The sequence below is a fragment of the Pseudomonas sp. GL-R-26 genome (assembly GCF_019947365.1).
Classification (GTDB): domain Bacteria; phylum Pseudomonadota; class Gammaproteobacteria; order Pseudomonadales; family Pseudomonadaceae; genus Aquipseudomonas.
This window is the reverse complement of record NZ_JAGYGI010000007.1, coordinates 115344-173014: the sequence shown is the minus strand read 5'-3', so window position 1 is coordinate 173014 and position 57671 is coordinate 115344. Positions and strand designations below refer to the sequence as shown.

Below are 57671 nucleotides of genomic sequence, written 5' to 3'. Positions count from 1 at the left end.
GGCCGGCCCAGATGTACAGGGTGATCAGCGCCCAGAAGTGCACAATTGACAGGCGATAGGAATACACCGGCCGGCCCACCTGTTTCGGCACGAAGTAATACATCATCCCGAGGAAACCGGTGGTCAGGAAAAAGCCCACGGCGTTGTGCCCGTACCACCATTGCACCATGGCGTCGGTGGCCCCGGAGTACACCGGATAGGACTTGAACCAGCCGACTGGAATCGACAGGTGATTGACCACGTGCAGCATGGCGATGACTACGATGAATGCACCGAAGAACCAGTTGCCGACGTAGATGTGTCTGGTCTTGCGTTGCACTACGGTAGTGAAGAACACCACGGCGTATGCAACCCAGACCACGGTCATCCACACCGCGCCGGTGAATTCGATTTCGGCGTATTCCTTGGTGGTGGTGTAGCCCAGCGGCAGGGTGATCAGCATCACCACAATCACCGACTGCCAGCCCCAGAACGTGAAGGCGGCGAGTGTGTCCGAGAACAGCCGCACCTGGCAGGTACGCTGCACCGCGTAATAGCTGGCGGCGAATTGCGCGCTGCCGGCGAAACCGAAAATCACCAGGCTGGTGTGCAGCGGGCGCAAGCGGCCGAAGGTGGTCCACGGCAGGTCCAGGTTCATCTGCGGCCACACCAGTTGCGAGGCGATCCACACGCCCATCGCCATTCCCACGACGCCCCAGATCACGGTTGCCACGATGAATTGGCGGACGACCTTGTAGTTATAGGCCTGTCCGATAGTTGTTGTGCTCATGATCGATGCTTCCACGGTTGCAATGACGTGCACTGTAAAAACCGTGGCGAAAACAAAACAGGCTCAGGAATATTTCATTTATGCGGATCAGATAAGTTGCAATGCTGCGGCGATCTTGCGCGCTCTGATACGGTTTTTAACGATTCAGGTGAATCTGTAACACGCTGCACCGCTGGCGCATAGTCGCTCTTGTGAACGAGCCACAGAGCCCGATGCCCCGCAATCCTGATGAGGTAGCTATGTATCAATACGATGATTACGATCGGGCACTGGTGCTCGAACGGGTTGCGCAGTTTCGCGATCAGGTCGAGCGCTTCATGGCCGGTGAGCTGAACGAAGAAGAGTTCCTGCCGTTGCGCCTGCAGAACGGCCTGTACATGCAAAAGCACGCCTACATGCTGCGGGTGGCGATTCCCTACGGCACGCTGAGTGCCCGGCAAATGCGTACGTTGGCGAGCATCGCCCGGGATTACGATCGCGGCTACGGCCATTTCACCACCCGGCAGAACATGCAGTTCAACTGGATCGAACTGGCTCAGGTGCCGGACATCCTCGAACGCCTGGCCGAGGTGGAAATGCATGCGATCCAGACCTCCGGCAACTGCGTGCGCAACATCACCACCGAAGCCTTTGCCGGGGTTGCGGCCGACGAAATGATTGACCCGCGACCGTTGGCGGAAATTCTGCGGCAGTGGTCGACCATCAACCCGGAATTCCTGTTCCTGCCGCGCAAGTTCAAGATCGCCATCTGCTCGGCCGAGCAGGACCGCGCGGCGATCATGATGCATGACATCGGCCTTTATCTTTACCCAGGCTCCGAAGGACACATGCTCCTGCGAGTCATGGTGGGTGGCGGCCTGGGGCGCACGCCGATCCTCGGCTTGCAGATCCGCGAAGGCTTGCCGTGGCAGCACCTGCTGTCTTACGTAGAGGCGGTGCTGCGGGTGTATAACCGCCATGGCCGGCGGGACAACAAGTACAAGGCGCGAATCAAGATCCTGGTCAAAGCCTTGGGCATCGAGGCCTTCGCCCGGGAAGTGGAGCAAGAGTGGCAGTTCCTCAAGGACGGCCCGGCGCAACTGACCCTTGACGAGTTCGAGCGTGTGGCCAGTGCGTTCGTCGCACCGCCATATCGTGATCTGTCCGACACCCATCTCGATTTCGGCACGCACCTGGCCGAAAACCCGGCGTTCGCTCGTTGGGTGCAGCGTAACGTGCAGCCGCACAAAATATCGGGCTATGCCAGCGTGGTGTTGTCGACCAAGCCCGGCAGCGCTGCGCCACCGGGCGATGTCACTACCGGACAGATGGAGGCGGTGGCCGAGTGGTCCGAACGCTTCGGCTTCGGTGAAATCCGCATTGCCCATGAGCAGAATATCGTCCTTCCTGACGTGTCCAAGGCCGATCTGTTCACCCTGTGGCGCCTGGCCTGCGGACACAATCTGGGCAGTGCCAACGCCGGATTGCTCACCGACATCATCGCCTGCCCCGGTGGCGACTTCTGCGCGCTGGCCAATGCCAAGTCGATCCCCATCGCCAAGGCTATTGCCGCACGCTTCGAAGACCTCGACTACCTGCACGACCTGGGCGACATCAGCCTCAATATCTCCGGCTGCATGAATGCCTGCGGTCACCATCACATCGGCAACATCGGCATTCTGGGGGTCGATAAGAACGGTGCCGAGTGGTACCAGATCACCCTCGGCGGCGCCCAGGGCAAGCACAGCGCGTTGGGCAAGGTCATTGGCCCGTCCTTCAGCGCCGCCGAAGTGCCCGAGGTGATCGAGCGCATCATCGACACCTTCGTGCGTTATCGCGAGAGCGAAGAACTGTTCGTCGACGCTTTCCAACGGATCGGGCTAGAGCCGTTCAAGGAGGCGGTATATGCGAAAGTGCTGGAGGTGTCGGCATGAACAATCTGTTGCGGTTGGAAGAGGGCATGGCGCGGATTGTCGCGGATGATCCGTGGAAGCTCGTGCGCGACCCGCAAGCACCGCTGCCCGTGGGTGCCGCGATTCTGCCGCTGAGCCGCTGGCTGGAAAACCCGTCGCAAAGCGGCGTGTGGCTGGGGCCGGACGATGAAGTGGAAAGCCTTCAGCCATGGTTTGCCCAACTGCCTTTGATCGCCCTGGATTTTCCGAGCTTTCGCGATGGCCGCGGGTACAGTCAGGCGTATCTGCTGCGCACGCGATTGGGCTGGGCCGGCGAGTTGCGCGCCATCGGCGATGTCTTGCGCGATCAACTCAGCCACATGCGCCAATGCGGTTTCGACAGCTTTGCCGTGCGTGAAGACAAATCCGCAGAAGATGCATTGAAGGGATTGGCGGGGATGAGCGTGTTGTACGGGCGTTCGGTGATTGAGCCGCGGCCGTTGTTTCGTCGCAGAGGCTAGCTGATCAGCAAAAGGGCGCATCCCGAACGGCGGAATGCGCCGGGTGCTGTCAGTTGATGCGAACCAGCGTCGCGCGCTCGATTGGCGACAGCTGATCGATTTCCAGCAGCGTCAGGTTTTTTGGTGCTTCGCCGGCCACCGGACTGCCGAGGTTACCCGCGGCGCCTTCAGGAAGTTTGTACATTGCGCCGGTCAGTGGATCGACTACCAGCATGCCGATCAACCCGCCAAGCAGGATGTTGCCCCAGTACCAGCCGCTCATGCTGGTTTCCAGCGTGGTGCTGCTATCGGCATATCCTTCTTTTTTGAAGGTGACGGTGTAGGTCTCGCCCTTGAAGTAACCACGACCGGAAGGCAGTGTCACGGTGTTGGGCGTGGAGCCGTTATGTACGACGACACCGGCTTTGTTGGTAATGGTGAAGTTGGCGCCGCTAGGCGTGCTCGATACGTTCACCGGGTATTTGCTGTCACCGACGATGCTTGCACAGCCCGAAGTCAGGAGTGCTGTGGTCAGGGCTGTAACGGTGAACAGCTTGCGGAGAGCTTCCATGGTTGATCCTTGCGACCGGTCATTGCCGTCATTGGCCGAGGCGTGCTTCATGTCGCCTCGAAATGTAATGGGGGAGAGGTTTTTCAAGCGCCGCGAACCTTATCACTAGTGGCGTAGTGATATCACCAAGAATATAAGGGGTTCGCATTGTTTGCTGACCGATACAGGGCAAACGGGGAAGGGGCATGCCTGGGATGGGCGTTGCTCACACGGCCGTCATCGCGGGCACGCCCGCTCGCACAGGGTTAGCGTCGTACACAGATTCTGTCGACGACGCTAACCCCGTGGGAGCAGGATTGACCGTGAAGGGGCGTCCGGTTCAGCCCCGATCATTTCAACGCCGGATCCCCCATGTTCATTTTCTTCCAGCCCTGCAACAGCACTTGCGCCTTGGGCTCCTGGCCGTTGTCCAGGTAGTACTGGATCAACGACAAGCGGGCATTGCGGTTGGCTGGCTGTTCTTTCAATAGCCGTTCCAGCTCTGCGCACGCCTGGTCAATCTTGCCGCTGTCATGCAGGGCCACCGCCAGCACATAACCGAACTGTCCGCTCTGTGGCTCCAGTTGCGCAGCCTTGCGCAGGTACGGCATGGCTTGGGCGGCCTGGCCCGCACGAATCAGTGCCAGGCCTTGGGTGTGTTGCAGCAGGCCCGAGTCGGGGTGGTCCTTGAGGCTTTGCGCCAGCAGGGCATGGGCTTCCTGACGGCGACCGTTGGCCTCCAGCCATTGCACCAGGGTGACCAGCGCCGGGTAGAAGTCCGGATCGCGCTGCAGGGCGGTACGCAGCAAAGCTTCGACTTCTGCGCTGCGGCCATCGGCCTGATAGAGCATGGCCAGGTTCAGGTTGGCCTCGGCGCGCTCGGCCAGGTTCTTTTGCACCGCCTCGTATTCGGCGATGGCGGCATTCCAGTTGTCCTGGGCGCTACCCAGACCATTGCGTGCCACGCTGAGCAAGTCCCGGGCGACGGCGATGCGCACGGCCCGCACCGGGTCGCTCAGCAATGGCGTGAGCAATGGCGCACGCTCTGCTGGCGGCAGGAACGCACTGACCGCTCGCACCGCGCTCTCGCGGACTTGCGGCGCCGGGTTGCCCAGGTCCTTGGTGGCCAGTTTCAATGCCTGTTCGCTTGGGTACGCCGGCAGTTCGGCCAGCAGCGTCGCCCGTTGAATCGCCGGCAGGTTGCTGCGTTGCAATTGCTCGAACATTGCCTGCGCGGCGCCGGCCTGACCGTTGCGAATCAGCCACAGGCTTTCGTCGTAGCGCGGGGCTTGTACCGCGCTGGCGTTGGCGGTGTTCCACAGCTTGAACTGCTCGGTGACCTTGTCGCCGGCCTTGCCTTGGTGGCAAGTCAGGCAGGCGTCAGGCGTCCCCAGTTTTTTCGCCCGCTCGGGGTTGGGGATGCTGAAGCTGTGGTCATGGCGGAAGTCGTTGCCCATGTAGAACTTGCCGGGCATGTGGCAATCCACGCACTGCGAGCCCGGTTGGCCCATGGTGTGGCGAGTGTGTTCGACGGAATCGTAGTTTTTCGCTTGCAGGCCTTTACCGTCGACACCTTCCACAGTGGTTTTGCCGGCGGTGTTGTGGCATTGCAGGCAAACGCCGTTACCGGGGGCCTTCAACTGAGTGCTATGGGGGTTGTGGCAGTTGCTGCAACGCACGCCCTTGTCGAACATTTTGCTCTGGGCAAAGGAGCCGTGTTCGAACACTTCATCCTTGATCTTGCCGTCCAGCGCGTACAACTCGCGGGTCAGGACGCTCGGCAGGTAGTCGTCCATCAGCCGTTTACCGACCGTGTAGTCATCGTCCAGGGGCGCGCGGCGCGAGTGGCAGCGGGCGCAGGTTTCGATTTCGACGGTGGCGTTCTTGTCCTTGAGGTCGACGGCAAAGCCGGCATGGATCAGGTCGGTTTTCTTCGCGGTCCACTCCAGGTGATTGGACGCCGGACCATGGCAGGCCTGGCAGCCGACACCGAGGCTGTTCCAGTTGCTGTCGAAGGTGTTTTTCGCCGCATCGAAATTGCGCTTGTAACCGGTGGTGTGGCACTCGACGCACATGAAGTTGGCGTTCTGGCTCGGTTTGCTCCAGTGCAGCGGGTTCTTGAAGGTCACGCCCTGGCCCGGATAGAGGTGAAACCAGCGGTGCTTCTCGGTATCCCAGGCCACGGCGAGGGCCTGCAAGCGGCCTTCGCCGACCTCGATCAGGTATTGCTGCAAAGGGGCGATGCCAAAGGTGTAGGCGACCTTGAAATCGGCGGTCTTGCCATCGATTCCGGGCGTGTTGACCCAGAATTCGTCGCCTTTGCGCGAGAACACCGTGGTCTCTTTCTCGGCCTTGAAGGTGACGTTGTTGAAGTCGCCGAGCAGGGTGTCCGCGTTGGCTTGCTGCATCGCCAGTTGGTGATGGGAGCCTTGCCAGTCCTTGACCTGCTCGCCGTGGCAGCCCTGGCATTGTTGCTCATCGACCATTTTCGCAGGCGCGACAGCGACCTGTTGCGGTTTGGCCGGTTGCACGGCAGGGGCGCTGACGGGGACTGGCTTGGGCGTCGTCGGTGTGCTGCCCAGCAAAAACCAGCCGATGCCCGCCACGGCCAGCAGCAGGATGCCGATGGTGACAGGGAACAGGTAGCGGTTGATCAGGGTCGGTTGCGAATCAGGGTTTGGGGTTGCAGCTTTATTTTTATGTTTCGGCATTACGACTTCCATGGTCCAGGTGCGTTTGCCTTGCGGCGCGCGATGAAGCTTGATGCAGCTTTGTCGGATGGTCGGCGTCTGTCAAATGGCAGATGCTGTGAAGCGGATGGCCCCTTCGCGGGCAAGCCCGCTCCCACAGGGCTTGGTGTTGTTCACAGCAATTGAGTACGACACAACACCTTGTGGGAGCGGGCTTGCCCGCGAAGGCGATCTATCCGGCACCCAATCACTCCCCGACAAACCACCGGTAATACGGATTCCCGGAATCCCCGCGCATCACCTCGCGCATATCCCGGGCCCAGGCGTCACGGTTTCCGTCGTAGGCATACAAGCTCGCCCGATAGAACTGCATCAGGCGTTGTTGCTGGATGTTCATGCGTTCGATGAACCCGGCGTCGGCGTTCAACACGGCTGGCGGCTGGTGCAAGTCGAGCAGGGCAGGCAACACGCGGCTGATCTCTTTCGAGCGAACCCAGGGTGCGTATTCGATCTTCGGCTGGTCGTCCGTCACCGGTTGCGCATCGCCAGCGAAGCGTTCAAGCCCCGCACGGTCAGTCACCCAGGTGGCGAGCAACGCGGCGGCCGAACCGACACCGACATCCTGCAAGGTGCTGCGAACGCTGTCTTGCTGGAAGCGCGCGTTGATCTTCGCCGCATCCAGTTCAATCGGCTCCATCGAGCCTACCAGCAGCATCTCGTGGAATTCACTGGTCCACAGGGTCGCGTACGGGAACACGTCGAGGAAGCTGCGCACCAATGAGCGCGAGTCGTCGATGTTCTGCGTCGGCAGCGGCAGCCATTGGGCGACCAGGCCTTGTTTGTGCAAACGGCTGGCGGCCAGTTGATAGAAGTCCCGGGAATACAGGTTGACCACGCCGGCAGCGGAGGGCGGTGGTGGTTCGAGGGTGATCAGGTCGTAGCGCTGCGGATTGCGCAGCAGTTCCTGGCGACCGTCACGCAAGCGCACATCGACACCTGGATCGGCCGCGGCATTGAAGTTGCCCTTGAACAAGGGGGCCGCCTTGACCACCGAAGGCAGCAGTTCGGCGACCACGCGATGTTCCAGGCCGGGGTAGCGGGTCAGGGCGCCCGCGGTGATGCCGGTACCGAAACCGATCACGAGGGCCGAGCGCGGCTCACCGTTGTGGATCAACAGGGGCAGCAGCGCCTGGATCCGCATGTAGCGCAGGGACGGCATGGCGTCGCCGGTATTGGACACGCCCTGGATGTACAAACGCTGGAAGGCTCTGTCGCCTTTGCCCTGGGTGACCACGGCGACGGTCCCGCCACGGCCTTCTTCGTAGAACGTCAGCGTGCCGTTGCGCGCACCCGGCAGCAGGCTGGCGAGCTTGTTGACCGGCGTGAACACGGCGAGTGCCAGGGACACCAGGCCGATGGCAACCACCGCCTGGCGCCGGCCTTTCTTCACGCCATGGCCCTTGCCCACGGCGAGGTACGCGATACCGGCGGCAATCATTGCCAGCAGACCCAGGGTCCGCACCAGGCCCAGCATCGGGATCAGGACAAAGCCGCAGAGCATCACGCCGACAATCCCGCCAAGGGTATTGAACGCGACGACTTCGCCGACGTTGCGCCCCACCTGTTCGCCGCCGACGCTCAAGCGCAGGGCCAACGGGAACGCCGCCCCCAGCAACAGGGTCGGTACAAACACGATGCTCAAGGCGGCCACGGCGAACCGTGTGCTCATGCCCGCCAGTTCACTGCCGCCCAGTGACAATACCCAGCTTTCCGCCAGGGTTTGTGCAAGCACCAGCCAGCGTCCGAGCAACGCCACTTCCAGCAAGGCAATGGCACCGGCTGCGGCGATCAGCAAACCGAATACCCCCCAGGGATCGCGCAGACGATCGACCCGACGTGCCAGCAGCATGCTGCCCAGGAACAACCCGGTGAGGTAGGTCGCCAGCACCACGGCAAAGGCGTAGGTGCGGGTGCTCATGAATTGCACGATCGATTGCGACCACACCACTTCGTAGCCCAGGGCCACACCGCCGGCGATGGAATACAGCCACAGGGCCAGGCGGTCGGGGGCTTTGTCGGTGTGATGTTTCACCGGGGCATCGATGGGTGCCACGCGCTGGCGCTGGAACCACAAGGCCCCTGCGGCGGCCAGCAGGTTGAGCATGGCGGCGGCCAGCGCGCTGCCGCGCACGCCGAGGGTGGCAATCAGCACGAACGCGGCGAGCAGAGTGCCGGCGATGGCCCCGGCGGTGTTCGCCGCATACAGTTGCCCGCCGGCCTTGCCCAAGTGTTGCGGGTCAGTGGCCAGGGAGCGAACCAGCACCGGCAGGGTGCCGCCCATCAACAGCGCGGGAATCCCCACCAGCGCGAACGGTAGCACCCAGGCCAGCAATCCGACCTGTTCTTCCAGCCAGGCAAACGGGCTGGCCGCCAGGCTCATGGCGAACGTCGCGCCGACACCGAGTATCGCCACCAGCACTTCCAGCCCGGCGTACAGCACAACCGGTTGTTGCATCCGATCCGCCCAGCGCCCGAACAGCAAGCCACCCAAGGCCAGCCCGGCAAAGAACGCGCTGATCCCGGTGGTGATGGCATAGACCTCGACGCCAACGACCAGCGACAGCTGCTTGATCCACAGCACCTGGTACACCAGCGCGGCGGCGCCGGAGACAAACAGCAACAGGGCGGGGATCAACAGCGCCGGTGAGGCGACTTGTTGGGTAGGTATGGCCGACGACTTGCTGGCGACACGTGAGGTCATTGCGGATTGCCTTGTTCCGGTACGTAAAAACAATGACTGCTGGGTCTGAGTCAGTCAGATAATTTCAAACCTTACAAACCTATTGTGGCGAGGGGGCATTCCGACAAGCCCCCTCGCCACAGAGTCCAGTGTTCGCCATGAATAAGTCCGCTCGCCGGTGAGGGCGAGCGGCAGTCCAGCGGTCTTACTGTGCAGCTTTCATTTTTTCAGCGATTTTGGCGTCTACCGCAGCACGGATCTGGTCGATGCTGAAGCTGGCCGGTCTCTGGCTAGGTGGATAGTCGATGAAGGTTTGCAGGAATGCCGCCGACTTGCCCACGGCAACCGCAGCCAGGTAGACGTTCTTGGTTTGCCAATCGTAATACTGATCGGAAACCACGTCGGCACGTTCATACGGGTCCATGCGCAGGTTGAAGATCTTCGGTACGCGCAGGCATACGAACGGTTCGCTCCAGACCTTGAAACCACCCGGCGCACGCTGCTCGCAGAACACCGCTTTCCAGTTGTCGAAACGCATGGAAACCAGCATGCCGTCGTCGTTGAAGTAGTAGAACTCCTTACGCTCGCCTTTAGGCTGTTGGCCGGTCAGGTAAGGCATTTGGTTGTAGCCGTCCAGGTGAACCTTGAAATTGTTGCCGCCAGACGTTGGAGCCCAGCCCTTGAGCAGTTTTTCCTTCACCTCGGCATCACCTGCCGCCGCAAGCAAGGTCGGGAACCAGTCCAGGCCCGAGAACATCTCGTTCGAGACTTCCCCCGGCTTGATCTTGCCAGGCCAGCGAATCATCGCCGGAACCCGGTAGGCACCTTCCCAGTTGGAGTTCTTCTCGTTACGGAACGGCGTGGTTGCCGCGTCCGGCCAGGAGAACTGGTTCGGGCCGTTGTCGGTGGTGTAGACGACGATCGTGTTGTCGGTAATTTTCAGGTCGTCGAGGGTTTTCAGCAGTTTGCCGACGTCACCGTCGTGCTCGATCATGCCATCGGCGTAATCGTTGCCGGGCATGCCGCTCTGGCCCTTCATCGACTCGCGCACGTGGGTGAACAAGTGCATGCGGGTGGTGTTCATCCAGACGAAGAACGGTTTGTCCGCCTTGGCCTGTTTCTCGATGAACGCCTGCGCGGCGGCGGTGGTTTCGTCGTCGATGGTCTCCATGCGCTTGGTGTTCAGCGGGCCGGTGTCTTCGATCTTGCCGTCGGCGAAGCTGTGGATCACGCCACGCGGGGTGTTGGCCTTGACGAAGGCAGCGTCGTCCTTGGGCCAGTAAGGGCGCTCGGGTTCTTCTTCAGCGTTGAGGTGGTACAGGTTGCCGAAAAACTCGTCGAAACCGTGGTTGGTCGGCAGGTATTCATCCTTGTCGCCCAAGTGGTTTTTGCCGAACTGGCCGGTCGCATAGCCCTGGGACTTCAGCGCCTGGGCAATGGTGATGTCACGCTTTTGCAAGCCCACCGGAGCACCCGGGATGCCGACTTTCGACAAGCCGGTGCGCAATGGTGTCTGGCCAGTGATAAACGATGACCGTCCGGCCGTGCAGCTGTTCTCCGCATAGTAGTCGGTGAACATCATGCCTTCTTTGGCGATGCGGTCGATGTTCGGAGTCTTGTAGCCGACCACGCCCATGGAATAGGCGCTGATGTTGGTCTGGCCGATATCGTCGCCGAAGATCACGAGAATGTTGGGTTTTTCAGCGGCCCCGGCGGTTGCCGAAAACGCCATGACCGTAGTCGCCACCAGGGCGAGTTTCGGTATCCACTTACGTATGCGAGTCATCTGACTGGCTCCTTATGCTCACTTGCGTCGCGTACTGCGACAAACGTTTATTGCGGTCCTGCGTTACGTCTTTTTATTGCACTTGCTCGGGTGTGGCGGCATCGAACGGGTAGATCCGACGCCACTCGGACGCCATGTCGACGACTGTCCAGCCACGTTTGTGTGCTTCGTCCAGGGCCTTGTCCAGGCGACCGATCTGCGACTGCCGGTCGTAAGCCCATTCGCGTTTGGCGTCGGTGTGATGCACCAGGCCCATGAAGCGTTTGCCGGGACCTGCGGCGGTCCACTGGAGCATTTGCAGGTCGCCGTCGGAATTGCCGAAAGCGAGGATTGGCCGACGACCGATCACCGCGTCGATGCTGACCGGTTTGCCCGGGCCATCGTCGTTGTGGGCCAGTTTTGGCGTGCGCAGGATCGACGCCTTGCCATCCTTGTAGTCAAACGTTGTGACGAATGTGGTGCCGATAACCTGCTCGGGTGGAATGCCGTAGACCTTCTCGGCGAAGGCGCGCATGAACCCGGTGTCGCCGCCGGAGACGATGTAGGTCTTGAAGTCCTTGCCGCGCAGGTAGTCGAGCATTTCCAGCATCGGCTGGAAGATCATTTCGGTGTACGGCTTGCCGGTTTTCGGATGGCGGGCCTGGCTCAGCCAGGTCTTGGCGTAGTCATCGAAGGCTTCGGTGGTCATCCCGGTGTGGGTGGCACCGAAAATTTTCATCATGCCCTCAAGGCCACTGGCAGCCAGGGCCTTGTGATCGTTTTCCAGCACTGCCTGGAACGGCTGGGTGGTTTTCCATTCAGGGTGCTGCGGCGCGGTGCGTTTGACTTCCTCCAGGGCGAACAGCAACTCGAAGTACATCGGCTGCTCGCTCCACAAGGTGCCGTCGTTGTCGAACACGGCAATGCGCTCCTCGGGCTTGACGAAGTCTTTGCTGCTTTGATCGGTGACCGTCTGCACGAATTCGATGATCTGCTTTTTCGACGGCCCGTCGTTCCACGAGGGCAGCGGTTCGGCAGCCTGCACCAGCAGCGGCAGGCTCAAGGCCAGGGTCAGCAGGAAACTGAATCCGCGATGATGGCGTAGCGATATCGAATTCGTCATGGGAAATCCTTCTCGTGAACGGGGTTGAGCGGATGCAGTGCAGAAGAGACTGATTCTCTGTTGCGCTCGGCCTGACTATGCAGCGTAGACAAGGATTCCCCGATTTGGCGCAGCGCCTGTTCTTTGTCCGGATCGCGGCCATAACAGGCGCGCAGGAAGGTTTGCAGGCGCGGGCCGAGACCGGTCAGTTTCAGGCCGTGGCGGCTGCGCCGGGTCCACAGGTACAGGGCACTGAGTTGCGCCGGTTTGCCTTCGATTTGTGCCGGGATCTGCCGCCACGCGTAGTCGGCGGACTCGAGCCAGGCGGCGTGCCGGGCGCGGCGTCGGGCTTGCCAGTTGAGGTACGTGCGGTGTACGAGCGGGCGACTGAACCAGCCGAGTGCCACCACCGCCAATACCAGTGCCAATAGTCCGAACCAGTGCCCGGAAAGGTGCAGGCGATTCTGCTGGCCGAGCTTCTTCAGGTCCTCGGTGATTGAAAACACCGGCTTGTAGGCGCTGTTGGCGGCCGCGTCGAAGGTCACGGCAGGCACCGTGGCCGTGCGGGTTTGCTGGGTGCCGGCATCCCACCATTTCAGTTCGACGGAGGGCAGGGAGTAGTTACCTTCCTGGTCGATCCGGTAGGTCACGCTGTCGATGCGCTGGCCGCCATTGAAGTTGCCGCGACCGTCATCCAGATTGCGGATTTGCGTTGCTTTCGGGTAGCGGCTCAGGCCCTTGATGTCGTCCAGCGTCGGTGTCGGCAGTGACATGGCCAGGGCACCGTCGGCCTGCAAGGTCAGCTCCCGGGTGATGCTGTCGCCGACCTTCAGCGGCGTGGCCGAATGGATGGTCTTCTGGGTAAACCGCAGCCCTTGGGCTACCAGCACCGCCTCACCGGGCTTGAACCCCGGAGGTTGCGCGGCGTTGAAATGCAAAGGCTGGCTCTGGGCGCTGAGTGCGTGGCTGGCCTGACCCGGTGTGGCTTGTACCGTCAGTGCCGGAATGTCGAAGCCCTGGGCCAGGTTCGGGGTGATCAGGTAGCTGTAGCGCATGCCGCTGAAGGATTGGCCGTCGAAGGTCTGGTTGATGTGCTCGGCATGGCCGTCCGGTGGCATCACCAATGCGCCGGGCAGTTTCAGGTCGGGCAGGGTGGGGGCACTGGTGAACCAGGAGTCGGTGAAGACATCGAGTTGCAACTCGACCAGGCTGCCGACCATGACGGGGCCGGCGGGTTGCAGGGTGGCCTGGACTTTCAGCTGAGGGTCGGCGGCGAATGTGTTGAGGCTGATCAGGCCGATGAGCAGGGCGCCGAGTGTTGTGGGAGCAGGCTTGCCCACGATGGCGGCGACTCGGACTTTCAGGCTGATCATGGTTTAGCCCCCGCCTGATCCTGCAAGCTGAATTTCTGCTTGAGGAATTTCGCCGGCGATGTGGTGAGGTTCTGCAGCCATTGCTCATCCGAGGCCGCTTGCTGGGTTTCCACCTTTTTGCTTTGACCTTTACCCGGCGCCTTGTCCATCTTGATTTCGTCGGGTTTGACCTCTGGCGTGTTTTTCTCGGCGCTTTCGGTGTCTTTCTGCAAGGCAATGGCCAGGGCCAGATTGGCCGTGGCTTGCGGGAACTGCGGTTGCAACTTCAGCGCCTGGTTATACGTAGCGATGGCCTGATCGAACTTGAATCGACGCACGTAGATGTTGCCCAGGTAGAAATACGCCTGCGGTGTATCGAGCCGCGCGAAGCTGGCCAGTGCCAGGTCGAAATCGGCCGAGTTGTAGGCGGCCACGCCTTTCCAGTACGGATCGACAAACAGCGCCGCGGCCTGAGGGTAGTGCTCATGTTCGAAGGCCCAGCGACCTTGCTGGTCGCGGGTGAAGAAAGCATCGGTCAGCGCGTTGGCCTGTGCCGGCGCCGGTTGCAGGCCCAGGCCCACCGCCAGCAGTAGGCCGGCCATCCAGTTCAGGCTCCAGCCCTTGCGTACGCTGAAGAAGGCGATCAGCAACAGCGGCCAGCACAGCCAGTAACCGGCGTCCTTCCAGTGCAGTTCACGCTGTTCGTCACTGGCTGCCTGGAAGTGCTGCTCGGCGTGCAGTTCGATCCAGTCCAGATCGTCATCGTTGAGGGTCAGGCTGCCCAGCGGGGCATCCAGCGTTGAGGCAAGCTGCTTGAGGGCGTCCTGATCGAAGCTGCCCATTTGCGGGCGACCGTTGCTGTCGGTGCGTGGCTGGCCGCTGGCATCGCGGATGATCCCGCCGTCGGTGCTGCCAGCCGCCAGTATCAGCACTTGCAGCGCACTGTCCGCCAGTTGCTTGCCTAGCCCGGCCAGTGCCGAGGTGTCGGCGCCATCGGTGATCAGCAGCAGGGTGCCGGGTGTTTTCTCGGCGGCGAGCAGACGCTTGGCCTGATCGATGACCGCGCTGACGTTTTTCCCCGGTTTGTTGATCAGGTCGGTGCTCAGGGCCTGAATGAATGTATCGAGCAGCGCCGGATCGTCGGTGGCGGGCAACACTAGATGCGCGCTGCCAGCGTAGGCAATCAGGGCATTGCGCGAACCGGCGCGGCGCTGGATCAAGTCGTGGAGCTTGTGCTTGACCGCTTCCAGGCGACTGGGGGGAACGTCGCTGGCGTCCATGGAGGGCGACAGGTCGACGGCGATGATCAGCGGCGCACGGTTTTCCAGAAAGTCCGGCCGATCCTGTTCCCAGGTCGGTCCTGCGGCGGCGATGGCGCCCATTACCAGCAGCGCACACACCAGATGCACCGGACGCAGGCGTTGCCGGTCTTGCGGGGTGATCAGCAGATGCGGCAGCAGGTGCGCGGCGATGTTGCTGCGCAGGCGTCGTTGCAGGTCCTGGTTGCGCCGCCACAGCAGTGGCAGCAAGGCGCCGAACACCGCGAGCAACAGCCACAGGGGGCGCAGGAAATGGAAGTCGCTGAGGTTGATGTCCATGTCAGGCCTCCTGCCGTTGACGGGCAAGCATCAGCCGTGGAAGCAGCAGGGCGCCCAGGTGATAAATCGCCAATAGGGCAATGGCAGCGCCCAGCGGCCACCAGAACAGATCGCGTTTGGGCTGGTGGCTGAGGGTTTTCACCTGATGCGGGGTGAGTTTGTCGAGGGTGCTGTAGACCTGATCCAGGGCGTTGCGGTCTTCGGCGCGGAAGAAGCGTCCGCCCGTGGCGTGGGCAATGTCCTGCAAGCCTTGCAGGTTGACCTTGGCTTCGCCCTCGGCATTCGGGTCGCCGATGCCGATGGTGTGAATCACCACGCCTTTGGCCGCGGCCATGGCGGCCGCGTGATCCGGGGTGATGGCGCTGCTGGTGTCGTTGCCGTCGGTGAGCAGGATCAGCACTTTTTCCTGCTCGTGGGCCTGGTCCAGCAGTTTCAGGCTCAGGCCGATGGCGTCGCCGATGGCCGTGTTGGGGCCGGCCATGCCGATGCCGGTGTCGTCCAGCAGCAGTGACAGGCTGGCGTGGTCGAGGGTCAACGGCGCCTGCGGATAGGCACCGGTGCCGAACACAATCAGTCCGATTCGATCGTCTTTACGTTTGTCGATGAACCCGTGCACCACTTCCTTGACCGCGGCCAGGCGATTGATTTTCTGGCCATTGGCGTCGGTGAAATCGGTGGTTTCCATCGACTGGGAAATGTCGATGGCCAGCATCAGGTCGCGCACCGGCTGCTGGCGTTCGATGGGTTTTTCCACCAGCACCGGCCGGCTCGCCGCCACCAGCAGCAGCGTCCAGACCAGCAGGTTCAGGAGCAATTGCCAGCGGTTGCTGCGGGTGCCAGCCTGGCTCGGTGTCTGGCCGACAGCACGGCTCATCGCCGCAAAAAACGGTACACGCACGGCGCTGCGCGCCTCACGGTAATCGGGCAGGTAGCGATAGCCGAACCACGGCAGCGGCAGCAGGATCAACAGCCAGGGGTAATCAAGCTGCCACATGATGACGCTCCACCCAGGTTTTGCAGGTACTGAACAGCTGCTGGCGTTGTTCGGTGGGCATGGCCCGCAGTGTTGCGTCGGGGGCGTAGGCCAGCAGCGAGAGTTGTTGGCTGAAGTCGGCGGGTAGGGGCTGTTTACTGTGCCGCTGCAAAAATGCCTGCCAGTCCTCTTTCCCCAACGCCGCAGGAGATCCCACAGGTTTCGCGTTCGGCATAGAGATCGCGACCCGCTTGAGCAATTCGGGAAGCTCGCGCAACGCGCTCAGGTCATTACTGCGCTGCTGCAACTCCTCCAGCCGTACCAACGCCTCGCGCCGATAGCGATCGCGCCGCCATTGCCAGTATCGCCGCGCACCCAGCACCAGCAGCGTAACGTTCAACAGTGCGAGCAACGCCCACCAACCCCAGGTTTGCGGTGCATAACTGACCGGTGCTGGCAGTGCCATTTCCTTGAGTTGGTCGATGCTCGGGATAGCGGGGTTCATCGGCGCCCTCCGGCAAACTTGCCCAGTTCGGCACGCAGTTGTTCGTGGGCTTCTGTAGCCGTGCTGAACATCATCAACGGCACCTGGCTGCGGCGCAGCAAGGTCGCGACGTCCTTGAGCCGTCCGCTGAGGAAATCCCCGAGCGGCTGATGCACCTGTTGCCGATCCACCGCCAGCTCCACCTGCAATTGGCCTTGGGTGACCAGCACGCGTCCGTTTTTCGGCAGGTTCAGCGCCAGCGGGTCGTAGACCTGCATGGCAATCACATCGTTATGGGCCGCCAGTTGTCGCATCAGTTGCAAGGTGCGTTCGCCGGCCCCGGCGAAGTCGCTGACGATGCAGATCAGGTGATCGTGACCGGCCACGGCCAGGCAGTGCTGCAGGACCTTGTCGAGCTGGTCTTCGCCTTCGGCGTCCGGGTTGGCGGCATTGAGTGCCTGGTTCTGCTGGGCGATGCGGCTGCACAGCGCTTCGATCCGTTTGCGGCTGCGCAGCGGGGCGATGCTGTCGATGCGTTGATCGTTGAAGACCAGTCCACCGACGCGGTCGCCAGCGTTGAACACCATCCACGCCGCCAGGGCGCCGAGTTCGGCGGCGATGGCGGATTTGAAGCTGCGTTGCGAGCCAAAGAACATCGACATGCGCTGATCAACGAGGATCAACGCCGGGCGGTCGCGCTCTTCGGTGAAAGTCCGTACCACCGGTTTGCCGGTGCGCAGGGACGCGCGCCAGTCGAGGTGACGCAAGTCGTCTCCCGGCTGATAGCGCCGCAGTTCATCGAAGTTCAGGCCCCGACCACGCAAACGCGAAGCGTGGTTGCCGGCCAGGATGCTGCCCTGGGGCTGACGCGCCAGAAAACTCAGGTCACGGGCCTTGAACTCCAAGGCCATCAACTGCGCCAGAGAGACATACACCAGGCCGTCGGCGCTGTTCATGGACATCAGGCAGGAATCGCCACTTTATCGAGCAGGCGGTCGAGCACTTGATCGGCGCTGACGCCATCGGCCACTGCGTCGTAGCTCAGTTGCAGGCGATGGCGCAGCACCGGGTGCACCACGGCGCGGACGTTGTCCGGAGAAACGAAATCCTGGCCCTGCAACCAGGCGTCGGCCCGGGCACAACGGTCCAGGCCAATGCCGCCGCGGGGGCTGGCGCCGATGCTGATCCAGCGCCCGAGGTCGGCGTCGTAATCGGCCGGGTGGCGAGTGGCGTTGATCAGGTCGATCAGGTAGCGGTCGATGGCCGGGGAGACGTGCACGGCACTGACTTCACGGCGCGCGGCGAATACCACGTCCTGAGACAGGGAGAAGCCCTGCACGGCAGCGGTCTTGGCGCCGAGGGCCTGTTCTTCTTCGCGCAGCAGACGCAGCACCTGGCTTTCGTTTTCCGCGCTCGGGTAATCGAGCAGCACTTTCATCAGGAAGCGGTCCATCTGCGCTTCCGGCAGCGGATAGGTGCCTTCCTGTTCGATCGGGTTCTGGGTAGCGACCACGATGAACAGGTCCGGCAGCGCATGGCTGTTGCCGGCCACGGTGATCTGGCGCTCTTCCATGGCTTCGAGCAACGCCGCCTGGACCTTGGCCGGCGCACGGTTGATTTCGTCGGCGAGGATCAGGTTGCCGAACAGGGGACCTGGCTGGAAGCGGATTTCGTTCTTGCCTTCGACCTGATGCAGCACCTCGGCGCCGGTGATGTCCGACGGCAGCAAGTCCGGGGTGAACTGGATGCGGCTCATCTTCGCGTCCAGGTGTCTGGCCAGTGACTTGACCGTGCGGGTCTTGGCCAGGCCGGGCAGACTTTCGAGGAGCAAATGTCCGTTGGCCAGCAAACCGACGAGCATCTGCCGGATCACCTGGTCCTGGCCGAGCACCGCTTCGGCGATGCTGGCTTGCAGGGCATTGAGGTCGTCGAGTGTGCTCATGGGGTCTCCTAGAAAAACGCCAGGGTCATGTTGACGCTGATGCCATTACCTTCAGGGCGGTTCTTGGTGTCGAACTCCGGCACCCAGCGCGCATTGAAGTTGGCCTGGGCGTCGGCGAACTTGCCGGTCCAGCCCACTGTCGGGCCGGCACCCACGGAACGTCCGCGGAAGCCGCTGTCGGCGCCGGACCCCGAGTCATCGGTGATCTGCTGGATGTAACCGGCGGCGATACCGGCGTTCCAACCGTTGCCAAAGCCGTGGGTCCACAACGCATCGAGGGTGTAGATGTTGCCGTTGCGATAATCGGTGGCGTCGTTCTCGGTGTAGAACTCCAGGCCGCTCGACAGCGTGAATTCGCCGCCCTTGCCGTCCAGATGAGTGAAGGCCACGGTCGGCATGAAGGTGTAGTTGTTCTGCCCGGGGTTGGCCAGGCGATCGTCGTTGTAGGCGCCGGTGGGCACGTAGATCGGCAGCGAGAACGCAATGTGGTTGAGTTCGTCGAAGTGATAGCCGGCGGCAATCGGCGTCACCAGCATGTCGGCGAACTGGGTGCCGGTGTCCGAGGAGCCCAGCGTTCGGCCGCGGGGCCCGGTGATGTTGGCCGAGATGTCGGTGTACTGCACCGGAACGCCGACGGCCGATGCATAGTTCCAGCGACCCTTGCCGGTGTCCCAGACATGGGTGAAGTTGGCCATGGTGTAAGAAACCTTCATGTCCAGCGCGGTACTGGCGGCACCCACCAACGGAATTTGGGCGTTGCCCTTGAGATCGCCGTCGTACCAGATGCTGGTCAGGGACATGACCCAGCCGGGCTCCGGCGGCACGACCCCGGCATTGGAGAACACTTGCTGGCCGGTAATCGGCCGTCCGACACCACCTTCAGCCGCCAGTACCAACGGGCTGCCGCTGACCATGCACAGCGCCAATAACAGGGGGCGCACTACGAAAGGCCTGATCATGACTGACTCCACTTATTGTTTTTGATTGACGGGGTTCAACAGCGGCATTTTCCATTCGCCGTTGCTGACTTCCGGTTTTGGCAAATACAGGCGCAATATCCCGTAGAAGGGTCCGTTCGGTGCCGGCAGCCAATTGCTTTGCAGGTCTTTGGCTGGCGCCTTGTGCTGCACGTACAGCGTCAGGCCGCCATCGGCATCGAGCTTGAGGTCAGGCAGCATGCGCGAGTTGATCAGGTAGCGATTGAGCGGGTTGGCTACCAGCAGCTTGTTCTTGCCGTCGTACATGGTCAGGGACCAGAACGCATCGGCCGGGGGCAGGGCGCCCTTGTCGAAATGCAGGGTGTAGTCATTTTTCGAGGCATCGACCGGTTTGCCGTCCTTGTCGACGAAATAACCGATGTAGTTCGCCTCTTCGGCGGAGTTGCCGAAAATCCCCATGTTGGCGCCGGCATAGCGGTACAGGTAATTGCCCTTGAGGTGATCGCGGGTGCCGAAGAAATCACCGCTGGTGACCTCGTGGGTATCGACTTTGGTTTTCTTGAACTCGGCAAACCCGGCCTTGGCGTCGCTGATGCCGTCTTCAAGCGCCTTGCGCTGCTCGGCGCTGAGTGTATTCACGTTGAAAGGCTTGCCTGCCTCGATACCGATCTTGGCGAAGCGTGCCAACAGTTCCTTTTCCACGTCCTGGGCCGGGGCGAACGCCAGCATGAAATTCAGGTAGCGGAACAGGTCCGGGGTTTCGCTCATGGTCGGCGTGGGTTTTGGCCAGTCGATCTTCGGTGCGGCCGTCGGCGCCTTATGTTTGTCGTAATGACTCAGGGGTTCAACCTTGTAGCCCTTCTGGATCTGCTTGACCTTGGCCAGATCCTTCTCATCGAACAGTTGTGTGCGATACAGCGCGTAGGCGATGTTGCTTTCACTGCGCAGCAAGCGGTCGATGTTCAGCGGTTGCTGGCCCTGCCAGTTGGGCCCGGCGATCATGAAATGCCCGCCGTTGTTGCCGGTGCTGCGGGTGCCCAGGTAGGCAAAGTTCTGCGTATAGGCATCGATCAGTTGCACCGAGTAGTAACGATGCTCTTCGATGGGCGGCAGGGTCAGTACCAGTGGCTCGGCGCGCAAATCCATCCAGACGAAGGAGTAGGGCGTGTCGGCGTTCGGCGTGACAAACGCAGTGTCCCTGGCGGTGAAGGCCTTGGCGGTGTTGCCGATCTGGTTGAACGGCGCCTTGAAGTTCGGGCTCTTCTTGTCCACGGCCTGGGTATAGAGCGTCTTGTACATCTCTACTACCGGAAAGCCGTACAGGTAGGCTTCCCTGGCGATGGCCCGGGCTTCCTCCGGGGTGGCGGTGAAGTCGGCCCAGGCGCTGGTGCTGAGGGTCAGTGCAAGGCCGGTGAACAAAATGCGGTGATTCATATACATCCCTTATTGAACGTCCGGCGTCATTGCACAGCCGTGATGTCGTCGAGTTTCCAGCTCTTGTCGAAATAGGCTTCTGTCGGCGCATACAGGCGGAAATAGCTGAACCAGTGTTTGCCCGGCAGGGTTTGCACCCAGTTGTCTTCGAAACCTTTTGGCGCGGTCGGGCCGAAGTACAGGTCCACCGAGCCGTCGGCGTTTTTCTTCAAGTCCTGACGGGATGACAGGTCGGCCTTGCGCTGCGGGTTATCGATCAGGCAGCGGCTGTCGATGTCGTATACGGTCATCGACCAGAACTGCCTGGCAGGCGGGTTGGCGCCGACGTGCAGGCGATAGCTTTTGCCGCCGTCGAGCCAGTTGCCCTTGTTGTCGGTGTAGGCGCCGAGGTAGGTCTGGCCCAGCCCCGGGGTTTTCGAGACCATGCCTTTGGTGTTGGTCACCGCCTCGTAGAACCAGGCGCTGCGTTCCCACAACTGGTCGTAATAGGCCACGCGCTGGGACGGATCGGCGATGTTCAGCACGCTGTCCCATTGCCGGTCCGGCCAGAATTGGGCATTGGGGAAACGCTTGGCGAAGGTGTTGGCCTTGGCGATCAGTTCACCGACCTGCGCACCCTGTTCCAGCGCCGCGCGTTGCTTGTCGTTGGGGTTGAACGGTTTGTCCTTCTCGATGCCCAGGCTGGCCAGCATGGCCATGTAAAAACGGTCGCGTTCATTGACCGGTTCTTTCTGGATGATCTGGTGCAAACGCTCCCAGTACGCCAGGCCACGAGGCTGGGTACCGGACCAGGCTTTACCACCGGGAGACAGCAGTCTGGTTTTGGCAGGTTCCGCTCGCTTCGCATACGGGTACATCTTGAATTGCTCGACCAGCGCCTTGCCCTTGGCCGGGTCTGGGTCCAGCACGCGAAAGCCCACCAGCACATTCATGGTTTCGGATTTGGCCAGGTAGTATTTATGGGCATCCGCCGGCAGCTCGGCACCCGGTGGCAATACCAGGTACTTGCCGCCCTTGCCTTTGTCCGGACCGGTCTGGCCCATGTCGATGATCGCCCGCTGCCAGAAATCGCCTACGCCACCGGCAGTCGGGCCAGGTGGTAGTTCAATCACCAGCGGCCCGGTTTCGTTGAGATCGACAAACCCGAGGATGTACGGCGTGGTGGCGTTGGCCGTGATCACCCCAAGCTTGTCTTCGTAACTGTTGAGCACCATCAGGTCGCCGCTGTGGGCGCCCAGTTTTTCGCGAAACTCTTCCTGCCATTGCGCATAGGACACCAGTGGCAAGGCCCACAGATAACTCTGTGTGGCCTGCTGGAAGTCCAGTTCGGCATAAAGCCTGGCAATCGACTCATGGGCCGGCAGTTCGCCGTCCATGGCAATTTTGCCGATGCGGGTATCAAGTTCCTGGGCGCCCACGCCGCAACTGGCGAACAGGGCCATCAGGCTGAAACCGGCTGTGCGAATTGCACCGTGCATATATAAGTCCTTATTTACCGAAGGTGACGTTGATCCCGGCGTACAGCGTGAACTGTGGCAAGCCGTCGCCTTTGCGGTCGACGGTCCACTGCGGCTCGATAAAGGCGTTCAGGATATTGGACCCGGATTTCCAGGCTTTGCCGCCACCCAAACCGAGTGGGATGTAATGGGTGTTGTTCTTCAGGTCGAACGTCCAGGTGCCTGTGGAACGCAGGTACCAGCCTTTTTCCAGGTTGTGGATGATGAACGGCTGGAAGGTGGCGGATTCCACGTGAGGGCGGTCGTGATCACCGGCGAACGAACTCTGGTACTGCACCAGTGCGCCAAGCAGCCCACGCGGTGAGGAGTCGATGGCGATGGCGGACAGTCCGGCCTGCCATTTGCCGGTTCCCAACTCATCCTGCTCGGCGGTCGGCGCAGTGATTTGCGGGCCGACGCCCAACTGCACGCCTTCAGTCTTGAGCAGGAAAATATCAAACACGTTGAGGTCGCCGATGCCGGTGCTGTAGCCGTTATGCGGATCGGGACGAGTGCTGACGGGGAGCGTGACGCGCAGCAACTGCGGGACGCCTATGACGTCATTGGCTGCCATCGGAAGGGCGCCGCGCAGCAGCGCATCGTTGGTGTGAGCGTTGGTATCGAACAGCTTGGGGGTGTAGTAATCCTGCAGGTTGACACCTGGTGCCAGGTTCAGCGGGTTGTTGCTTTTGTTGGCCGTCTCGGCGTTATCCGCGTGAGCACAAAAAGCAGGCGCGAGTGAAGTCACCCAGACAAAGGCGTACTTCCCCAAATTCTTAGACATTAATCCCCCGGTTCCCTGGTGGCTGACTGGGCCTACGGCCCCTTATGTTCAGCCATAACTGCGTAATCCCTTTCCGATCAAGCCTGTAGGACTCGTCGGATTAAGTTAGCAGTTAACCACGGGTTATCCAGTTGAATGGATTAATTCTTTGGTTTTGTGTGCGGTTTCTCGTTAATTTCGTGTACTAGAAAGTTAATACGGATCAAGGGCTTGCCCGAACAAGTTAAGTGGCTATCTAGCCAATGTAGGAGCGAGCCTGCTCGCGAAGGCGGTCTGTCAGTCAATATTGGTGTTGAATGTGACGACCACTTCGCGAGCAGGCTTGCTCCCACAGGAAACTGAAGCGATAGCCGGTTCAGTCAACCTCAGTTCTTCTTCGCTTGCTCCCAAACCCGCTCTTCCTGCTCGCGCAGTTCCGGCGTGAACTCGGCACCAAAATCTTCGGCTTCAAACACCTGGCGAATCTCGATCTCGGCCTCGGTGCCCGGCATCGGGTTGGGGCAGCGCTTGACCCATTCGATGGCTTCTTCCCTGGACTTCACTTTCCACAACCAGAAACCGGCAATCAATTCCTTGGTTTCGATGAAAGGGCCGTCGATCACCGTGTGTTTGTCACCAGAAAATTTTACCCGTGCACCTTTGCTGCTCGGGTGCAGGCCTTCGCCCGCGAGCATGATGCCGGCCTTGACCAGTTCTTCGTTGTAGTTGCCCATGGCCGTCAGCAGTTCCTGGCTGGGCATGACGCCGGCTTCGGAATCCTGGCTGGCCTTGATGATGATCATGAATCGCATGGTCTCGTCTCCGTTGCAGTTGAGTGGCTCGATTTATAGTCGAACGACGGTGGAGCAATTCGACAGAGTGTTAACAAAAGTTTTCGTCGATGACGTGTCGCGTGCCTTTCGTCATGAACATCGGTTAGCGGCGGGTGAGGGCGTACTCTGTACTTTTGCCGACTTGTTCGGCTCACACACGAACCCTGGAGTGAGCCTGCTCGCGATGGCGTCAGATCAGACACTAGCGATGTTGAATGATATTTCGCTTTCGCGAGCAGGCTCGCTCCCACAAATTTGTAGGTTGTATCCAGTTTTGTGCCCTGTTACATGACAATTTATGTTTGGCCATAGGTCGTAGGACAATTTCATGGTTAACTTCGGCCTCGTCAAAATTCTCCACCACAACGTTCAGAAGGACTCCGTTCATGGCTCAAGTCACCCTTAAAGGCACCCCGGTTCAAGTCAACGGCCAACTGCCACAAGCCGGTTCCAAGGCACCAGCCTTTTCCCTGGTTGCCGGCAATCTGTCCGACGTCACCCTGAAAGACTTTGCCGGCAAGCGCAAAGTGCTGAACATCTTCCCAAGCGTTGATACCCCGACCTGCGCTACCTCGGTGCGCAAGTTCAACGCCCAGGCCAGCGACGTGGCCAACACCGTTGTGCTGTGCATCTCCGCTGACCTGCCATTCGCCCAAGCCCGTTTCTGCGGCGCCGAAGGTCTGGAAAACGTACAGAACCTGTCGACCCTGCGTGGCGCCGAGTTCATCCAGAACTACGGCGTTGCCATTGCCGACGGCCCGCTCAAAGGCCTGACTGCCCGTGCCGTGGTGGTTCTGGACGAAAACGACAACGTGCTGCACAGCGAACTGGTTGGTGAAATCGCTGACGAGCCGAACTACGAAGCGGCACTTGCCGTTCTCAAGTAAGTTAGCTCCATTACAATTGTTAACGGCCTGGCTCTGTCCAGGCCGTTTTCATTTGTGCTTCAGTGTCTTACACAAAACTCCTGTTACGTAAGCCGAAGGTAAATTGCCGGTAAAGGCGCTTTGCTTAAGACACGCCAGTGCTTATCGTTCAGCCTCATGTAAAAAAGCCCACGCGCCCAATGGTTGATCACTCAATGCAATCCTCCGCTTCCCGTAGTCCTCGTCGCTGGCTGTTCGGCCTGCTTGTCCTGTTGGTCATCGCCGCCCTGTGCTGGAAGTTCTGGCCCGGCAGCGCTGCACCCAAAGAGGCTGCGGGGCAGAAAGCCGTCGCCGGGCATACCGGCAGGTCGGGCGGGATGCGACCTGGATTCGGTGGCGCGTCCGGGCCGGTACCGGTGCGAGTGGCGCCGGCGGTCAAGGGTGATTTCCCGCTGTATTTCAAGGCACTGGGCACGGTCACGGCGCTGAACACCATCAATGTGCGCAGTCGCGTCGGCGGTGAGCTGGTCAAGATCTATTTCGAAGAAGGGCAGATGGTCAAGGCCGGCGACCTGCTGGCCGACATCGACCCGCGCCCTTACCAGAATGCCTTGCTTCAGGCCGAGGGCACCTTGCTGCAGAATCAGGCGCAGCTGAAAAATGCCCAGGTCGACGTCGAGCGCTATCGCGGTCTGTACCGTGAAGACAGTATTGCCAAGCAGACCCTGGACACCGCCGAAGCGCTGGTCGGTCAATTCCAGGGCACGGTCAAGACCAATCAGGCGGCGGTCAACGACGCCAAACTTAACCTCGAATTCACCCGGATCCGCGCACCGATCACCGGACGCGTCGGCCTGCGTCAACTGGACGTCGGCAACCTGGTCGCGGCCAACGACACTACCGCATTGGCGATCATCACCCAGACCCAACCGATCAGCGTGGCCTTCACCCTCCCGGAAAACAGCCTCGACACGGTGCTGACCCGTTATCGCAGCGGCGCCAAACTGTCGGCTGAAGCCTGGGATCGCGGTGATACCAAACTGCAAGCCACTGGCGTATTGCAGAGCCTGGACAACCAGATCGACGTCACCACCGGCACCCTGAAATTCAAGGCCCGTTTCGAGAACCGCGATCAGTCGCTGTTCCCCAACCAGTTCGTCAACGTGCGCCTGCTGGCCGACACCCTCAAAGACGTCGTACTGGCGCCCTCTGCCGCAATCCAGTTCGGCACCAATGGCACGTTCGCCTATGCCATGGACGGTGACAAGAAAGTCAAGATCCGTCAGTTGAAAGTCGGCGCCAGTGACGGCGTGAACACAGTGATCACAGAAGGCCTGTCGGCGGGCGACCGGGTCGTGCTGGAAGGCACTGACCGCCTGAAGGAAGGCAGCGACGTGGAGGTGGTCAATGACAGCCAGGACGTGCCGACCACGCCAACCGAACACCTGCAAGGCAAGTCGGCGGTCAATGCGGCTGAGCCTGCGACCACCGACAAGGCGAAAAAGGGCGGCGCATGAATCTCTCGCGGCTGTTCATCCTTCGCCCGGTAGCCACCACGCTGAGCATGCTGGCCATTATCCTGGCCGGCGTCATCGCCTATCGGCTGCTGCCGGTGTCGGCATTGCCCCAGGTCGATTACCCGACCATTCGCGTCATGACCCTGTACCCCGGCGCCAGCCCGGATGTCATGACCAGCGCGGTGACCGCGCCGCTTGAGCGGCAATTCGGGCAAATGCCCGGCCTGACGCAAATGGCCTCTACCAGTTCCGGCGGGGCGTCGGTGCTGACCCTGCGTTTCAGCCTCGACATCAACATGGACGTGGCTGAGCAACAAGTGCAGGCAGCGATCAACGCCGCGACCAACCTGTTGCCCAAGGACCTGCCGGCACCGCCGGTGTACAACAAGGTCAACCCGGCCGATACGCCGGTGCTGACCTTGGCCATCACCTCCAAGACCATGCTGCTGCCCAAGCTCAACGATCTGGTCGATACGCGCATGGCGCAGAAAATCGCCCAGATCAGCGGCGTCGGCATGGTCAGCATTGCCGGCGGCCAGCGTCAGGCCGTGCGGATCAAGGTCAACCCCGAGGCCCTGGCCGCCAATGGCCTGAACCTGTCGGATGTGCGCACCCTGATCGGCGCCTCCAACGTCAACCAGCCCAAGGGCAACTTCGACGGCCCGACCCGGGTCTCGATGCTCGATGCAAACGATCAACTGACGTCGCCCAAGGACTACGCCAACCTGATCCTGGCCTACGCCAATGGCGCACCGCTGCGACTCAAGGACGTGGCGGAAATCGTCGACGGCGCCGAGAATGAGCGACTGGCTGCGTGGGCCAACGAGAACCAGGCCGTGCTGCTGAACATCCAGCGTCAGCCCGGCGCCAACGTGATCGAGGTAGTGGACCGGATCAAGGCCCTGCTGCCGAGCATCACCGACAACCTGCCGGCCGGCCTCGACGTGATAGTGCTGACCGACCGCACCCAGACCATCCGCGCCTCGGTCAAGGACGTGCAGCATGAATTGCTGATCGCGATCGCCCTGGTGGTCATGGTCACCTTCCTGTTCCTGCGTCGCGCCAGTGCCACGATCATTCCGTCGGTGGCCGTGCCGCTGTCGCTGATCGGTACGTTCGGCGTGATGTACCTGGCAGGCTTCTCGGTCAACAACCTGACCCTGATGGCCCTGACCATCGCCACCGGTTTCGTGGTGGACGATGCGATCGTCATGCTGGAGAACATTTCCCGATTCATCGAAGAAGGCGACAGCCCGCTGAACGCCGCGCTCAAAGGCGCCAAACAGATCGGTTTCACCCTGATCTCCCTGACATTGTCGCTGATCGCCGTGCTGATTCCGCTGCTGTTCATGGCGGACGTGGTCGGGCGGTTGTTCCGCGAGTTCGCCATCACTCTGGCAGTGGCGATCCTGATTTCCCTTGTCGTTTCCCTGACCCTGACGCCGATGATGTGCGCGCGGTTGCTCAAGCGCGAACCCAAGGAAGCAGAGCAGGGTCGCTTCTACCGTGCCAGCGGCGCATTCATCGACTGGATGATCGCCGCCTACGGACGCAAATTGCAGTGGGTGCTCAAGCACCAGCCGCTGACCCTGATGGTGGCCATTGGCACTTTGGCGCTGACGGTATTCCTGTACATGGTGGTGCCCAAGGGCTTCTTCCCAGTGCAGGACACCGGCGTCATCCAGGGCATTTCCGAAGCGCCGCAATCGATTTCCTTCGCCGCCATGAGCGAGCGCCAGCAGGAACTGGCCAAGGTCATCCTGGCCGACCCGGCGGTCGAGAGCCTGTCTTCCTACATTGGCGTGGATGGCGATAACTCGACCCTCAACAGCGGTCGGTTGTTGATCAACCTCAAGTCGCACCAAGACCGCGACCTGAGCGCCACGCAAGTGATTGCCCGCTTGCAACCGGAACTGGACAAACTGGTCGGCATCCGCCTGTTCATGCAGCCGGTGCAGGACCTGACCATCGAAGACCGGGTCAGCCGCACGCAGTACCAGTTCAGCATGTCGTCACCGGATTCGGAGTTGCTCAGCCTGTGGAGCGGGCGTCTGGTGGAGGCCCTGGCCGACCGGCCGGAATTGACCGACGTCGCCAGCGATTTGCAGGACAAGGGCTTGCAGGTCTACCTGGTGATCGACCGCGATGCGGCATCACGGGTCGGTGTATCGGTGTCGAACATCACCGATGCGCTGTACGACGCCTTCGGTCAGCGGCAGATTTCCACGATCTACACCCAGGCCAGTCAGTACCGCGTGGTGCTGCAATCGCAGTCCGGCGAGAAGATCGGCCCGCAGGCGCTGGAGCAGATTCACGTCAAGACCTCCGATGGCGGGCAGGTGCGCCTGTCCAGCCTGGCGCGCATTGAAGAGCGCCAGGCGCAACTGGCCATCACCCATATCGGTCAGTTCCCGGCAGTGATGATGTCCTTCAACCTCGCGCCCGGCGTGGCGCTGGGGCATGCGGTCGAGATCATCGACCAAGTGCAGAAGGACATCGGCATGCCGATTGGCGTGCAGACCCAGTTCCAGGGCGCGGCGGAGGCTTTTCAGGCCTCGCTGTCGAGCACCTTGCTGCTGATCCTGGCGGCGGTGGTGACCATGTACATCGTGCTGGGCGTGCTCTACGAGAGCTACATCCATCCGATCACCATTCTTTCGACCTTGCCGTCGGCGGCAGTGGGCGCCTTGCTGGCGTTGATCCTCAGCGGCAACGACCTGGGCATGATCGCGATCATCGGCATCATTCTGCTGATCGGCATCGTGAAGAAGAACGCGATCATGATGATCGACTTCGCCCTCGATGCCGAGCGCAACCAGGGCATGGACCCGCAAACGGCGATCTATCAGGCCGCCTTGCTGCGTTTCCGGCCAATCCTGATGACCACCCTGGCCGCGCTGTTCGGTGCCGTGCCGTTGATGCTGGCCACCGGTTCCGGCGCAGAACTGCGCCAGCCGCTGGGTCTGGTGATGGTCGGCGGCCTGTTGCTGAGTCAGATTCTGACGTTGTTCACTACGCCTGTGATTTACCTGTATTTCGATCGGTTGGGACGCCGCTTTGGCAAATCTGACTCGAAAGAGGTGGTGGTATGACGGCGAGCTACAAGCTTCAAGCTTCAAGCTGCAAGTTAAAGCCTGCGCGATCCCTGCTTTTTTCTTGCAGCTTGCAGCTTGCAGCTAGTGGTTGCCACCTATGAATCTCTCGGGTCCATTCATCAAACGCCCCGTGGCAACCATGCTGCTTTCATTGGCCATCATGCTGCTGGGCGGCGTGAGTTTCGGTTTGCTGCCCGTGTCGCCGCTGCCGCAAATGGACTTTCCGGTGATCGTGGTCCAGGCCAGCCTGCCCGGGGCCAGCCCCGAGGTGATGGCGTCGACCGTGGCCACGCCTCTGGAGCGTTCCTTCGGCAGCATTGCCGGGGTCAACACCATGAGCAGCCGCTCCAGCCAGGGCTCGACCCGGGTAATCCTGCAATTCGACCTGGACCGCGACATCAACGGCGCGGCGCGGGAAGTGCAGGCGGCCATCAACGCCTCGCGCACCCTGCTGCCCAGCGGGATGCGCAGCATGCCGACCTACAAGAAGGTCAACCCGTCCCAGGCGCCGATCATGGTGCTGTCGCTGACGTCCGATGTGCTGGAAAAAGGCCAGCTCTATGACCTGGCCTCGACGATTCTGTCCCAGAGCCTGTCCCAGGTGCAGGGCGTTGGCGAGGTGCAGATCGGCGGCAGCTCGCTGCCGGCGGTACGTATCGAGCTCGAACCGCAGTCGCTGAACCAGTACGGCGTGGCCCTGGACGATGTGCGCAACACCATCGCCAATGCCAACGTGCGCCGGCCCAAGGGCTCGGTGGAAGACGATCAGCGGCTGTGGCAGGTCCAGGCCAACGACCAGCTGGAAAAAGCCAAGGACTACGAGTCGCTGATCATCCACTACAACGGCGGCGCGGCCCTGCGCCTGAAGGATGTGGCCAAGGTCAGCGATGGCGTCGAGGACCGCTACAACAGCGGTTTCTTCAACGACGACGCGGCGGTACTGCTGGTGATCAACCGGCAGGCCGGCGCCAACATCATCGAGACGGTCAACGAGATCAAGGCCCAGTTGCCGGCGTTGCAGGCGGTGCTGCCGGCCAGCGTCAAGCTGAACCTGGCCATGGACCGCTCGCCGGTGATCAAGGCCACGTTGCACGAAGCGGAAATGACCCTGCTGATCGCCGTGGCGCTGGTGATCCTGGTGGTGTTCCTGTTCCTCGGTAACTTCCGCGCTTCGCTGATCCCGACCCTGGCGGTGCCGGTGTCGCTGGTCGGCACCTTTGCCGTGATGTACCTCTACGGCTTTTCGCTGAACAACCTGTCGCTGATGGCGCTGATCCTGGCCACCGGGCTGGTGGTGGACGATGCCATTGTGGTGCTGGAGAACATTTCCCGGCACATCGACGAAGGCGTGCGGCCGATGCGTGCCGCGTACCTGGGTGCCCAGGAAGTCGGTTTTACCTTGCTGTCGATGAACGTATCGCTGGTGGCGGTGTTCCTGTCGATCCTGTTCATGGGCGGGATCATTGAAAGCCTGTTCCGCGAATTCTCCATCACCCTGGCGGCAGCCATCATGGTCTCGCTGGTAGTGTCGTTGACTCTGACCCCGATGCTCTGCGCCCGCTGGCTCAAGCCGCACACGCCGGGGCAGGAGAACCGCCTGCAACGCTGGAGTCGGCGGACCAACGACTGGATGGTCGGCAAATACGCCACCAGTCTCGACTGGGTGCTGCGTCACAAGCGCCTGACCCTGCTCAGTCTGTTCGTGACAATTGGCATTAACATTGCGCTATATGTTATTGTTCCTAAAGCATTTTTACCGCAGCAGGATACCGGTCAGCTGATCGGTTTCGTGCGCGGTGACGACGGCCTGTCCTTCAGTGTGATGCAGCCGAAGATGGAGATTTTCCGCCGGGCTGTGTTGAAGGATGAAGCGGTAGAAAGCGTCGCCGGGTTCATTGGCGGCAACAACGGCACCAACAACGCCTTCATGCTGGTGCGCCTCAAGCCGATCAAGGAACGGAGCATTTCCGCGCAGAAAGTCATCGAACGACTGCGCAAGGAAATGCCCAAGGTGCCCGGGGCACAACTGATGCTCATGGCGGACCAGGACCTGCAATTTGGTGGCGGTCGTGAGCAGACCACCTCGCAGTACTCGTACATCCTGCAGAGCGGGGATCTGGGGGCATTGCGCGAGTGGTATCCGAAAGTCGTCACCGCGCTCAAGGCCTTGCCGGAGCTGACGGCGATCGATGCGCGGGAAGGCCGCGGCGCCCGGCAAGTGACCCTGATCGTCGACCGTGACCAGGCCAAGCGCCTGGGTGTCGACATGGACATGGTCACGGCGGTGCTGAACAACGCCTACAGCCAGCGGCAGATATCGACCATCTACGACAGCCTCAACCAGTATCAGGTGGTGATGGAGGTCAATCCGAAGTACGCCCAGGACCCGATCACCCTCAAGCAGGTCCAGGTGATCACCGCTGACGGCGCGCGGATCCCGCTGTCGACCATCGCCCATTACGAAAACAGCCTGGAAAATGACCGGGTCAGCCACGAAGGCCAGTTTGCTTCGGAAAGCATTGCCTTCGACATGGCTGAAGGCGTGACCGTGGAGCAGGGCGGTGCCGCCATCGAGCGGGCGATTGCCAAGGTCGGCCTGCCCGAAGACGTGATCGCGAAAATGGCCGGCACAGCCGACGCTTTCGCGGCGACTCAGAAAAGTCAGCCGTGGATGATTCTGGGGGCGCTGGTGGCGGTGTATCTGGTCTTGGGTGTGTTGTATGAAAGCTACATTCACCCGCTGACGATTCTCTCGACCTTGCCGTCGGCCGGGGTCGGCGCGTTGCTGTCGATCTATGCGCTGGGCGGCGAATTCAGCCTGATTTCGTTGCTGGGACTGTTTCTGCTGATCGGCGTGGTGAAGAAAAACGCGATTCTGATGATTGACCTGGCGTTGCAGCTGGAACGAAACCAGGGCATGGCCCCGCTGGAATCGATTCGCAGCGCCTGCCTGCAACGTTTGCGACCTATCCTTATGACCACCCTGGCGGCGATCCTCGGTGCCTTGCCGTTGCTGCTGAGCCGCGCCGAAGGGGCGGAAATGCGCCAGCCGCTGGGCCTGACCATTATCGGCGGGCTGATCTTCAGCCAGGTGCTGACGCTTTACACCACCCCGGTGGTTTACCTCTATCTCGACAAACTGCGCCATCGCTTCAATAAATGGCGTGGGGTGCGTACCGATGCTGCTCTGGAAACTCCGCTATGACTGACCGTTCGCTTTTCAACCTGGCTGCACCGCTGCTCATGGCCAGAGGCTCGCGCCTGTTGAGCTTGTCACTGTGCGTGGCGATGCTCAGTGCCTGCGCCGTCGGCCCGGATTACCAGCGCCCGCAAACCGCCGAACCTGCGCAATACAAGGCGGCAGAGGGCTGGCGTCAGGCCAACCCCAGCGATGCCCTGGCGCGCGGCGCGTGGTGGGAGTTGTATGGCGACCGGCAGCTCAACGACCTGATCGAAAAACTCAACAGCGCCAACCAGACCGTCGCCCAGTCCGAAGCGCAGTACCGCCAGGCCCAGGCCTTGGTGCGCAGCGCACGGGGGGCGTTTTTTCCGACGGTGGACCTGAACGTCAGCAAGAACCGTTCAAGCCAGGGCACCGGCAGCAGCAACTCCAGCCTGAGCAGTTCGTCCAGCGGTATTCGCGACACGTATTCGGCCCAGGCGGGCGTCAGTTGGGAAGCGGACGTGTGGGGCAAGCTGCGCCGAGGCCTCGAAGCCGACACCGCCAACGCCCAGGCAAGCTTTGCCGACTTGGCGGCCATGCGCCTGAGTCAACAGTCGGAGCTGGTGCAGAATTACCTGCAACTGCGGGTGATCGATGGCCAGAAGCGCTTGCTCCAGGACACGGTCGAGGCTTATCAGCGTTCGTTGAAGATGACCGAGAACCAGTACCGCGCAGGCGTATCGGGCAAGGACGCAGTGGCCCAGGCCCAGACACAGCTCAAAGGCACCGAAGCCGATATGGTCGACCTGATCTGGCAACGCGCCCAGTTCGAGAACGCCATCGCCGTGCTGATCGGCCTGCCGCCGGCTGAGTTCAGCCTGGCGGAAAGCCAGGACATCCCGCAGTTGCCGCAAGTGCCGCCGGCGCTGCCTTCGCAGTTGCTGGAGCGTCGCCCGGACATTGCTTCCGCCGAGCGCTCGGTGATGGCCGCCAACGCCAACATTGGTGTGGCCAAGGCCGCCTATTACCCCGACCTGACATTGAACATGAACGGCGGCTACAGCAGCAGCACCTATTCCAACTGGATCAGCCTGCCGAACCGCTTCTGGTCGGTCGGACCGCAATTGGCCATGACCTTGTTCGACGGCGGCCAGCGCTCGGCGGAAGTCGACCGCAGTGAAGCGGCCTATGACGAAACGGTGGCCAGGTACCGCCAGACCGTGCTGGACGGTTTCCGCGAGGTGGAAAACTTCCTGGTACAGCTCAAGGTGCTTCAGGACGAAGCCGTTGTGCGCCAACAGGCACTGGACGCCGCCCGGGAATCGTTGCGCCTGACCCAGAACCAGTACAAGGCCGGCTTGATTGCGTACATCGATGTGGTGGTGACTCAGGCGGCGGCGCTGAGCAATGAGCGCAGTAATCTGGACCTGCTGCAAAGCCGATTATTAGCCAGCGTGCAGTTGATTGCCGCGTTGGGGGGTGGCTGGGACGGGCAGCTTGAGGTGAGTGATAGCCAGTAACCCGGATCAGAGGAACACAGCGGCAACTGTGGCGAGGGAGCTTGCTTGTGGCGAGGGGGCTTGCCCCCGTTGGGTCGCGAAGCGGCCCTGAATTCTGGCACCCACATTCCTGCAGAATGATCATGGTCGCCTTTTTTGCGACCGCTTCGCGCTCGAGCGGGGGCAAGCCCCCTCGCCACAATTGGCGGTGTAACAACTCCCACAAAGGCTTTAGCTCGGCATTTTCAGGCCATGAGGCCAGTTAATGTAAAACCTTAAAACAAGCGTTTCATCGGACTGATGGCCCTTTGCTCATTTTGTGAGTGCGTTCTCATTTGGAATCAGTACAATCGCCGCATTTGCCCCCCAGCGAGAATCAATACCAATAAGGGGGGCGTTCGCGAGAAGTCTCCATGCTCATCGGCAGCTATTCCCCCACCCTGGTCATTATTTCGCTCTGTGTAGCGATTCTTGCCTCATACACCGCACTCGACCTTACCGGACGCATTGCCACCGCCAAAGGCCGCGCCGTGCATTTGTGGACCGCGGGCGGGGCCGTTGCCATGGGCATCGGCATCTGGTCGATGCACTTTATCGGCATGCTCGCGTTCAAGTTGCCGATCGGCCTGGGGTACGACGGCGCCATCACCCTGTTGTCGCTGCTGATCGGCGTGCTCTCCAGCGGTTTTGCGCTGTGGCTGGTCAGCCAGCCGCAATTGCCGGCCTGGCAGCTGGCCTTTGGCGCGTTGGTCATGGGCGCCGGCATCAGCGCGATGCACTACACCGGCATGGCCGCCATGCGCATGCAGCCGGGCATCGACTACGACCCGACTCTGTTCGGCGCCTCGCTGCTGATCGCTGTCGGTGCTTCGGGCGCGGCATTGTGGATCGCTTTCCATCTACGCCGGCACACGCCTTATGTCCGTCTGATTCGTGGCGGTGCCGCGGTGATCATGGGCATCGCCATCGTCGGTATGCACTACACCGGGATGGCCGCCGCACGCTTTGCCGACGGCAGTTTTTGTGGCGCAGCGGTCAATGGATTGAGCGGCAATGGCCTGGACAACCTGGTGCTGATCACCACGTTGGCGGTGCTGAGCATCGCCTTGCTGACCTCGATCCTCGATGCACGCCTGGAGGCTCGTACCGCGAACCTGGCCCGGTCGCTGACCGAGGCCAACCGTGAGCTGACCCAACTGGCCCTGCACGACACCCTCACCGGGTTGCCGAACCGGACGTTGCTCGCCGATCGAATCGATCAGGCCATGTCGCGGGTCCGGGAACAGGGGGGGTGCTTTGCCCTGATGTTCATCGACCTGGACGGCTTCAAACCGGTCAACGATGCCTTCGGCCACCACATGGGTGATCTGCTGTTGCGCGAAGTGGCCGTGCGCCTGCGCGAAGAATTGCGCAGCCAGGACACCCTGGCGCGGATCGGCGGCGATGAGTTCGTGTTGCTGGTGCAATTGAGCGAACAGAACGACGCCTTGAACCTCGCGGCCCGTCAGGTCGGGTTGATCGCGCGCGCGTTCCGGGTTGCCGAACATGATTTGCACATTTCCGCCAGCGTCGGCATCGCGCTCTACCCGGGTAACGGGCAGTCCGCCCACGAATTGCTGATGAACGCCGACGCGGCGATGTATCACGCCAAAGGCGCGGGTAAAAACGGCTACAGCTTTTTCGATGCCTCGATGAACAGCAACGCCCGCAAACAGCTGCAATTGCTGCAGGACCTGCGCAATGCCGTGGAACAGCAGGAATTCAGCCTGCATTACCAGCCCAAGTTCGACGCCGCCAATGGCCGGCCAGTGGGCGCCGAGGCTTTGTTGCGCTGGGAGCACCCGACGCAAGGGATGCTGTTGCCGGATAAATTCATCGAAATGGCGGAAAAGACCGGACTGATCATTCCGATCGGCGAGTGGGTGCTCAACGAAGCGTGCCGCCAGATGCGCGAGTGGTACGTGCTGGGCTACACCGAGTGGCGCATCGCGGTGAACCTGTCGGCCATTCAGTTTTGCCATGCCGGGCTGGTCCAGAGCGTTGCCAAGGCGCTGGCGACGCACCATCTGCCGGCCAACAGCCTGACCCTGGAAATCACCGAAACCACCGCCATGAGCGATGCCGACGCGAGCATGACGGTGCTGCAGGAACTGTCGGAAATGGGCGTCGACCTGTCCATCGACGATTTTGGCACTGGCTATTCGAGTTTGATGTACCTCAAGCGCCTGCCGGCCAACGAGCTTAAGATCGACCGTGGTTTTGTCCGGGACCTGGAGCACGACAGCGACGACGCGGCCATCGTTTCGGCCATCGTCGCCCTTGGCCAGGCGCTGGGGCTGCGCATTGTCGCCGAAGGTGTGGAGACGGGAGTGCAGCAGGACTTCCTGACTCAACTCGGCTGCGATTCGTTGCAGGGTTACCTGCTGGGGCATCCTCTGCCCGCCGCAGGGTTCATGGTGGAAATCCATCGCGGGGAGCAATTGGTCGAGCAGTTGAAAGCCAGTACAGAGTTCGAGATGTCGATGACATGACAGCTGATGTGAAGCCATGCAAAAACCGTCAATGGCGGTTATTCTTGCCCCCGACCGTTTAAGCTTTGATTGGGGGAAAGCTCGCATGGACAAAGTCATCGTCATCACCGGCGGTAGCCGCGGCATTGGTGCCGCCACCGCTCTGTTGGCCGCCGCGCAGGGCTATCGGATCTGCATCAACTATCAGGCGGACGAACAGTCTGCACTCGCCGTGCTGGAGCAAGTCCGCGCTCTCGGTGCGCAAGCCATTGCGGTACGGGCCGATGTCAGCATCGAAGACGAAGTCATCGCGCTGTTCCATCGGGTCGACAGTGAACTGGGCCGGGTCACCGCACTGGTGAACAACGCCGGCACCGTCGGGCAGAAGTCCCGGGTCGACGAAATGTCCGAGTTCCGCATTCTCAAAATCATGAAAACCAACGTCCTGGCGCCGATCCTCTGTGCCAAGCACGCGATCTTGCGCATGTCGCCCAGGCACGGCGGGCAGGGCGGCAGCATCGTCAACGTATCATCGGTCGCCTCGCGCTTGGGATCACCCAACGAGTACGTGGATTACGCAGCGTCCAAAGGCGCGCTGGACACCTTCACCATCGGCCTGTCCAAGGAAGTGGCGGGTGAGGGGATTCGCGTCAACGCCGTGCGCCCCGGCTTCATCTATACCGATTTCCATGCCTTGAGCGGCGATCCGGATCGGGTCAGCAAGCTGGAATCGGCGATTCCGATGGCTCGGGGCGGGCGCCCGGATGAAGTGGCAGAGGCGATTGTCTGGTTGCTGTCGGACAAGGCTTCTTATGCGACCGGGACTTTTGTTGATCTTGGTGGTGGGCGTTAACTCCTGAGACAGGTGTTGTTTGCGCTGGCCTCATCGCGAGCAAGCTCGCTCCCACAGTGGATCTCCAGTGTTCACAGATATTGTGTACACCGATAAACCCTTGTGGGAGCGGGCTTGCTCGCGAAGGCGATAGTGCAGGCAACATCCAACCATCAGAACGACCGCACAATCCGCCCCAACGTCTCCATCGCCTTCTCCGAATCCTCGGTCCACGGGCTGCCGTAATTCAGCCGAATGCAATTTCTGAAGCGCTGGGTCGGTGAAAAGATCGGCCCCGGTGCAATGCTGATGCCTTGCGCCAATGCCATCTGGAACAACTTCAACGAATCCATCTGCTCCGGTAATTCCAGCCACAGAAAGTACCCGCCCGCCGGTTGGCTGACCCGCGTTTGCGCCGGGAAATACCGGGCGATGGCGGCGAGCATGGCGCTTTGCTGATCTTCCAGCGCGTGACGCAACTTGCGCAGGTGCCGGTCGTAACCACCGTGTTGCAGGTAATCGGCGATGGCGGCCTGGGCCGGCATCGAGGCGCACAGCGAAGTCATGAGTTTCAGCCGTTCGATTTTCTGTGCGTAACGCCCGGCGGCGACCCAGCCGATGCGGTAGCCGGGGGCCAGGCTCTTGGCGAACGAGCCGCAGTGCATCACCAGGCCTTCGGTATCAAAGGCCTTGGCCGGTTTCGGTGCTTGTTGGCCGTAATAGAGTTCGGCGTAGACATCGTCCTCGATCAGCGGCACCTGATGGCGCCGCAACAATTCCACAAGCTGCTGTTTCTTGGCCTCGGGCAGGGTCGCGCCCATGGGATTCTGGAAACTGGTCATGCACCAGCAGGCCTTGATCGGATGGCGCTCCAGGGTTTGTTCGAGCACGCCGAGGTCGATGCCGTCTCGCGGGTGCACGGGAATTTCCACGGCCTTGAGTTTCAGGCGTTCGAGCACTTGCAGGCAGGCGTAGAACGCCGGGGCTTCGATGGCCACCAGATCGCCAGGCTCCGTCACCGCCTGCAGACACAGGTTGAGGGCCTCCAGGGCACCGTTGGTGATCAGCAACTCTTCCATGGGCAACATCAGCCCGCCGACCATGTAACGCAGGGCGATTTGCCGACGCAGTTGCGGGTTACCCGGCGACATGTCGGTGACCACCATGCGCGGGTCCATCTCGCGGCTGGCGCTGGCCAGGGAACGGGACAAGCGTTGCAGGGGAAACAGCATCGGGCTGGGGAACGCCGAGCCGAAGGGCACGGTGTTCGGATCCTTGATCGAGTCGAGCACCGAGAACACCAGTTCGCTGACGTCGACTTCCGTGGACTCGTTGACCTCATTGCTGATCACCGGCTCGGAAAACGGCCGGGGTGCATGGGCGTTGACGAAATAGCCGGAGCGCGGACGTGCGCGGATCAGTCCACGACGTTCCAGCAGGTAGTAGGCCTGGAACACCGTGGACGGGCTGACGCCGTAGGTCTGGCTGGCATAGCGCACCGACGGCACCCGCTGGCCGGGACCCAGGACGCCGGAGCGGATCAGTTCTGCGATGTCGTCGGCGAATTTTTCGTAGCGTTTCATCGGTGTCCCGCAATGGAGTCGGTTCGATTAATTGTGGTGAGGGGGACCACAACTCACAAAGGTCAGCATCTTAAAGGCTCAGCGATTCATCGGCGCAACAAACCGGCTCTTCGCCACGCTGTAGACGCCAGGCTCATCACTGTCGACCACCTTGAAGCCGATGCTCTGTGAACTGCTGGCCGGGCGCTCCGTGAGCATCGCCACCGACACCGGCACATCGACAATCTCGCCCGGCGCCAGGCTGAATTCGGTCCTGCCCTGCAATTGGAAATCATCGGCATCCACCAGGCTCAATTGATAGTCCTGACGCTGCTGGGTTTTGTTGATCACCTTCAGACTGTAGATGTTTTCGATCTGCCCCTGGCTGTTCTCGCGGAACAGGCCCCGGTCCTTGCTGACGTCGAGGGACACCATCGGCCGTTCCACCAGCGCCATCACCAGGGCTGCGATCATTACCAGCAGCACGGCGGTGTAGCCGATAAGGCGCGGACGCAACAGGTGTGTCTTGCCACCCTGCAACTGATGCTCGGACGTGTAGCTGATCAATCCTGGGGCGTAGCCCATTTTGTCCATGATCGAATCGCAGGCGTCGATGCAGGCGGCGCAACCGATGCATTCCATCTGCAGGCCATCGCGAATGTCGATGCCGGTCGGGCAGACCTGTACGCACAGTTGGCAATCGATGCAGTCGCCCAAACCGACCTCGACGGGTTTGACCTCGCGTTTGCGCGGGCCACGGTTTTCGCCTCGGGCCACGTCGTAGGAAATGGTCAGGGTGTCCTTGTCGAACATCACGCTCTGGAACCGCGCGTAGGGGCACATGTGCATGCACACCGCTTCACGCAGCCAACCGGCATTGATGTACGTGGCACCGGTAAAAAACAGCACCCAGAACAGGCTGACGCCACTCATCTGGAAGGTCAGCAGCTCTTCGGCCAATGGCCGGATCGGCGTGAAGTAGCCGACGAACGTCAGGCCGGTCATCAGGCTGATGGCCAGCCATAAGGTGTGCTTGGCCGAGCGACGCATCAGCTTGTTCAGGCCCCACGGCGCGGCTTGCAACTTGATCCGCTGGTTGCGTTCGCCTTCGGTGATCTTCTCGCACCACATGAAGATCCAGGTCCACGAACTTTGTGGGCAGGTGTAGCCGCACCAGACCCGTCCCGCGAACACGGTGATCGCAAACAGACCGAACGCGGCAATGATCAACAACGCTGAGAGCAGGATGAAATCCTGCGGCCAGAAGGTCGCGCCGAAGATATGGAACTTGCTTTCGGACAGGTCCCAGAGCACCGCCTGGCGGCCGCCCCAGTTCAACCACACGGTGCCGAAAAACAGCACAAACAGAAAACCGGCGCCGCTGATGCGCAGGTTGCGGAACAGCCCGGTGAAGCTGCGGGTGTGGATCTGGTTGTCGCTGGCTTTGACCTTCATCTTTGGACGCGAAGGCTCGAATGTTTCTACGGTTCGGACGGGGATTCTCTCGCTCATGGTCTTTCGCTCATCAGCCTCCATCAGGCATGAGCACTATGAGCGGCGATCTGTTTGCATAACAGACTCAGGTATTGCATTAAAAAGCGGATCAGATGGCTGTGTTTGCTCAGCCTGCGACAACTTGAAGCAGCCGCCGCTGCCGGGCCCATGGGCCTTTCCAAAACAGCGGCGGCAAGTGCGGATCAATCCCGGTCAAATCACCGAACCACTGTCGGTGGCTTTCAAATGCCGGCGCCCGTCCACCGCGCCTGCCTGTCAGGTATTCACCCTGTCCGCGGAGGTTGTTTCACAGCCTGATTCCGGCTCGTTGCTCTTTGTTTCCGAGAGTTCGTGCTGGCTGTAGTCAATTTCACCGTGCAGCAGATGATTCTCCAGATCCCTGATGATTGAGCTTCTGGTTGATTGTTTTGAGGGGTTGCGTTCGGCTTCGAAGCAAAGAAATTCGTAGTTGAATATTTTCAAAGGAAGGCCAGCCGTCGATTGGTCGTTCACGGTAGAGCGCGTGGTGCTGTGCGCCAGCTCGGTCTGCGAATTCGTTGACGCTGGGAAAAATCGTTTTCATGGCTGGCCACGCTCAAGGCTGACGGAGTGATGGCTATATAAGGCGGAGGGTGTAAGTTTCGTAAAGTGTCGGACGGGCAGGATTGCTGCTTTAGGATCGGTACTACGCGTTCTTGGGAAGAGTCATTCATTTTTCATAATCGTCCCTGCTTTCGACGCGGGAACGATCAACTGTCTTCATTGCGGATTCACAATCACCGGAGGCATTGTCGTTGGCGGTTCTTCCCTTGGCGGCTGGGTCGTGCAGGGAATGGATTGTTCATTGTTCAAGCCTGCGGTGGCACATGGCGTGAGTCGTGCTTAAGTAGGTGGACTGGTCGGTTGACCGCAGCGCGTAGGACTTGAATCCGGTAACTGTCGATGAAACTTTCCCGGCGGCTGTCGCTCGGAACCTAAGTGAGTGCATCCCGGGGCGGATCGCCCGGCGGGGTGGCGACCAGACACAAGCGCGTCCATGGGGCGTAAGGAGAGAGGCTCGATGACGGCTGAAAAACCGACTGAGTTGAGCTACAACCCGCATATGCCGCTGTCGCAGGCGTTGTTGCTGCCGCGTATCGTCATTGAAAACATCATGCCGACCCTTGAAGGCGGGCAGTTCGCGGTCAAGGCCGTGGTGGGGCAGGACGTGGTGGTGACGGCCAAGGTCTTCGCCGACGGGCATGACAAGCTGGCGGTTCGTGTGCGCTGGCGGGCCGAAGACCAGGACGTCTGGCAAAGCGCGGGCATGAACGACCTGGGCAACAACGGTTGGCAAGGGCAGTTCCGTGTCGACAGCCAGGGCCCTTATCTGTTCTGTATCGAAGCCTGGATCGATCAGTTCGCCAGTTTTTGCCATGAGCTGGAAAAGAAGCATGCGGCGGCGGTGCCCGTCAGCCTGGAATTGCAGGAAGGGCGGATTCATGTGCAACAAGCCGCCGAACGCAGCGAAGGGCAACTCAGCGAGCAACTGGCAGCCTTGCACCATGAACTGTCAGGGTTGCTTGAAACCGAGCAGATTGCACTGTTTTTGCACCCGCGTAGCGCCGACCTCATGGCCCAAGTCGATCATCGTGCCTACCTGAGCCTGAGCCCGGAGTACCCGGTGGATGTGGAGCGCGAGCTGGCGCAGTTCGCCAGTTGGTATGAATTGTTCCCGCGTTCGATCACCGACAGTCCGGCCCGCCACGGCACCTTCAATGACGTGCATTCGCGGCTGGCGATGATCCATGACATGGGCTTCGACGTGCTGTATTTCCCGCCGATCCACCCGATCGGGCGCAGCTACCGCAAGGGCCCGAACAACTCACTGACGGCGGGCCCCGATGATCCGGGCAGCCCCTATGCGATTGGCAGCGAGGAGGGCGGGCACGAGGCGATTCACTCGCAATTGGGCACCCGCGAAGACTTCCGCCGACTGGTGGCGGCCGCCGCGGCCCATGGCCTGGAAATCGCTCTGGATTTTGCCATCCAGTGCTCCCAGGACCATCCATGGCTCAAGCAACACCCGGGCTGGTTCAACTGGCGGCCGGACGGCACGATCAAATACGCGGAGAACCCACCGAAGAAATACCAGGACATCGTCAACGTCGACTTCTATACCCCTGAGGCGATTCCGAGCCTGTGGGTGGAACTGCGGGACATCGTGGTCGGCTGGGTAGAAGAGGGCGTGAAGATCTTTCGCGTCGATAACCCGCACACCAAGCCGTTGCCGTTCTGGCAATGGTTGATCGCCGATGTACGGGCGTTGTACCCCGAGGTGATCTTCCTCGCCGAAGCCTTTACCACCCCGGCCATGATGGCGCGCCTTGGCAAAGTCGGTTATTCCCAGAGCTATACCTATTTCACCTGGCGCAACACCAAGGCCGAGCTGGCGACCTACTTCACTGAACTCAACGAGTCGCCGTGGCGCGAATGCTACCGGCCGAATTTTTTCGTCAATACACCGGACATCAACCCGGCGTTCCTCCACGAATCCGGGCGCCCCGGGTTTCTCATCCGCGCCGTGCTGGCGACCATGGGCTCGGGCCTGTGGGGCATGTACTCAGGTTTCGAGTTGTGCGAGTCAGCACCAGTGCCAGGCAAGGAGGAATACCTCGATTCCGAGAAGTACGAAATCCGCTCCAGGGACTTCAATGCGCCGGGCAACATCATTGCCGAGATCGCCCAACTCAACCGTATCCGTCGGCAGAACCCGGCGTTGCACACGCATCTGGGCCTGAAGGTCTACAACGCCTGGAACGACAACATTCTGTACTTCGGCAAGCGCAGCGCCGATGGAGGTAATTTCATTCTGGTGGCGGTCAGTCTCGATCCGCACAACGTGCAGGAGGCGAACTTCGAGTTGCCGTTGTGGGAAATGGGCTTGCCGGACTACGCCAGCACCCTGGGCGAAGACTTGATGAATGGCCATCGCTGGACCTGGCATGGCAAGCAGCAATTCATGCGGATCGACCCGGCGTATCAGCCGTTCGGGATTTGGAGAATTACCGCCTCTTGAGAACACCGCAGGGGATTCTCAGCCTGTGGCCAAGATGAATTCACCAGGAGTTTCACATGGCGAAGAAACCCAAGGCAGCCACGTTCATCAAGGACCCGCTCTGGTACAAGGACGCGGTGATCTATCAAGTTCACGTCAAATCGTATTTCGACTCCAACAACGACGGGATTGGCGACTTTCCCGGCCTCATCGCCAAGCTCGACTACATCGCCGACCTGGGCGTCAACACCATCTGGCTATTGCCGTTCTATCCCTCGCCACGGCGTGACGACGGTTATGACATCGCCGAGTACCGCGGCGTACACAGTGACTACGGCACCATGGCCGATGCCAGGCGTTTCATTGCCGAGGCGCACAAACGCGGCCTGCGGGTGATCACCGAGCTGGTCATCAACCACACCTCCGACCAGCACCCGTGGTTCCAGCGGGCGCGCAAGGCCAAACCCGGATCGGCGGCACGGGACTTCTACGTGTGGTCCGATGACGATCAGAAATACGACGGCACCCGCATCATTTTCCTCGATACAGAGAAGTCCAACTGGACCTGGGACCCGGTCGCCGGCCAATACTTCTGGCACCGTTTCTACTCCCACCAGCCGGACCTGAACTTCGATAACCCGCAGGTCATGAAAGCGGTGCTGTCGGTGATGCGTTACTGGCTCGACATGGGCATCGACGGCTTGCGCCTGGACGCTATTCCCTACCTGATCGAACGCGACGGCACCAACAACGAGAACCTGCCGGAAACCCACGACGTCCTGAAAAAGATCCGCGCCGAAATCGACGCCAACTACCCCGACCGCATGCTGCTGGCCGAGGCCAATCAGTGGCCGGAAGACACCCAGTTGTACTTCGGCGACACCGACAAGAAAGGCCTGAACGGCGACGAATGCCACATGGCCTTTCACTTCCCGTTGATGCCGCGCATGTACATGGCGCTGGCCCAGGAAGATCGCTTCCCGATTACCGACATTCTGCGCCAAACCCCGGATATACCCGCCAACTGCCAATGGGCAATCTTCCTGCGCAACCACGATGAGCTGACCCTGGAGATGGTCACCGACAAGGAACGCGACTACCTATGGAATTACTACGCCGCCGACCGCCGCGCGCGGATCAACCTGGGGATTCGTCGACGTCTGGCGCCGCTGATGGAGCGCGACCGCCGCCGGGTCGAGCTGCTCAACAGCCTGCTGCTGTCCATGCCCGGCACGCCAACCCTGTACTACGGCGATGAGATCGGCATGGGCGACAACATCTACCTCGGCGACCGCGACGGTGTGCGTACGCCGATGCAATGGTCCATCGACCGCAACGGCGGTTTCTCCCGCGCCGACCCGGCGAGCCTGGTGCTGCCGCCGATCATGGACCCGCAATATGGCTACCTGTCGGTCAACGTCGAAACCCAGGCCGGCGACCCGCATTCGCTGCTCAACTGGACCCGGCGCCTGCTCGCCGTGCGCAAGCAATCCAAGGCCTTCGGGCGCGGTACGTTGAAGATGCTGTCGCCGAGCAATCGGCGGATTCTGGCCTACACCCGCGAATTCACCGGGGTGGACGGCAAGCACGAAGTCATTCTGTGCGTGGCCAACGTGTCGCGCAGTGCCCAGGCCGCCGAGCTGGACCTGTCGTCCTACGTCGGCATGGTGCCGGTGGAAATGCTCGGGGGTAACGCGTTCCCGCCCATCGGCCAGCTGAATTTCCTCCTGACGCTGGCGCCTTTCGGCTTCTACTGGTTCGGCCTCGCCGCGGAAAACCAGATGCCGAGCTGGCACGTGGAGCCCGCACAGAGTCTGCCGGACTTCACCACGCTGGTGCTGAAAAAACGCATGGAAGAACTGCTTGAAGCGCCGTCACGCACCACGCTGGAGCAAAGCATCCTGCCCAACTGGCTGCAGAACCGCCGCTGGTTCGCCGGCAAGGACGCCGCCATTGAACAGGTCGATCTGGTCTATGGCGTGCGGTTCGGCGATCCGCAACACCCGGTGTTGTTCAGCGAGATCAATGTCACCAGCGCTGGCCAGAGCAGCCGCTATCAGTTGCCGTTCGGCTTTATCTCGGAGGATCAGGTCGGTACTCCGTTGCCGCAGCAATTGGCATTGTCGCGGGTACGGCGCGGACGCCAGGTCGGCCTGATCACCGATGCCTTCAGCCTGGACACCTTTGTGCATGCCGTATTGCAGGGCATTCAGGCCGGTACCGTATTGGCCTCCAGCGACGGCGACATTCGCTTCGAGTCCACCGCGGAGCTGGAAAAACTCGGCCTCAATGCCGAGTCGCCGGTACGTTACCTGTCCGCCGAGCAGTCCAACAGCTCGGTGGTGATCGGCAACAGCCTGGTGCTGAAGCTGATCCGCAAGGTCGCCTGCGGTGTGCACCCTGAGCTGGAAATGAGTGCGTACCTGACCGCAGCCGGGTTCAGCAATATTTCGCCATTGCTGGGGGCCGTGGTGCGCCGGGACGGGGCGGGTGAAGACAATTTGCTGATGATCGCCCAAGGCTATCTGAGCAATCAGGGCGATGCTTGGGAATGGACCCAGAACAACCTCGAACGGGCGCTTCGCGATGAGCTGGCCGACGCCGTGTCCGAGCAAGAACAACATTACAACGCGCTAGGCGAACTGAAAGATTTCGCCGCTATGCTCGGTCAGCGCCTGGGGGAAATGCACCGGGTGCTGGCGGCGCCGAGTGCCAACCCGGACTTCTTGCCCCAGGTCACCACGCAGAAAGAGGCGCTGGCCTCGGCCAGGGATGTCGCGGCGCAAATCGAGCACGCGCTGAACTTGCTCAAGCAGCATAAGAATCAACTGAACCCGGCGGACCAGACCCTGGTCGGCCGTTTACTGGACAACAGGAAAGCCATCCTCGGCCATGTACAAGCGTTGGGCAAAAAGACTGCGGGCGGTTTGCGCATTCGTGTGCACGGCGACCTGCATCTGGGGCAGGTGCTGGTGATCAAGGGCGATGCCTACCTGATCGACTTCGAAGGCGAACCGGCCCGGCCATTGCATGAACGACGGGGCAAACACAGCCCCTATAAGGATGTGAGCGGCGTGCTGCGCTCTTTCGATTACGCGGCGGCGATGGCGATCAATGTGCAAAGCGTCGACAACACAGCGACGGCCGATGCCGCGCGCTTGCGGGTCACCGATCGCTACTTGAGCGAGGCGCGGCAAGCATTTGTCGACGCTTATCGGCTGGCGGCAGCTAGTCTTGCCCATGCATGGCAAGATCCCGAAGGCGAGGATGCCGCGCTGGCGTTGTTCGGTCTGGAGAAGGCGGCGTATGAAGTGGCCTATGAGGCGGAAAATCGCCCCACCTGGTTGCCCGTGCCGTTGCACGGTTTATATGGATTATTGAGTGGGCTTAAACCCTTTTCCGATCTTGGTGGAGAGTAGTCATGAGTGTCTCGAACAAGGAACAGGGTCATCACAAAGAAGCGCTGCTGCCCAGGGCGCGGGATATCGATGCATTGGTGCGCGCCGAGCATATTGATCCTTTCGCCATTCTCGGTCCCCACGCTGATGGTGCCGGCGGGCAATTCATTCGCGCGTATCTGCCGGGCGCCCTGAGTGTGCAGGTACTGACCAGGGACTCCGGCGAAGAGCTGGGTCATCTTGAAGCCACGGAGACCCCGGGTTTGTTCGTCGGCCATTTCCAGCGTGCACAAGCGTACCTGCTACGCACCCGTTGGGCCGGCGGTGAGCAAACCGCAGAAGACCCTTACAGCTTCGGCCCGTTGTTGGGCGAAATGGATTTGTACCTGTTTGCCGAAGGCAATCACCGCGACCTCAGCGGGTGCCTGGGGGCGCAACTGAAAACCGTGGACGGCGTCGACGGCGTGCGTTTCGCGGTGTGGGCACCGAATGCCCGGCGAGTGTCGGTGGTCGGTGATTTCAACGTCTGGGACGGGCGCCGGCATCCGATGCGCCTGCGTCATCCCACCGGAGTCTGGGAATTGTTCATCCCGGGCCTGCAAGCCGGGGACACCTACAAATACGAGATTCTCGGCGCCCACGGCATCCTGCCGTTGAAGGCCGATCCCGTGGCGCTGGCTACCAGCCTGCCACCGGACACCGCCTCGAAAGTCGCCTCACCCTTGAACATCGACTGGCAGGACCAGGACTGGATGATGTCCCGGGGTGACCGCCATCGGGTGACGGCGCCGTTGTCGATCTACGAATTGCACGCCGGCTCGTGGCAATGCGAGCTGGACGACTTGGGTGAAGTGGCCCGCCAGTACACCTGGCCCGAATTGACCGAGCGGCTGATTCCCTATGTCAAAGACCTGGGCTTCACCCACATCGAACTGATGCCGATCATGGAGCATCCGTTCGGCGGTTCGTGGGGCTATCAGTTGCTGTCGCAATTCGCGCCGAGTGCGCGCTATGGCACGCCGGACCAGTTCGCCGCGTTCATCAACGCCTGCCACCAGGCCGAACTCGGGGTGATTCTCGATTGGGTGCCGGCGCATTTCCCCACCGATACCCACGGCCTGGCCCAGTTCGACGGCACGGCGCTGTACGAGTACGGCAACCCCCAGGAAGGTTTCCATCAGGACTGGGACACGCTGATCTACAACCTGGGGCGCACCGAAGTGCACGGCTACATGCTGGCGTCGGCGCTGCACTGGCTCAAGCATTTCCATGTCGATGGCCTGCGGGTCGATGCGGTGGCCTCGATGCTGTACCGCGACTACTCGCGCAAGGCCGGCGAGTGGGTGCCGAACCGCCATGGCGGGCGGGAGAATCTGGAAGCCATCGACTTCCTGCGCCACCTCAATGACGTGGTCGCCCTCGAAGCACCCGGTGCCTTGGTGATCGCCGAAGAATCCACCGCATGGCCGGGCGTCAGCCAGGGCACGCAACAGGGCGGCCTGGGCTTTGCCTACAAATGGAACATGGGCTGGATGCACGATTCGCTGCATTACATCCAGCAGGACCCGGTGTACCGCGCCCATCACCACAACGAGCTGAGCTTCGGCCTGGTGTATGCGTGGTCCGAGCGCTTCATCCTGCCGATCTCCCACGATGAAGTGGTACACGGCAAACACTCGCTGATCGACAAGATGCCCGGTGACCGCTGGCAGAAATTCGCCAACCTGCGGGCCTACCTGAGTTTCATGTGGGCGCATCCGGGCAAGAAGCTGTTGTTCATGGGCTGCGAGTTCGGCCAGTGGCGCGAGTGGAACCATGACCAGCAACTGGACTGGTATCTGTTGCAATACCCCGAGCACAAGGGCGTGCAGAAACTGGTGACCGACCTCAACCGCTTGTACCGCGAAGCGCCGGCGCTGCATGAGCAGGACGATGTGCCGCAGGGTTTCCAATGGCTGATCGGCGATGACGCGATCAACAGCGTTTATGCGTGGTTGCGCTGGAGCAAGGATGGTGAACCGGTGCTGGTGGTGGCCAACTTTACACCGGTGCCACGGGAGGCTTATCGCGTCGGGGTGCCGTTTGACGGGCAGTGGAACGAGGTGCTCAACAGCGATTCGTCGATCTATGCCGGTTCCAACTACGGCAACAGTGGCGGGGCGGTTGCCGAGGAAACGCCGAGCCATGGCCAGGCGTTGTCGCTGGTGCTGAATCTGCCGCCGTTGGCGGTGTTGATGTTAAGGCCGCAGGGCTGATCCGAAGTCGGCGGTGCTGCCTTTCGCGAGCAGGCTCGCTCCCACACTGAATGGATGTGGGAGCGAGCCTGCTCGCGAAGGGGCCAACCTGACCGATGTTCCTTCACCAACGCATCCGTATACCCAGGCTGCCAATCAAGCCGTTCAAGTCATTGTCGTCCACGTCGCTGCTGTAGTCAGCGCTGACGTACAGGCTCACCGACGGCGTCACCCGGGCCACCAGGCCCAGACCCAGTTCGACGGTCGAGGATTTGCGGCTGCTGCTGATCTTGTCGACCTGGTCGAGGGTGACGGTGTTGCCGGTGTAAACCGTGTGCCACAAGTTGGTCCGCACATAAGGTTCGACTGGCAAGCCGCTGATATTGTAACTGCCTTGCAAGCGCGCACCGACCCGGCCACTCCACGAGTTCAGGTCAGTTGAAGAGGCGTTGCCGGATCCGGCATACGGGGCGTCAAGGCTGATGCGCTGATTGATCAACTGTGCCTGGGGCTCAAACACCCAGTTGTCGCCCAGGCCGATGGGGAAGCCACCTTCCACCGACAGCGTCACCGCATGGCCCTCGGTGGCTTGCCGGGCTCCTTTCTCATTGCGGCTGAAGCCGCTGACCCGGCCACCGCTGGCGGTCAGGTCGACGTACCAGCCTTGTGGTCCGGTCAGGTTCCAGTAGGCGCCGAGGCTTTGCCCCTGGAGGTTGAGCCTGTCGCTGCCGGGATCGGCCATTGCCGGGGTGATCGGTGCACCGTGGTTGTTGAGCTGGTACTGATTCGTGCTACCGATAAGACCGACCCTTTGCGTATGGCCGCTGGCGCTTTGCAGGGTGAGGATCGCCGGGCCTTTGAGTGCGTTGGTGCCGGGGACGGCCAGACTTTGGGAAAGATAATCGGTTTGTGCCTGGCGAGAAGGCTGGCCGTAGAGTTGGTCCCAGGCCGTGGGTGCGGCGTCTTCGGTGGTCAGGCTGGAGCTGCGTAGATCGGGATGAGCGCTGAATTGACCGGGATAGGTTACGGCGACGGTAGACAAACTCAGTGTCGGGATGTCCTGGCGATACCACGGGGTTGTTTCCTGCTCATCGCTGGCGGCCAGTATTTCCATGGAGGAACACAGCAGGAGTGAACTCGACACCGTGCAAAAAGTGACTTTGATCTCTTGTGGGGTGAGTGAAATGTTCATGGAGATCTACCTTGCGGTCGCATGAGGTATCTCGCTCTGGCGTCTCTCCTACCCCGAATGAGGGGCGGCCGAATGGACTAGGGGCGTCACGGGCTGCCCGTTTTTACGGGTGCCTGAGGCTGGTCCTGGTGTTGATTCCGGGGGTAGTAAGGTGAAGTCAAGAAGACCGCAACGGTCGAGTCAAGAAGATCGCCGATAAGTGGTAACGGTTTAAGTGATTGATTTATGACGTGCCCATAAGTGCTTGTTTGTTCGAAGAATCGTCAAAAAAACCTGTGGTTCAGAGATGCACTTCCACCGCCAGCGGCAAATGGTCAGACAGGTGCGTCCAAGGCTTGTTTCCCAGTATTTGCGGTTTGTGGCTGCTGGCGTTGCGCAGGTAGACGCGGTCCAGGCGCAGCAAGGGAAACCGTGCGGGGTAGGTTTTGGCCGGACGGCCAAGGTGGCGTTCGAAGGCTTCGTGCAAGTAGTCGCGGCGGGCAAGGGTGGCATTGCCCTGCATCTGCCAGTCGTTGAAGTCGCCGGCAATGATCACCGGCGCATCATCCGGCAAGGATTCGAGGAGCTGACAGAGCAACTGCAACTGCAGCTGACGATGACTTTCCAGCAGGCTGAGGTGAACGCAGATCGCATGCACTTCGCGATGCCCCGGCACGTCCAGCACGCAGTGCAGCAAGCCGCGGCGTTCCGGGCCGGTAATGGAAACATCCAGGTTTCGATACTCGCGGATCGGGTATTTCGACAGCAGGGCATTGCCATGGTGACCGTCGGGATAGACGGCATTGCGCCCATAGGCGAAATCGCTCCACATACTGTCGGCAAGGAATTCATATTGCGAGGTTTGTGGCCAATCGTTGTGGCGGGAGGAGTGGCGATCGTGCTCGCCGACGACTTCTTGCAGAAACACCAGGTCTGCCGACGTACTGCGCACCGCTTCACGCAATTCAGGAAGGATGAAGCGCCGGTTGAGAGCGGTAAAACCCTTATGGGTGTTAACCGTCAGCACGCGAAGCCGATGAATCGCCGGGGGCGTGTTCAAGGGTGTCGATTCGGCTGCCTGCCGTTTTGAATGACTGGCCACTTGCACTCCTCTGACTCAGGGCTGCTTATGTATGCGACTGATGTGACGGCAGTCAGTTCAGTCCGATGGGCTGAGCCGAACCGATAATCGATGATTTCATACCAACACGATTTCATAAGGCAAACGGATACGCTCCAGCAACGGCCGGGGCAGCAACGGCGCGAGGCCGATGGCCGGTTCGCCGTCCAGTTGGCTGGCGTAGGCATGGGTGGCGTGGCTCTTGCGGGCGACGGTCCAGGTATCGAGGCGCACCTTACGGGCACGGTGCCAGGGAATCAGCTCCCGGTCCCGTGCCGGCCAGTGCCAGGCCCAGAACGGTACGTCGTTGTAGGTTGCCCCTACATTGGCCGCCGCCCTGGCGCTGGCGCGGCCAACGGTGTCGTGGTCGACGTTGCCGTCCTCGCGCCAGGTGCTGAACACCACATCACCGGGGCGCAGGTAGCGAGAGATGAATTGGGCGATCTGATCTTCGTGCTCCACCAGCGCGTTGTCGGTAAACCCGCCACGAATCCACTTCAGGCTGTGCATTGGCAAACCGAGCCGGCGGATGGCTTCGACGCTTTCCTGGGGACGAAATACGCTGAGGCGCTTTTCCGACCACTGCCGAGAGCCCGGATGGCTGGCGCTGCCGTCGGTGATCGAGATCAATTGCAGCGGGTGGCCGAGATTGCTGAGCAACTGCAGCAGGCCACCGCAGGTCACGACTTCATCGCCGGGGTGTGGGGCAATGAGCACTGCGCGTGCGCCGATGGGCACAAGCGACTGGGTACTGATGACCGGAATGCTGTCCAGTTGCGGGGCGCTGTTCCAGATCTGTGATGGCAGATTGGCTTCGCTCAGGGAAACGGGTTTCATGGTGGATACGTCCTTGTTCTGCGTCGCCTTCAGTCGTGCATCGGACAAGCCCGGCAGACCCGTGAGGGCTCGTTGATAGCGGTGCGACAAGCCAAACCCTGGATTGCCGCGAATCGAGTATTGCTCATGTAACGCTATTCGTCGCGTCGCGAACCTGCCCGGAATGATTTTTCCGCTCTGCGGTGTTGCGGCCAAAACTGGTTGTAGGTTTTTTTACTCTTCTTCCTCATGCTGCAACTCGAACAGCAGCAATGAGCGGCCGGTGACCGAGTACTCGTGGCCAAACTCGAAGCGTTCCTGGCCGTGGATCGATGGCTGGTTGGTGTCGATCATGCACGTCCAGAAACCGCCGTCAGGCACTTCCGGCAGCCGGAAATTGACGATGTCGTGATGCGCGTTGACCACCAGCATCAACGTCGCGTCGATGCCTTTGCGGCGAATGCCGGTTTCCTGGGCGCGGCCATCGAGCAGCATGCCCAGGCAACGATTGTGCGCATCGTGCCAATGCTTGGTGGTCATTTGCGTGCCGTCCGGCGCCAACCAGGTCACGTCCTTGACGCCGATGTCCTCGTTGTAATTACCCACCAGGAAACGCCCTCGCCGCAGGACTGGGTAGGTCAGGCGCAACTTGATCAGGCGTTTGACGAACTTGAGCAGGGCCTTGCCGTCTTCGCTCAAGTCCCAGTTGACCCAGCCGATCTCGCTGTCCTGGCAGTACGCATTGTTGTTGCCGTCCTGGGTGCGGGCGAACTCGTCGCCGGCCACCAGCATCGGCGTGCCTTGGGCCAGCAGCAGGGTGGCGAAGAAATTGCGCATCTGCCGATGGCGCAGCGCATTGATCTCGGGATCGTCGGTGGGGCCTTCGACGCCGTGGTTCCAGGACAGGTTGTTGTTGCTGCCGTCCTGATTGTCTTCGTCGTTGGCCTCGTTGTGCTTGTCGTTGTACGACACCAGGTCGTTGAGGGTGAAACCGTCATGGGCGGTGACGAAATTGACCGATGAGTAAGGCCGCCGACCACGTTGATTGAACATCTCCCCCGAAGCGGTCAGGCGGCTGGCAAAGTCCGCCAGTTGGCCGTCGTCGCCTTTCCAGAAGGCGCGCACGGTGTCGCGAAACTTGTCGTTCCACTCGACCCAGCCCGGCGGAAAGTTGCCGACCTGATAACCGCCGGGGCCGCAGTCCCAGGGTTCGGCGATCAGTTTGACCTGGCGCAGCACCGGGTCCTGGCGGCAGGCCACGAGGAAGCTGTGGCGTTCGTCGAATCCGTCGTGATAACGCCCCAGAATGGTCGCCAGGTCGAAGCGGAAGCCGTCCACGTGCATTTCCGAGGCCCAGTAGCGCAGGGAGTCGGTGACCATTTGCAGCACGCACGGGTGGCTCAGGTCCAGTGTGTTGCCAGTGCCGGAATCGTTGATATAGAAGCGCTTGTCATCGGGCTTGAGGCGGTAGTAGGACGCGTTGTCGATGCCGCGCATGGATAGGGTCGGGCCTTGCTCGTTGCCCTCGGCGGTGTGGTTGTAGACCACGTCGAGGATCACCTCCAGATTGGCTTCGTGCAGGTGCGCGACCATTTCCTTGAATTCGGCAATCTTGCCGCTGGCCAGGTAACGCGGGTCGGGGGCGAAGAACGCAATGCTGTTGTAGCCCCAATAATTGGTCATGCCCTTGTGCAGCAAATGCTGGTCGTTGACGAAAGCGTGGATCGGCAGCAGCTCCACGGTCGACACGCCGAGTTTGCGGATGTGCTCCACCACATCATCGACCATCAACCCGGCAAAGGTGCCGCGCAGGTTTTCGGGGACGGCAGGGTGACGCATGCTGAAGCCGCGCACGTGGGTTTCGTAGATGATCGTCTTGTCCCACGGCACGCTGACACGATGATCGTGGCCCCAGGTGTGCGCCGGGTCGATAACCTTGCATTTGGGCACGAAGGGCGCGCTGTCCCGTTCATCGAAGCTGAGGTCGGCGTCGGGGTGGCCGATGGTGTAGCCGAACAGGGCTTCGGACCATTTCAGTTTGCCGACCAGTTGTTTGGCGTAGGGGTCGATCAGCAGTTTGTTGGGATTGAAGCGATGGCCGTTGGCCGGGTCGTACGGACCGTAGACGCGATAGCCGTAGATCAACCCGGGATGGGCGTCGGGCAAGTAGCCGTGGTAGATCTCGTCGGTGTACTCAGGCAGTTCAATGCGTTCGAGTTCCACTTCGCCGGCGTCGTCGAACAGGCACAGTTCAACCCTGGTGGCGTGGGCGGAAAACAGGGCGAAGTTGACGCCCAGGCCATCCCAGGTGGCCCCCAGCGGAAAGGGCAGGCCTTCGCGGATTCGTGTTGTTTCGGCACGAGGGGTTGGCGCGGCGGCTTTCTTTGGACTGGTCATAGGTATTCCTTTAAGCGGCGGCAACCTGTAGGAGCCAGCTTGCTCCGGGCGGCGTTCCGACGAAAACGGTGTGTCAGGCAACATCAATGCTGGAAGTGATGGCCTCTTCGCGGGCAAGCCCGCTCCCACAGGGACCTGTGAGTTGCCACAGATTGCTGTTACACCACCAAACACTGTGGGAGCGGCGGTGCGGCGGTCCGACTTGCCCGCGAAGGGGCCTCAAGACATATTCAAACCGCTGGCGGTTTTCGCGGCGCCCGGGGCTTTTTCACGACGGCCTTTTCCCCCGGCGGGATCACCTTCGAAGCCGCCGCCGGTTTGCCCTTGGTTTTTGGTGCGGCGACCTTGGCATCGCCAGCCTTGCCATTGGCCGTTTTGCTGACCGGGGTTTTGCTAGTGGCTGCCTTGGCCGGTTTTTTCGGGGCCAGGGCTTCGGCTTCCGCCAGTTTGCACGCCATCTCCCAATGGCGGGCTTCCTGGCCTTCGGGTTTTCCTTCGGATTCCCAGATCTGATAGGCGAATTCGCGGATGCGTTTATCGTCGGTACTCATCGTAATGCTCCTGAACTGAACTCAAGTGTGGGCAGTTTGAAAAATGAGATTGACCGGGAAATCCCCCAGCGCGGCGCTGATCAGCAGCTCCCTGTGTTTTGTGACTGTGATGCCGGAAAAAAGTCCCTCCAGATGTTCGTCAGGGACGGTGAACGGCAGTTTGATCCGGGTATCGCCCCACAGCGGCGCGTGGACCTGTGGTACAGCACCGTTTTCCAGCAATTCGGCACAACGTATCGGCACAATCACGATGGCGCGGTTTCCCTCCTGTTCACGGACAAAACCCAGCACTCGATGGGCCTCGCTGCCCACCACTTCCAGAGCCTGGTAGGTGCCACGCCGAAACAGCTCGGCATGTTCGGCGCGCAGGCTCAGGGTGCGCGCAATCAAGGCTTGCTTGATGCGCCCGTCACGCCAGTTCTGCATCAAGTCCGGCAGGTCTACCGCTTGCTGCAGCGCCTGCTGGCGGCTGGCGTAGTCGACGGGGCGGCGGTTGTCCGGATCGACCAGGCTGAAGTCCCAGAAATCGTTGCCCTGATACAAGTCCGGCACGCCGGGCACGGTCATGCGCAGCAAGGTTTGCGCCAAACCGTTGAGTGCTCCGGGGGCGGCAATCGAGCGGGCCGCCTTGGCCAGGGCCGTACGCAACAGCTCGCCTTCGGGGCTCAGCAAAAGGCGCTGGATGAAGTCCTCTGTCGCTTGCTCGTAAGGGTCATTTGGCGCGCTCCAGCTGCTTTGCAATTTGGCTTCGCGCAGGGCCTTGTGTTGCCACTGCCAGAGGCGTTGTGCGTAGTCCTCGAGGGCCGGCGGATGATCGATAGACAACTCCAACGGCCAACTGCCGAGGATCGCCTGGTACAGAATCAATTCATCCCCCGTCGATGGCATCTGATCGTCGTTGCGCAAGGGCCGGGCGAGGGCGCGCCACAGGCCGATCTGGTCGGCGTGCCAGCTACTGCGCTCGCTGAGTACCGCCAGCCGCGCCCGTGAATCTTCGCCGCGTTTGTGGTCGTGGGTGGCGCTGGCCAGCAGATTGTCCGGGAAGGTCTCGAGGCGTTCGATGCAGGCCTGATGAAAGTCGGCGGGCGGTGCGCTGAACTGTTCGGTATTGAAGCCAACGTCATTGCGCGAGAGCAGCACGGCCGAACGATAGAGCGCGGTGTCTTCCACCGCTTTCGCCGCTGCTGGCGAGGTCAGTTGCTGGAAACGTACGCAGGCGTGCTTGAGGCGTTTGCGTTCGCGACCGGCCGGACGCTGCCGCCAGGGTTCACCGCCGAGCCAGCCGGCCAGGCAGTCGAGTACCGGCCAGTCCGCTTCGCCGAGGGTTTGGCGGGCGCCGTCCATGGCCTGGCGGAAAAACACCTCGTCCTGGGCCGAGCGGCCAAGGGGGCTGATGTAGGTGCGGTACACCGGGAAATGCACGATCAATGCCTGCAAGGCCCGGCGAATGGCGCCGAGGGTCAGATCGCGGGTCATGAGGTTGTCCCGGGCCACTTGCAGCAAGGCCTGGGCAACGCTTTCGAAATCTCCGGCCAGGGAACCGCTGAGGATTTGCTGGCGGGCCAGTTGGGCTTCCTGGCCGAAGTCGGCAGGCCGCTCGCTGTGACGGTGCCAGAGTTCGGCCAGTGTCTGCGCACCCCGTGGGTCGTGTTGCAGCAGTGACAACTGGTTCATGAACTCGTAGCCGGTGGTGCCGTCCACCGACCAGTCGCGATGCAGTGTTTCGCCTTCGCCGAAGATCTTTTCCACATAAATGGGCAAGTGGCGGCCCGCCGAAAGGCTGTCGACCCGGCGGCGCAGCTTGCGGCAGTAACCTCGCGGGTCGGCGAGGCCGTCGATGTGGTCGATGCGCAACCCGTCGATCAGCCCTTCAGCCACCAGTTGGAAGATCTTCGCGTGGGTGGCTTCGAACACGGCGGGACGCTCGACCCGCAGTCCGCCGAGTTCATTGATATCGAAGAAGCGCCGCCAGTTGATGTCATCGGCGGCGGTGCGCCAACTGGCGAGACGATAGCTCTGGCGCTCCAGTAGGTTGTGCAGGCGCTGGAAGCCTTCGTCGGTCAGTGAGTCGTAGTTGTTCAGGTGCTGCTCAATGGCCTGGGCAAGGGCCGGATCGCTGACCAGATCGCGAAGTTCCGCTTTCAGCGGTAGGGCCAGGCTGTGGGCGTCGGTCTGGTAGCTCAGGGTGCTGAAGCGATCGGCCAGGCTTTTCAGTTGCTCGGCCTGTTGCGTATCGAGCGGCGCATCGGTCCTGAGCAGTTCCCCGTAATCGCTGGGGCAAATCGGAAAGCGGTGGTCGTAGTGCTCGACATGGAAGGCGCCGTGCCAGGCATCGAACCGCAGGGGCAGGGTGCCGTCCTGCAACGCGACGCCGTAGTCGCTGCCCAGAAACGGCAGGAGCAGCTGGCCTTCCATCAACGGATCGGGAGAGTGCCACTGGATATCGAAAAACTCGCCGTAAGGGCTCAGGCGTCCCCACTCCAGCAAATCCAGCCACCAGGGATTGTCACTGCCGCCGACCGCCATGTGGTTGGAGACGACGTCGAGGATCAGCCCCATGTCGTGCTCGTGCAAGGCACTGACCAGGCTGCGCAGCGCCGCCTCACCGC

38 protein-coding genes (2 of these 38 cut by a window edge) are annotated in these 57671 nt (G+C 61.2%); 12 read left to right on the top strand and 26 right to left on the bottom strand.

Features of this window, described 5'->3' with window-relative positions; all coding sequences use genetic code 11:
- Window positions 1-769, bottom strand: partial view of a cytochrome-c oxidase, cbb3-type subunit I gene (ccoN, locus tag KGA96_RS09960; RefSeq protein WP_223512659.1) — the 5' portion only. Its footprint begins 659 nt before the window's first position; only the first 769 of its 1428 coding nucleotides appear in the window; its start codon is at window positions 767-769; its stop codon lies off the left edge, out of view.
- A gap of 239 nt (window positions 770-1008) precedes the next feature.
- On the opposite strand from ccoN, the gene KGA96_RS09955 reads away from it, so the two are divergent.
- Window positions 1009-2682, top strand: a complete 1674-nt coding sequence (locus tag KGA96_RS09955) for a nitrite/sulfite reductase (protein WP_046037153.1) — start codon at window positions 1009-1011, stop codon at window positions 2680-2682.
- Window positions 2679-3161: a DUF934 domain-containing protein gene (locus KGA96_RS09950; RefSeq protein ID WP_046037152.1), complete on the top strand. Its 483-nt coding sequence runs from the start codon at window positions 2679-2681 to the stop codon at window positions 3159-3161. The genes KGA96_RS09955 and KGA96_RS09950 overlap by 4 nt, the downstream gene beginning before the upstream one ends.
- Window positions 3162-3210: 49 nt before the next feature.
- Here KGA96_RS09950 and KGA96_RS09945 read toward each other — a convergent pair whose 3' ends face one another.
- The 16 genes from KGA96_RS09945 to KGA96_RS09870 form a co-directional block, all read right to left on the bottom strand.
- Window positions 3211-3711 (bottom strand): hypothetical protein, encoded by a 501-nt coding sequence (locus KGA96_RS09945; protein WP_046037151.1) that lies wholly within the window; start codon window positions 3709-3711, stop codon window positions 3211-3213.
- 329 nt (window positions 3712-4040) lie between these two features.
- Window positions 4041-6401, bottom strand: coding sequence for a tetratricopeptide repeat protein (locus KGA96_RS09940; protein ID WP_223512656.1), 2361 nt, complete (start codon window positions 6399-6401; stop codon window positions 4041-4043).
- A gap of 226 nt (window positions 6402-6627) precedes the next feature.
- Entirely contained in the window at window positions 6628-9141 is a 2514-nt protein-coding gene (locus KGA96_RS09935) for a fused MFS/spermidine synthase (protein ID WP_223512653.1), read from the bottom strand.
- Between the two features lie 184 nt (window positions 9142-9325).
- Window positions 9326-10906: an arylsulfatase gene (locus KGA96_RS09930; protein WP_046037148.1), complete on the bottom strand. Its 1581-nt coding sequence runs from the start codon at window positions 10904-10906 to the stop codon at window positions 9326-9328.
- 73 nt (window positions 10907-10979) lie between these two features.
- The gene (locus KGA96_RS09925) at window positions 10980-12008 is read right to left on the bottom strand and encodes an HAD family hydrolase (protein ID WP_223466958.1); all 1029 of its coding nucleotides are present in this window, start codon (window positions 12006-12008) and stop codon (window positions 10980-10982) included.
- Window positions 12005-13360: a hypothetical protein gene (locus KGA96_RS09920; RefSeq protein WP_223512636.1), complete on the bottom strand. Its 1356-nt coding sequence runs from the start codon at window positions 13358-13360 to the stop codon at window positions 12005-12007. Before KGA96_RS09920 ends, KGA96_RS09925 begins: the two co-directional genes overlap by 4 nt.
- Window positions 13357-14937: a VWA domain-containing protein gene (locus KGA96_RS09915; protein ID WP_223512633.1), complete on the bottom strand. Its 1581-nt coding sequence runs from the start codon at window positions 14935-14937 to the stop codon at window positions 13357-13359. Before KGA96_RS09915 ends, KGA96_RS09920 begins: the two co-directional genes overlap by 4 nt.
- A 1-nt stretch (window position 14938) precedes the next feature.
- Window positions 14939-15931, bottom strand: a complete 993-nt coding sequence (locus KGA96_RS09910; protein WP_046037144.1) for a vWA domain-containing protein — start codon at window positions 15929-15931, stop codon at window positions 14939-14941.
- Complete coding sequence (locus KGA96_RS09905; protein WP_223512630.1) at window positions 15918-16415, bottom strand: DUF4381 domain-containing protein; 498 nt, start codon at window positions 16413-16415, stop codon at window positions 15918-15920. Before KGA96_RS09905 ends, KGA96_RS09910 begins: the two co-directional genes overlap by 14 nt.
- Window positions 16412-17356 (bottom strand): DUF58 domain-containing protein, encoded by a 945-nt coding sequence (locus KGA96_RS09900; protein ID WP_404942341.1) that lies wholly within the window; start codon window positions 17354-17356, stop codon window positions 16412-16414. The genes KGA96_RS09905 and KGA96_RS09900 overlap by 4 nt, the downstream gene beginning before the upstream one ends.
- Window positions 17356-18336: an AAA family ATPase gene (locus KGA96_RS09895; protein ID WP_223466965.1), complete on the bottom strand. Its 981-nt coding sequence runs from the start codon at window positions 18334-18336 to the stop codon at window positions 17356-17358. The genes KGA96_RS09900 and KGA96_RS09895 overlap by 1 nt, the downstream gene beginning before the upstream one ends.
- An 8-nt stretch (window positions 18337-18344) precedes the next feature.
- On the bottom strand, window positions 18345-19295 hold the full coding sequence (locus KGA96_RS09890) for a transporter (protein ID WP_046037139.1): 951 nt from the start codon (window positions 19293-19295) through the stop codon (window positions 18345-18347).
- A gap of 12 nt (window positions 19296-19307) precedes the next feature.
- Window positions 19308-20708, bottom strand: a complete 1401-nt coding sequence (locus KGA96_RS09885) for a DUF1254 domain-containing protein (protein WP_046037428.1) — start codon at window positions 20706-20708, stop codon at window positions 19308-19310.
- Between the two features lie 26 nt (window positions 20709-20734).
- Window positions 20735-22186 (bottom strand): DUF1254 domain-containing protein, encoded by a 1452-nt coding sequence (locus KGA96_RS09880; RefSeq protein ID WP_223512628.1) that lies wholly within the window; start codon window positions 22184-22186, stop codon window positions 20735-20737.
- Between the two features lie 10 nt (window positions 22187-22196).
- Window positions 22197-22988 carry a hypothetical protein gene (locus KGA96_RS09875; protein WP_223466970.1) on the bottom strand — a complete coding sequence of 264 codons (792 nt, stop codon included), beginning with the start codon at window positions 22986-22988 and terminating at the stop codon, window positions 22197-22199.
- A gap of 365 nt (window positions 22989-23353) precedes the next feature.
- Window positions 23354-23779, bottom strand: a complete 426-nt coding sequence (locus tag KGA96_RS09870; protein WP_223512620.1) for a YciI family protein — start codon at window positions 23777-23779, stop codon at window positions 23354-23356.
- Between the two features lie 407 nt (window positions 23780-24186).
- On the opposite strand from KGA96_RS09870, the gene tpx reads away from it, so the two are divergent.
- The 7 genes from tpx (at window position 24187) to KGA96_RS09835 (ending at window position 37303) form a co-directional block, all read left to right on the top strand.
- A complete protein-coding gene (gene tpx, locus KGA96_RS09865; RefSeq protein ID WP_223512619.1) occupies window positions 24187-24687 on the top strand; it encodes a thiol peroxidase in 501 nt (166 codons plus the stop codon).
- 179 nt (window positions 24688-24866) lie between these two features.
- Entirely contained in the window at window positions 24867-26183 is a 1317-nt protein-coding gene (locus KGA96_RS09860) for an MdtA/MuxA family multidrug efflux RND transporter periplasmic adaptor subunit (RefSeq protein ID WP_223512618.1), read from the top strand.
- On the top strand, window positions 26180-29275 hold the full coding sequence (locus tag KGA96_RS09855) for an MdtB/MuxB family multidrug efflux RND transporter permease subunit (protein WP_223512617.1): 3096 nt from the start codon (window positions 26180-26182) through the stop codon (window positions 29273-29275). Before KGA96_RS09860 ends, KGA96_RS09855 begins: the two co-directional genes overlap by 4 nt.
- Window positions 29276-29375: 100 nt before the next feature.
- Window positions 29376-32483 carry an efflux RND transporter permease subunit gene (locus tag KGA96_RS09850; protein ID WP_223512615.1) on the top strand — a complete coding sequence of 1036 codons (3108 nt, stop codon included), beginning with the start codon at window positions 29376-29378 and terminating at the stop codon, window positions 32481-32483.
- Window positions 32480-33961 carry an efflux transporter outer membrane subunit gene (locus KGA96_RS09845; protein WP_223466974.1) on the top strand — a complete coding sequence of 494 codons (1482 nt, stop codon included), beginning with the start codon at window positions 32480-32482 and terminating at the stop codon, window positions 33959-33961. Before KGA96_RS09850 ends, KGA96_RS09845 begins: the two co-directional genes overlap by 4 nt.
- A 392-nt stretch (window positions 33962-34353) precedes the next feature.
- Entirely contained in the window at window positions 34354-36471 is a 2118-nt protein-coding gene (locus tag KGA96_RS09840) for a putative bifunctional diguanylate cyclase/phosphodiesterase (RefSeq protein ID WP_046037130.1), read from the top strand.
- A gap of 85 nt (window positions 36472-36556) precedes the next feature.
- Entirely contained in the window at window positions 36557-37303 is a 747-nt protein-coding gene (locus KGA96_RS09835; RefSeq protein ID WP_046037129.1) for an SDR family oxidoreductase, read from the top strand.
- A gap of 152 nt (window positions 37304-37455) precedes the next feature.
- Here KGA96_RS09835 and mapR read toward each other — a convergent pair whose 3' ends face one another.
- The 3 genes from mapR to KGA96_RS09820 form a co-directional block, all read right to left on the bottom strand.
- Window positions 37456-38865: a GntR family transcriptional regulator MpaR gene (gene mapR / locus KGA96_RS09830; RefSeq protein WP_046037127.1), complete on the bottom strand. Its 1410-nt coding sequence runs from the start codon at window positions 38863-38865 to the stop codon at window positions 37456-37458.
- 78 nt (window positions 38866-38943) lie between these two features.
- Window positions 38944-40356, bottom strand: coding sequence for a cytochrome c oxidase accessory protein CcoG (gene ccoG, locus KGA96_RS09825; protein WP_223512613.1), 1413 nt, complete (start codon window positions 40354-40356; stop codon window positions 38944-38946).
- Between the two features lie 258 nt (window positions 40357-40614).
- Entirely contained in the window at window positions 40615-40851 is a 237-nt protein-coding gene (locus KGA96_RS09820) for a hypothetical protein (protein ID WP_223466976.1), read from the bottom strand.
- A gap of 547 nt (window positions 40852-41398) precedes the next feature.
- Between KGA96_RS09820 and KGA96_RS09815 the strand changes: the two genes are divergently transcribed.
- Genes KGA96_RS09815 through glgB form a run of 3 tightly spaced genes read left to right on the top strand, consistent with a single transcriptional unit; the run spans window position 41399 to window position 49028 of the window.
- A complete protein-coding gene (locus KGA96_RS09815) occupies window positions 41399-43396 on the top strand; it encodes an alpha-1,4-glucan--maltose-1-phosphate maltosyltransferase (protein ID WP_223512609.1) in 1998 nt (665 codons plus the stop codon).
- 56 nt (window positions 43397-43452) lie between these two features.
- Window positions 43453-46794 carry a maltose alpha-D-glucosyltransferase gene (gene treS / locus KGA96_RS09810; RefSeq protein ID WP_223512606.1) on the top strand — a complete coding sequence of 1114 codons (3342 nt, stop codon included), beginning with the start codon at window positions 43453-43455 and terminating at the stop codon, window positions 46792-46794.
- Window positions 46795-46796: 2 nt separating this feature from the next.
- The gene (glgB, locus tag KGA96_RS09805) at window positions 46797-49028 is read left to right on the top strand and encodes a 1,4-alpha-glucan branching protein GlgB (RefSeq protein WP_223512603.1); all 2232 of its coding nucleotides are present in this window, start codon (window positions 46797-46799) and stop codon (window positions 49026-49028) included.
- 103 nt (window positions 49029-49131) lie between these two features.
- Here glgB and KGA96_RS09800 read toward each other — a convergent pair whose 3' ends face one another.
- The 6 genes from KGA96_RS09800 to KGA96_RS09775 all read right to left on the bottom strand — a co-directional run.
- Window positions 49132-50199, bottom strand: coding sequence for an autotransporter outer membrane beta-barrel domain-containing protein (locus tag KGA96_RS09800; RefSeq protein WP_223512600.1), 1068 nt, complete (start codon window positions 50197-50199; stop codon window positions 49132-49134).
- Between the two features lie 280 nt (window positions 50200-50479).
- A complete protein-coding gene (locus KGA96_RS09795) occupies window positions 50480-51280 on the bottom strand; it encodes an endonuclease/exonuclease/phosphatase family protein (RefSeq protein WP_223466981.1) in 801 nt (266 codons plus the stop codon).
- A gap of 96 nt (window positions 51281-51376) precedes the next feature.
- The gene (locus KGA96_RS09790) at window positions 51377-52135 is read right to left on the bottom strand and encodes a PIG-L deacetylase family protein (RefSeq protein WP_223466982.1); all 759 of its coding nucleotides are present in this window, start codon (window positions 52133-52135) and stop codon (window positions 51377-51379) included.
- Between the two features lie 213 nt (window positions 52136-52348).
- Window positions 52349-54511: a glycogen debranching protein GlgX gene (glgX, locus tag KGA96_RS09785; protein WP_046037115.1), complete on the bottom strand. Its 2163-nt coding sequence runs from the start codon at window positions 54509-54511 to the stop codon at window positions 52349-52351.
- Between the two features lie 230 nt (window positions 54512-54741).
- Entirely contained in the window at window positions 54742-55062 is a 321-nt protein-coding gene (locus tag KGA96_RS09780) for a DUF2934 domain-containing protein (protein WP_223466983.1), read from the bottom strand.
- A gap of 21 nt (window positions 55063-55083) precedes the next feature.
- On the bottom strand, window positions 55084-57671 hold the 3' portion of the coding sequence (locus tag KGA96_RS09775) for a malto-oligosyltrehalose synthase (protein ID WP_223512597.1). 208 nt of this gene lie beyond the right edge of the window; the window shows 2588 of its 2796 coding nt (coding positions 209-2796); its start codon lies off the right edge, out of view — the gene reads right to left on this strand; the stop codon is at window positions 55084-55086.

Coding starts and splice junctions, on each gene's coding strand:
- ccoG (WP_223512613.1), bottom strand. CDS start 40,356: ATGAGCGAGAGAATCCCCGTCCGAACCGTAGAAACATTCGAGCCTTCG.
- glgX (WP_046037115.1), bottom strand. CDS start 54,511: ATGACCAGTCCAAAGAAAGCCGCCGCGCCAACCCCTCGTGCCGAAACA.
- KGA96_RS09920 (WP_223512636.1), bottom strand. CDS start 13,360: ATGATCAGCCTGAAAGTCCGAGTCGCCGCCATCGTGGGCAAGCCTGCT.
- KGA96_RS09880 (WP_223512628.1), bottom strand. CDS start 22,186: ATGCACGGTGCAATTCGCACAGCCGGTTTCAGCCTGATGGCCCTGTTC.
- KGA96_RS09815 (WP_223512609.1), top strand. CDS start 41,399: ATGACGGCTGAAAAACCGACTGAGTTGAGCTACAACCCGCATATGCCG.
- KGA96_RS09790 (WP_223466982.1), bottom strand. CDS start 52,135: ATGAAACCCGTTTCCCTGAGCGAAGCCAATCTGCCATCACAGATCTGG.
- KGA96_RS09930 (WP_046037148.1), bottom strand. CDS start 10,906: ATGACTCGCATACGTAAGTGGATACCGAAACTCGCCCTGGTGGCGACT.
- KGA96_RS09925 (WP_223466958.1), bottom strand. CDS start 12,008: ATGACGAATTCGATATCGCTACGCCATCATCGCGGATTCAGTTTCCTG.
- KGA96_RS09890 (WP_046037139.1), bottom strand. CDS start 19,295: ATGATCAGGCCTTTCGTAGTGCGCCCCCTGTTATTGGCGCTGTGCATG.
- KGA96_RS09910 (WP_046037144.1), bottom strand. CDS start 15,931: ATGTGGCAGCTTGATTACCCCTGGCTGTTGATCCTGCTGCCGCTGCCG.
- KGA96_RS09900 (WP_404942341.1), bottom strand. CDS start 17,356: ATGTCCATGAACAGCGCCGACGGCCTGGTGTATGTCTCTCTGGCGCAG.
- KGA96_RS09915 (WP_223512633.1), bottom strand. CDS start 14,937: ATGGACATCAACCTCAGCGACTTCCATTTCCTGCGCCCCCTGTGGCTG.
- KGA96_RS09905 (WP_223512630.1), bottom strand. CDS start 16,415: ATGAACCCCGCTATCCCGAGCATCGACCAACTCAAGGAAATGGCACTG.
- mapR (WP_046037127.1), bottom strand. CDS start 38,865: ATGAAACGCTACGAAAAATTCGCCGACGACATCGCAGAACTGATCCGC.
- KGA96_RS09800 (WP_223512600.1), bottom strand. CDS start 50,199: ATGAACATTTCACTCACCCCACAAGAGATCAAAGTCACTTTTTGCACG.
- KGA96_RS09950 (WP_046037152.1), top strand. CDS start 2,679: ATGAACAATCTGTTGCGGTTGGAAGAGGGCATGGCGCGGATTGTCGCG.
- KGA96_RS09840 (WP_046037130.1), top strand. CDS start 34,354: ATGCTCATCGGCAGCTATTCCCCCACCCTGGTCATTATTTCGCTCTGT.
- KGA96_RS09835 (WP_046037129.1), top strand. CDS start 36,557: ATGGACAAAGTCATCGTCATCACCGGCGGTAGCCGCGGCATTGGTGCC.
- tpx (WP_223512619.1), top strand. CDS start 24,187: ATGGCTCAAGTCACCCTTAAAGGCACCCCGGTTCAAGTCAACGGCCAA.
- KGA96_RS09895 (WP_223466965.1), bottom strand. CDS start 18,336: ATGAGCACACTCGACGACCTCAATGCCCTGCAAGCCAGCATCGCCGAA.
- KGA96_RS09885 (WP_046037428.1), bottom strand. CDS start 20,708: ATGAATCACCGCATTTTGTTCACCGGCCTTGCACTGACCCTCAGCACC.
- KGA96_RS09955 (WP_046037153.1), top strand. CDS start 1,009: ATGTATCAATACGATGATTACGATCGGGCACTGGTGCTCGAACGGGTT.
- KGA96_RS09855 (WP_223512617.1), top strand. CDS start 26,180: ATGAATCTCTCGCGGCTGTTCATCCTTCGCCCGGTAGCCACCACGCTG.
- KGA96_RS09860 (WP_223512618.1), top strand. CDS start 24,867: ATGGTTGATCACTCAATGCAATCCTCCGCTTCCCGTAGTCCTCGTCGC.
- KGA96_RS09850 (WP_223512615.1), top strand. CDS start 29,376: ATGAATCTCTCGGGTCCATTCATCAAACGCCCCGTGGCAACCATGCTG.
- KGA96_RS09945 (WP_046037151.1), bottom strand. CDS start 3,711: ATGGAAGCTCTCCGCAAGCTGTTCACCGTTACAGCCCTGACCACAGCA.
- glgB (WP_223512603.1), top strand. CDS start 46,797: ATGAGTGTCTCGAACAAGGAACAGGGTCATCACAAAGAAGCGCTGCTG.
- KGA96_RS09845 (WP_223466974.1), top strand. CDS start 32,480: ATGACTGACCGTTCGCTTTTCAACCTGGCTGCACCGCTGCTCATGGCC.
- KGA96_RS09780 (WP_223466983.1), bottom strand. CDS start 55,062: ATGAGTACCGACGATAAACGCATCCGCGAATTCGCCTATCAGATCTGG.
- KGA96_RS09875 (WP_223466970.1), bottom strand. CDS start 22,988: ATGTCTAAGAATTTGGGGAAGTACGCCTTTGTCTGGGTGACTTCACTC.
- KGA96_RS09935 (WP_223512653.1), bottom strand. CDS start 9,141: ATGACCTCACGTGTCGCCAGCAAGTCGTCGGCCATACCTACCCAACAA.
- KGA96_RS09870 (WP_223512620.1), bottom strand. CDS start 23,779: ATGCGATTCATGATCATCATCAAGGCCAGCCAGGATTCCGAAGCCGGC.
- treS (WP_223512606.1), top strand. CDS start 43,453: ATGGCGAAGAAACCCAAGGCAGCCACGTTCATCAAGGACCCGCTCTGG.
- KGA96_RS09940 (WP_223512656.1), bottom strand. CDS start 6,401: ATGCCGAAACATAAAAATAAAGCTGCAACCCCAAACCCTGATTCGCAA.